38 protein-coding genes and 1 tRNA gene (1 of these 39 cut by a window edge) are annotated in these 51,330 nt (G+C 58.2%); 25 read left to right on the top strand and 14 right to left on the bottom strand.

Annotated elements, in window-relative coordinates; all coding sequences use genetic code 11:
• The coding region (locus CZ345_RS11570; protein WP_239446682.1) for a glutamate--tRNA ligase family protein at positions 1 to 612 on the top strand (612 nt) is incomplete at its 5' end.
• Positions 613 to 782: 170 nt separating this feature from the next.
• Here CZ345_RS11570 and nadD read toward each other — a convergent pair.
• Together nadD and CZ345_RS11560 are read right to left on the bottom strand one after the other, a co-directional pair.
• Positions 783 to 1,472 (bottom strand): nicotinate (nicotinamide) nucleotide adenylyltransferase, encoded by a 690-nt coding sequence (nadD, locus tag CZ345_RS11565; RefSeq protein ID WP_077073294.1) that lies wholly within the window; start codon positions 1,470 to 1,472, stop codon positions 783 to 785.
• Entirely contained in the window at positions 1,473 to 2,714 is a 1,242-nt protein-coding gene (locus tag CZ345_RS11560; RefSeq protein WP_275425390.1) for a glutamate-5-semialdehyde dehydrogenase, read from the bottom strand.
• Between the two features lie 52 nt (positions 2,715 to 2,766).
• Between CZ345_RS11560 and CZ345_RS17580 the strand changes: the two genes are divergently transcribed.
• The 3 genes from CZ345_RS17580 to CZ345_RS11550 all read left to right on the top strand — a co-directional run bounded on the left by CZ345_RS17580 (position 2,767) and on the right by CZ345_RS11550 (position 5,671).
• Entirely contained in the window at positions 2,767 to 2,889 is a 123-nt protein-coding gene (locus tag CZ345_RS17580; protein WP_275425389.1) for a hypothetical protein, read from the top strand.
• A 20-nt stretch (positions 2,890 to 2,909) separates the two neighbouring features.
• Complete coding sequence (locus CZ345_RS11555; protein WP_077073292.1) at positions 2,910 to 4,493, top strand: sigma-54-dependent Fis family transcriptional regulator; 1,584 nt, start codon at positions 2,910 to 2,912, stop codon at positions 4,491 to 4,493.
• A 752-nt stretch (positions 4,494 to 5,245) separates the two neighbouring features.
• Complete coding sequence (locus CZ345_RS11550; protein ID WP_337957248.1) at positions 5,246 to 5,671, top strand: Ros/MucR family transcriptional regulator; 426 nt, start codon at positions 5,246 to 5,248, stop codon at positions 5,669 to 5,671.
• Between the two features lie 350 nt (positions 5,672 to 6,021).
• Here CZ345_RS11550 and CZ345_RS11545 read toward each other — a convergent pair whose 3' ends face one another.
• Entirely contained in the window at positions 6,022 to 6,243 is a 222-nt protein-coding gene (locus tag CZ345_RS11545) for a hypothetical protein (protein ID WP_077073290.1), read from the bottom strand.
• Between the two features lie 159 nt (positions 6,244 to 6,402).
• Between CZ345_RS11545 and CZ345_RS11540 the strand changes: the two genes are divergently transcribed.
• Entirely contained in the window at positions 6,403 to 7,146 is a 744-nt protein-coding gene (locus CZ345_RS11540; RefSeq protein WP_077073289.1) for a LexA family transcriptional regulator, read from the top strand.
• A 611-nt stretch (positions 7,147 to 7,757) separates the two neighbouring features.
• Here the strand turns inward: CZ345_RS11540 and CZ345_RS11530 are convergent.
• Together CZ345_RS11530 and CZ345_RS16695 are read right to left on the bottom strand one after the other, a co-directional pair.
• Complete coding sequence (locus tag CZ345_RS11530; protein WP_077073287.1) at positions 7,758 to 9,233, bottom strand: DnaA ATPase domain-containing protein; 1,476 nt, start codon at positions 9,231 to 9,233, stop codon at positions 7,758 to 7,760.
• Positions 9,234 to 9,387: 154 nt separating this feature from the next.
• The gene (locus CZ345_RS16695; protein ID WP_144277341.1) at positions 9,388 to 9,798 is read right to left on the bottom strand and encodes a hypothetical protein; all 411 of its coding nucleotides are present in this window, start codon (positions 9,796 to 9,798) and stop codon (positions 9,388 to 9,390) included.
• Between the two features lie 595 nt (positions 9,799 to 10,393).
• Here CZ345_RS16695 and CZ345_RS11520 point away from each other — a divergent pair.
• The 7 genes from CZ345_RS11520 to CZ345_RS11485 all read left to right on the top strand — a co-directional run bounded on the left by CZ345_RS11520 (position 10,394) and on the right by CZ345_RS11485 (position 21,402).
• Positions 10,394 to 10,627, top strand: a complete 234-nt coding sequence (locus CZ345_RS11520) for a FeoA family protein (RefSeq protein ID WP_077073285.1) — start codon at positions 10,394 to 10,396, stop codon at positions 10,625 to 10,627.
• A complete protein-coding gene (gene feoB / locus CZ345_RS11515; RefSeq protein WP_239446681.1) occupies positions 10,624 to 12,957 on the top strand; it encodes a ferrous iron transport protein B in 2,334 nt (777 codons plus the stop codon). The genes CZ345_RS11520 and feoB overlap by 4 nt, the downstream gene beginning before the upstream one ends.
• A gap of 402 nt (positions 12,958 to 13,359) precedes the next feature.
• Entirely contained in the window at positions 13,360 to 14,604 is a 1,245-nt protein-coding gene (locus CZ345_RS11505) for an MFS transporter (RefSeq protein ID WP_077073283.1), read from the top strand.
• A 125-nt stretch (positions 14,605 to 14,729) separates the two neighbouring features.
• Complete coding sequence (locus CZ345_RS11500; RefSeq protein ID WP_077073282.1) at positions 14,730 to 15,692, top strand: AEC family transporter; 963 nt, start codon at positions 14,730 to 14,732, stop codon at positions 15,690 to 15,692.
• 365 nt (positions 15,693 to 16,057) lie between these two features.
• Positions 16,058 to 16,267, top strand: a complete 210-nt coding sequence (locus CZ345_RS11495) for a hypothetical protein (protein WP_077073281.1) — start codon at positions 16,058 to 16,060, stop codon at positions 16,265 to 16,267.
• 31 nt (positions 16,268 to 16,298) lie between these two features.
• Entirely contained in the window at positions 16,299 to 17,612 is a 1,314-nt protein-coding gene (locus CZ345_RS11490; protein ID WP_077073280.1) for a radical SAM family protein, read from the top strand.
• A 484-nt stretch (positions 17,613 to 18,096) separates the two neighbouring features.
• Positions 18,097 to 21,402, top strand: coding sequence for an autotransporter outer membrane beta-barrel domain-containing protein (locus CZ345_RS11485; RefSeq protein WP_083717393.1), 3,306 nt, complete (start codon positions 18,097 to 18,099; stop codon positions 21,400 to 21,402).
• Between the two features lie 145 nt (positions 21,403 to 21,547).
• Here CZ345_RS11485 and CZ345_RS11480 read toward each other — a convergent pair whose 3' ends face one another.
• From CZ345_RS11480 to CZ345_RS11445, 8 genes are all read right to left on the bottom strand, one after another.
• Entirely contained in the window at positions 21,548 to 24,571 is a 3,024-nt protein-coding gene (locus CZ345_RS11480; protein ID WP_077073279.1) for a type I restriction endonuclease subunit R, read from the bottom strand.
• Complete coding sequence (locus CZ345_RS11475) at positions 24,568 to 25,830, bottom strand: restriction endonuclease subunit S (protein WP_204224293.1); 1,263 nt, start codon at positions 25,828 to 25,830, stop codon at positions 24,568 to 24,570. The genes CZ345_RS11480 and CZ345_RS11475 overlap by 4 nt, the downstream gene beginning before the upstream one ends.
• Before the next feature lie 3 nt (positions 25,831 to 25,833).
• Positions 25,834 to 26,376, bottom strand: a complete 543-nt coding sequence (gene fic / locus CZ345_RS11470) for a protein adenylyltransferase Fic (protein ID WP_077073278.1) — start codon at positions 26,374 to 26,376, stop codon at positions 25,834 to 25,836.
• A complete protein-coding gene (locus CZ345_RS11465) occupies positions 26,373 to 27,944 on the bottom strand; it encodes a type I restriction-modification system subunit M (protein ID WP_077073277.1) in 1,572 nt (523 codons plus the stop codon). The genes fic and CZ345_RS11465 overlap by 4 nt, the downstream gene beginning before the upstream one ends.
• A 532-nt stretch (positions 27,945 to 28,476) precedes the next feature.
• The gene (locus CZ345_RS11460) at positions 28,477 to 29,124 is read right to left on the bottom strand and encodes a class I SAM-dependent methyltransferase (protein ID WP_077073276.1); all 648 of its coding nucleotides are present in this window, start codon (positions 29,122 to 29,124) and stop codon (positions 28,477 to 28,479) included.
• A 151-nt stretch (positions 29,125 to 29,275) separates the two neighbouring features.
• On the bottom strand, positions 29,276 to 29,578 hold the full coding sequence (locus CZ345_RS11455; RefSeq protein WP_077073275.1) for a hypothetical protein: 303 nt from the start codon (positions 29,576 to 29,578) through the stop codon (positions 29,276 to 29,278).
• A 179-nt stretch (positions 29,579 to 29,757) separates the two neighbouring features.
• Positions 29,758 to 30,291: a nucleoside deaminase gene (locus CZ345_RS11450; protein ID WP_077073274.1), complete on the bottom strand. Its 534-nt coding sequence runs from the start codon at positions 30,289 to 30,291 to the stop codon at positions 29,758 to 29,760.
• 1 nt (position 30,292) lies between these two features.
• Complete coding sequence (locus CZ345_RS11445) at positions 30,293 to 30,952, bottom strand: LOG family protein (RefSeq protein ID WP_077073273.1); 660 nt, start codon at positions 30,950 to 30,952, stop codon at positions 30,293 to 30,295.
• Positions 30,953 to 31,336: 384 nt separating this feature from the next.
• Between CZ345_RS11445 and CZ345_RS11440 the strand changes: the two genes are divergently transcribed.
• The 12 genes from CZ345_RS11440 to CZ345_RS16305 all read left to right on the top strand — a co-directional run bounded on the left by CZ345_RS11440 (position 31,337) and on the right by CZ345_RS16305 (position 46,660).
• Positions 31,337 to 32,950, top strand: a complete 1,614-nt coding sequence (locus CZ345_RS11440; RefSeq protein ID WP_077073272.1) for an MBL fold metallo-hydrolase RNA specificity domain-containing protein — start codon at positions 31,337 to 31,339, stop codon at positions 32,948 to 32,950.
• A 196-nt stretch (positions 32,951 to 33,146) separates the two neighbouring features.
• Positions 33,147 to 33,707 carry a 16S rRNA (guanine(966)-N(2))-methyltransferase RsmD gene (gene rsmD / locus CZ345_RS11435; protein ID WP_077073271.1) on the top strand — a complete coding sequence of 187 codons (561 nt, stop codon included), beginning with the start codon at positions 33,147 to 33,149 and terminating at the stop codon, positions 33,705 to 33,707.
• Complete coding sequence (gene coaD / locus CZ345_RS11430) at positions 33,689 to 34,264, top strand: pantetheine-phosphate adenylyltransferase (RefSeq protein ID WP_077073270.1); 576 nt, start codon at positions 33,689 to 33,691, stop codon at positions 34,262 to 34,264. The genes rsmD and coaD overlap by 19 nt, the downstream gene beginning before the upstream one ends.
• A gap of 147 nt (positions 34,265 to 34,411) precedes the next feature.
• Positions 34,412 to 35,356: a tRNA (adenosine(37)-N6)-dimethylallyltransferase MiaA gene (gene miaA, locus CZ345_RS11425; RefSeq protein WP_077073269.1), complete on the top strand. Its 945-nt coding sequence runs from the start codon at positions 34,412 to 34,414 to the stop codon at positions 35,354 to 35,356.
• A 197-nt stretch (positions 35,357 to 35,553) separates the two neighbouring features.
• The gene (locus CZ345_RS11420) at positions 35,554 to 36,132 is read left to right on the top strand and encodes a hypothetical protein (protein WP_077073268.1); all 579 of its coding nucleotides are present in this window, start codon (positions 35,554 to 35,556) and stop codon (positions 36,130 to 36,132) included.
• A gap of 2 nt (positions 36,133 to 36,134) precedes the next feature.
• A complete protein-coding gene (locus CZ345_RS11415) occupies positions 36,135 to 36,797 on the top strand; it encodes an HAD family hydrolase (protein ID WP_077073267.1) in 663 nt (220 codons plus the stop codon).
• Positions 36,794 to 37,654 carry an NAD(+) diphosphatase gene (gene nudC, locus CZ345_RS11410; protein ID WP_077073266.1) on the top strand — a complete coding sequence of 287 codons (861 nt, stop codon included), beginning with the start codon at positions 36,794 to 36,796 and terminating at the stop codon, positions 37,652 to 37,654. Before CZ345_RS11415 ends, nudC begins: the two co-directional genes overlap by 4 nt.
• Positions 37,655 to 38,400: 746 nt before the next feature.
• Positions 38,401 to 38,476: transfer RNA gene (locus CZ345_RS11400), tRNA-Phe, on the top strand.
• 927 nt (positions 38,477 to 39,403) lie between these two features.
• Complete coding sequence (gene zorA / locus CZ345_RS11390; RefSeq protein ID WP_077073263.1) at positions 39,404 to 41,353, top strand: anti-phage ZorAB system protein ZorA; 1,950 nt, start codon at positions 39,404 to 39,406, stop codon at positions 41,351 to 41,353.
• 11 nt (positions 41,354 to 41,364) lie between these two features.
• Positions 41,365 to 42,147, top strand: a complete 783-nt coding sequence (locus tag CZ345_RS11385; protein WP_077073262.1) for an OmpA/MotB family protein — start codon at positions 41,365 to 41,367, stop codon at positions 42,145 to 42,147.
• Entirely contained in the window at positions 42,140 to 43,630 is a 1,491-nt protein-coding gene (locus tag CZ345_RS11380; RefSeq protein ID WP_077073261.1) for an EH signature domain-containing protein, read from the top strand. Before CZ345_RS11385 ends, CZ345_RS11380 begins: the two co-directional genes overlap by 8 nt.
• Positions 43,631 to 43,726: 96 nt before the next feature.
• Positions 43,727 to 46,660, top strand: a complete 2,934-nt coding sequence (locus CZ345_RS16305; RefSeq protein WP_083717391.1) for a DEAD/DEAH box helicase — start codon at positions 43,727 to 43,729, stop codon at positions 46,658 to 46,660.
• Between the two features lie 174 nt (positions 46,661 to 46,834).
• Here CZ345_RS16305 and CZ345_RS11360 read toward each other — a convergent pair whose 3' ends face one another.
• On the bottom strand, positions 46,835 to 49,543 hold the full coding sequence (locus CZ345_RS11360) for an EAL domain-containing protein (protein ID WP_162274970.1): 2,709 nt from the start codon (positions 49,541 to 49,543) through the stop codon (positions 46,835 to 46,837).
• Between the two features lie 1,744 nt (positions 49,544 to 51,287).
• Here CZ345_RS11360 and CZ345_RS11345 point away from each other — a divergent pair.
• Positions 51,288 to 51,330, top strand: the beginning of a protein-coding gene (locus tag CZ345_RS11345; RefSeq protein WP_077073254.1) for a helix-turn-helix domain-containing protein. Its footprint extends 296 nt past the window's final position; only the first 43 of its 339 coding nucleotides appear in the window; the start codon lies at positions 51,288 to 51,290; the stop codon falls past the right edge of the window.

Here is a 51,330-nt window from a genome sequence, read left to right as displayed (position 1 = left end):
GATGCGGGCGCGGCCTACCCCGGCACCTGCCGCCATCTCACCCCGGAGCAGCGGGCGCGCAAGGAGGCCGAAGGCCGCCGCCCCGCCCTGCGCCTTCTGTGCCCGGACGACGATGAGGAATGTTTTACCGACCTTGTGCTCGGCCCGCAGCGCCTGTCGCTGAAAAGCTGCGGCGGCGACTTCGCCCTGCGCCGTTCCGACGGCGTGTGGGCCTATCAGCTCGCCGTGGTGGCGGACGACATGCGCATGGAAGTCACGCAGGTGGTACGCGGGGAGGACATACTCCTTTCCACCCCGCGCCAGCTTCTTCTGTACCGGCTCCTCGGCGGCACGCCCCCGGCGTTCGCCCATATTCCGCTGCTGTACGACGAGGAAGGCGAAAGGCTGGCCAAGCGCCACAGGAGCCTGAGCCTGGCCGCCCTGCGCGAGGCGGGCTGCCGTCCCGAAGCCGTGGTGGGGCACCTCGCCCATCTGGCGGGCCTTCAGCAGACGCCCTCCCCCGTCACCCCGGCGACCCTTGCGGAACGCATCGGCGGGCCCTTCCCCTGGCATGTGCTGCCCAAAGAGCGCATCGTCATTCCCGGCGGGGTGGAAAGGCTCTGGAAAAGCTGACACGCGAAAACGCCGTTCCCCCGGCCTCGTCCCCGCAGATGCCTCCTAAAAACGGCGCGCCTCCCGGAGGCCGAACCCCGGCCCTGCCGCCGGAAAAGATACCCGAAAAAACGCCGCCCGCAGTCCGCAGGCGGCGTTTTTCTGCCGGTCTATAAGAAAGAAAAGGCGCTTCAGCGCACTCTGGCCGTGGCCCAGCAGGCGGAAACCTCTTCCGCATGGGCGTGGAGCACGTCCAGCTCGCCGGTGCTCATGAGTCCGGCAAGGCTGCGGCCCGAACGCCAGCGCGCGCGGATGAAGGTGGAACTGATGTCGAGCCTCGGCACGGGCAGGAAGGTGCACTTTCCCCCGCAGGCCAGTTCCACGGTTTCGCGGCCGAGGGGCACGTCCACGCTGGGCGGCAGGCTCCCGGGCCAGAAGGAACGTATGCTTTCATGGAACACGCTTCCGTCGTCCCCGCCCCGGGGCACCATGACAAGATGCGCCACATGGGGGAGCCTGAGCCCGTGATTCCAGGTATCCAGCGCGGCAAAGGCCTCCGCTCCCATCATGAAATAGGGCAGAGGTTCGCCCGGATGGCGGCGCGCCCATTCGTTCATGGTGCGCCAGGTGTAGGAGGGGCCTTCCAGCTCCCCTTCCAGCGTTTCCACATCGAGGAAGGAAATCCCCTCCACCGCGGCGCGCAGAAGTTCCACCCGGAGATCAAAGGGCAGAAGCCCGGCGCTTTCCTTATGGGGCGGCATGGCGCAGGGCATGAGCAGCACGCGCTCAAGGCCCAGCGCTTCCGCCACTTCTATGGCGTGGCGCACATGCCCGTTGTGCACGGGATTGAAGGTGCCGCCGAGAATGCCTGTGGCGCCCACTTATTCCCTCACCTGCCCCTGACCGAACACCACGAACTTGGTGGTGGTCAGTTCCTGCACGCCCATGGGGCCGTAGGCATGGAGCTTGGACGTGCTTATGCCTATTTCCGCACCGAGGCCGAGCTGCCCGCCGTCGTTGAAGCGCGTGGAGGCGTTCACCGCCACCATGGAGGCGTCGGCCTCGCGCAAAAAGCGCATGGCGTTGACATGGTTCCCCGTGCAGATGATTTCCGTATGGTGGGAACCATAGGCGGCGATATGGGCAAGGGCCTCGTCCATGTCGCGCACCACGCGCACGGCGAGGATGAGGTCGTGAAATTCCCTGCCGTAATCGTCCGGCGCGGCGGCGGAGGCCGCAGGACCGAGAAGCGCAAGGGAGGCTTCGTCCGCCCGGAAGCTTACGCCCGCCGCGGAAAGCTTTTCCCCCACCATGGGCAGGAAGGCCTTTGCCTCGGCCTCGTGCACCAGCAGACATTCGAGCGCGTTGCACACGCCGGGCCGCTGCACCTTGCCGTTGTACACGATGTCGAGCGCCTGGGAAAGATCGGCCCCTTCGTCGATGAAGGCGTGGCACACGCCCTTGTAGTGCTTGAGCACGGGCATGGTGGCCTGATTCGTCACCGCGCGCACCAGAGATTCCCCGCCGCGGGGAATGAGCACGTCCACATATTCGTCAAGCCTGCACAGCTCCGAAACCGCCTCGTGGGAAGTGATGTCGATGAACTGCACCGCATCTCCGGGGAGGCCCGCCGCAACGAGCGCCTCATGCAGCAGCGCGGCAAGGGCCACGTTGGAGTGCAGGGCCTCGGAGCCGCCGCGCAGAATCACCGCATTGCCCGCCTTGAGGCAGAGAATGGAAGCGTCCACCGTAACGTTGGGCCTGGCCTCGTACACCATGGCCACCACGCCGAGGGGCACGCGCATACGGCCCACCAGAAGGCCGTTGGGCCGCTGCCACTGGCTGTCCATGGCGCCCACGGGGTCGGGAAGCGCGGCCACATGGCGGCAGGCCCCGGCCATGTCGGCCAGAACGGCGGCCGTGAGGCGCAGCCTGTCCATGCGCGGGCCGTCGAGCCGTGCGGCCCTCGCGGCCTCAAGGTCTTTCTCATTGGCGGCAAGAAGCGCGTGTTCCCGCGCCGAAAGAAGTTCGGCCAGCGTTTCCAGGGCCTTTTTCTTGGCTGCGGGGCTTGCCGCCGCCATGATGCGGGAAGCGGCCTTCGCCTTCTCACCGGCAAGGCGCACGGCCTGCCGTATGTCCTGCGTTACNCCGGGGGTTTTCTTTAAACCAATCTAAATGGGTAAAAAAAACAAGGCCGGCGCCGCCGCTGCCTATGAAGCGGCCATCGCCGCCCTGCCCCCGGCGGATCAGGAATCCGCCGCCTTCCTGCGTGCCCGTATCGCCGAACTCAGAAAATAACCGGATGTCGGAGTGCCTCCATGACTCAGCTTCCCGCCAATGCCGCCAATCAGGACGTCAGCCCCTGGCTGGAAACGCTGCGCCTCATGGCCGGCGAAATGGGGCCCAAGCGCCCCTTCCAGACAAGCCTGACCTCCCTTCTGAGCAAACTTTCCGAACGCCACGGCTTTCTGCGCCCCCACCTGGTGCTCTTCGACCCGGAAACCGGTATGCTCCGCCTGAGCCTCGCCGGAACGCAGCCCCGCGCCAACCACGCAAGCTATGCGCCGGGCGTGGGCGTTACGGGCAAGGTGTTCGCCACGGGCCGTTCCGTCATCGTGGAAAAACTGAAGGGCGACTCTTTGTTCCTCAGCCTGCTTTTTGAAAGAAGCGATGAGGAAATGGAACGGCTTTCCTTCATTTCCGTGCCCATCCTCGCCCCCGCGGGCGACGGCCCGCTTTCCGCGCGCGAGGTCATAGGCACCCTGAACGCCGACACCGAATTCGTTTCCCGGGAAGATCTGGAACTGCGCCGTCTCTTTCTGGAAGTGGCCGCCGCGCTCATCGCCAACGAGGCCGCCTACCTTCAGGAGGAACTGAGCCATCAGCGCCGCCTGCCCTCCTCCGGCGGAGGGGAAATCACGGCGGAGGAGTCCCGCGCGGACGCCTTCATCGCCCAGTCCAAGGTGATGCGGCATATTCTGGAACAGGCCGCGCACATCGCCCAGGGCCGCGCCCCGGTGCTGCTGTGCGGGGAACCGGGCGTGGGCAAGGAAAAGCTGGCAAGGCGCATCCATGCCTCGAGCCCCAGAAGCGACGTGCCGCTTGTGGTGTGCCACTGCGCCGCCCTGCCCCCGGAACGGCTGCAGATTGAGCTTTGCGGCTACCAGAAAGGCGCGTTCCTCGGCGCCATGCAGACGCAGAAGGGCCTTCTGGAACAGGCCAATACCGGCACCATCTTCCTGGATGCGGTGGAAGCCCTTACCCCGCCTGCGCAGGAAAGCCTGCTGCGCCTTCTGAAGGAACACACCCTTCTGCGCCAGGGCGGCACCGATCCCGTGCCCGTGGATGTGCGCGTCATCGCCGCCACAAGCGCTCCGCTGGACGCGCTTGTGGAACAGGGCCGCTTTTCGGCGGAACTGTATGCGCGCCTCAACGTCTGCGCCCTGCACATTCCCCCGCTGCGTGAGCGCAGGGAAGACATCGTGCCCCTGGTGGAACACCTGCTTTTGCGCAACGCCGACTACCACAGCGAAAAAATCAAGCGCATTTCCTACCCTGCGCTGGAACTGCTCACCCGCTACTTCTGGCCCGGCAACATCTCGGAACTGGAAAGCTGCCTCCAGCGCGCCGCCCAGTACTGCGAAGATCACGTCATCCGCGCGGGCGATCTGCCGCCTTCGCTGCAGACGGCGGAAAGCACGGCCACGGAAGCGGGCCTTTCCCTCGGCGACGCCGTGACCCGCTTTGAAAAGGAACTGCTTGTGGACGCCCTCATCAAGGCGGGCGGCAACATGCTCAAGGCCGCGCGCGACTTGAAGTCGAGCTACCGCATCGTGAACTACAAGGTGAAAAAATACGGCATCGACCCGCACCAGTTCGTATACCGCAACAAAAACATGTAACGCGAGGCCCCGCCTTTCCGAAAAGGCGGGGCTTTTTTTTCGCCGGAACATACGGGGCCGGAACCCTGCGGACGCCGCGAAAGGCCGCGGTTCCCTGCCTTCTCCTTCCGACTTCGGCGCAGCCCCGCCGTGCACGGCGAACGCTCCGCCCACGCGCACGACGGGTACGGAGAAATGCCGCGGAAAAACGCCATCTCTGCCCCCACGGCCGGATGCCGCCCACGCCCCGCCATGGCCGGAAGGCGCGCGCAGCCCCGCCCCCGGCCTGTTGACCGCCGGACACAGGAAAAACGCCCCGCAGCCCATGGAAAGAAAAGGGACGGAGGCGGAAGCGAAACGGTTACCGAAAAAGCCGGGCTGAGACATCCGGGCTGCACGTTCCATGCCGGGCCATACCCGGCACACGCTTTTGTACCGCTCCGTTCCTTCGGAAAACAGCGCTTCCCCCGCCGTGCCGCCGCGGGAAGCGCCGGGCCTTCCACGACAGAGCCCCCCTCCGGCCCGCAACAGCCATACGGAACGCGGTGAAATCCGCGGCACGGAACCATGCCTGCGGCGCAGGTTCCAAAGAACGACACCGCCGTGCCCGCCCCTTCCGCATCCGTGCGTCTGCAAAGCAGTTCCGAAACGGCGAAAGGAAAACGCCCCTCAGGATATATCACAACAACACACTGATATATCATGAGAAAATTCTTGTCTTCTCAAAAGGGGGCCTGCATTCTTCCCTCAGCGGCCGAACGCCGCAAGGAGGCATGATGGACGAATACATGGAAAAAGCGCTGGATATTGTGAAGGCTCAGGCCGCGGTGCGCCCCATGACGGAAGAAGAAATCCTCGCTCAGATCCGCCGCCTGAGTTCCCTGCTGCGGGGTATGAAACAGAAAGAGGAAACACCGCCCGTTCCGAAAAAAACGCGGCGTTCCATACGCGAACAGAGCATTCTCTGCCTGGAATGCGGCAGACGCTTCCGTATGCTCACCATCCGACACCTGGCAACACACGGACTGACCCCGGACGAATACCGGAAAAAATGGGGACTGGAAGAGGATACGCCTCTTCTCTGCCGCGCGCTGCAGAAAACGCGGCGCAGCCACATGCACTCCATGCGACTGTGGGAACGGCGCAGCACGACGGGGAAAAGAAGCCCGCAGAACCCGCAGCGTACCGCAGGGGAATAGTCCTTTCCCCTGCGGGGTTTCGGCCGTGCCGGGAATGCGGCCGGAGCCGACGGTCTCCCACGGGAAAAGCCCGCCGTCGGCTCCCCTTCCGCACTCGGGCGGAAGGAGGCGCGTTGAAGCGCCCGGCCGTTTTCCGCCGGCCAGCGACGGAAGGCTCCCGAAACGCCCTGCGTGCCCGCCCCTGCCTTTTCCCCTTTGCGGGAAACACGAACAGGGAACACGGCATCCGTGCGGACATGCGGGAATCTTCCGGGAAAACGCCGCAGCCGGCGCAGGCGTTCTGTTTCCCCGGCGCGAGGTCCGCGCCTGAAATCTGTCCTGCTCCGGGGAAGCAGCCGCCTGAAACATGCCTATTGCAGCAGAGAAAGCACTTCCATGCGCCGCGCGGGGGCGACGCTCTGGCGGCGGCGCGGACGGTGCACGGCGAGGGGCGTGTTTTCCAGCGCCTCGGCCTGTTCGGCAAGCGCTTCAAGGTTGCTGCACGCAAGGTCGACCAGCGCGGGGCTGAAGGTTTCCCTATTCAGAGAACCCAGGAAGAAACGCACGCTGCGGATATCGTCGCTCATGGCCATAAGGAAACTCCTTGATAAGGCGTATTGATGTTGCTTGTGGCTACGAGTCCCTTTTGCCAGTTTTATTTATTTTGTCAACTAAAAATTTACATTTTTAATTTTTAATCATTTTTTAATTTTCAATTGACTTTTTACCCCCTTTTCTTTAAATAAAACTTCATGAGCAACGCAACACCTGATACACTCGATCGTCTCCTTCAAGGGGCCGGGCTTCGCCGCGACAGTCAGCTCGCCGAGATTCTCGGCGTGTCGCCGCAGGCGGTGAGTCAGGCGCGCCGCAAGGGGAAAATCCCCGACGGCTGGGTTCTGAAAGTAGCCGCGCAGTACGGCCTTTCCACGGACTGGATTTTCTTCGGCCGGGGCGAGGCCTCCGCCAGCCCGGCTCATGCTCTGCCGGAGGAGGCGAAGAAAAGCGCCCTCCGGGAAGAGGCGCACACCCCGGGAGAAAGCTTTTTCGGGGAAGTGGGTTCCGGGCAGGATTCCATCGGGCTTGTCATGGTGCCGCTCGTGGCGGCGCGGCTTGCCGCGGGCAAGGGCAGCCTGGAAACCGACGGCGAGGTGCTTTCCTACTTTTCCTTCCGGCAGGACTGGCTGTGCCGCAAGGGCGATCCTTCCAAAATGGTGCTCATGAAGGTATGCGGCGACAGCATGGAACCCGACATCCGGCACGGCGACATGGTGCTGGTGGATCAGGGCAAATGCCAGATTTACGGCCATGCCATCTATGCCATGGGCATCAATGAGGAAATCTACATCAAGCAGGTGGAAACCCTGCCCGGCGGGCGTCTGGTGCTCCGAAGCCGCAACCCCGAGTACTCGCCCATCAGCGTAGATCTTCACGGCGACCTTGCCGACAGCGTGCGCGTCATCGGCCGCGTCATCTGGTGCTGCCGGGAGATATAGACTGCCTGTTCCGGCCCCTGCGCCGCAGAAATCTTCCTCAGCGGTACGCCGCTCTTCGGCGTTGCCGGGGCTTGTTTTCCGCCCGATTCTGCTCCTCCGCCTCCGGCAGAAGGGCCGTTTTCGTACGCCCAGCAGAACGCTTTTCGGGCCGCAGTCCCCTCACCTTCGGCATATCCCGGCAAGCTTCCCCGTCCATAGGCGTCCTGTTTCCGTACACGGGAAGGCATGTCGCCCTTATCCGGTGGAGGGAGTTTTTTCTCCACGGAAGAGGCTGCATGTTTTCCTGAGCGGAACGTTTTCTTTACGCACAGAACTGGTCGAACAGCCCGGGAGAATACTGCGGACGTCACTTTCGCCTCTGCAGGGCCTTGCCTGTTCCTGAAAGAAGCGTTCCGCTTCCCCGGGATGTTTTCTGTTCAGGGCCGCCGCGCACAAGCCGTTCGCCGCTCTGTTTTCTGCATGTGCCCACGGGATTTTTCTGCCCATCCCTTCAGGCTTCCTTCCCGTGAAAAGCCCCCTGTGAAGCGGCGCATCATCCGGCGTTCCTGCAGGAAACGCCCCGGCACGTCGGACAAAAAAAGCCCCGCACGAGGCGGGGCGAAAAGGCGGAATCAGCAGCCCAGCATGGCCGAGCGTTCTATCATGGAAACGGTGTGTTCTATCTGGCCGCCCAGGGAGGAATGGCGGCTCATTTCGCGTTCTACGGCGGTAATGCCCTTGATGACCGTGGAATGCCTGCGGTTGAAGCGTTCGCCTATTTCCTCGAGCGTGAGGTCGGTATGCTTGCGCAGAAGGAAGAAGGCGGTATTGCGCGCCACCACGAGATTCTGGCGGCGGGACTTGGAGCACAGCTGCGCGGAGGTGAGATTGAAGCTGCGGCAGATGAGCTCCACCACGTCTTCGAGGCTGAGGCTGGGGCTGGTGCGGGCCACGTTGCGGATGACGTCGATGGCCATTTCTTCCGTAACGGTATGCCCCATGAACTGCGACTGCAGCATGAGGTTGTGCAGGCAGCTTTCCAGCAGGCGCACGTCGCCGGTGATGCGGTCGGCCAGAAGGTCGGCCACGGCGGAAGGCAGAACCATGCACTGACGGCGGGCCTTTTCCTTGAGGATATGCAGGCGCGTGTCGCGGTTCGGGCGTTCCATGCTGGCCACGAAGCCGGAGCAGAAACGGGAAACGAGCTGGGAATCCACCCCTGCAAGGTCGCGCGGAGCAAAGGAGCTTGTGAGCACCACGCGGCCGCCGTGATCCTGAAGGTTCTTGATGGTGGAAAGAAGCTCTTCCTGCGTGCGGTCCTTGCCGCGCAGGAAATGCACGTCTTCCAGAAGCAGCATGTCCAGATCGCGGAAGCGTTCCTTGAACTGGTCGATGGTCTTGTACTTCATGGCCTGCACGAACTGCGAGGTGAATTCCTCCGCCGTGAGGTATTCCATGCGTACCTGGCGCTTGTCCGCCTCGAGGCTGAGGGCGCGGCCCACGGCCTGGGTGAGATGCGTTTTGCCCAGGCCCGCGCCCGCGCACAGAAACACCATGTCCACAGGGGCGCTCGCGGCAAGAATGTTGCTTGCGGCGGCATAGGCTATCTGATTGCAGGGGCCGACCACGAAATCTTCAAACGAATGCTTCCAGCCCTTCATCACCGCGGGGTTGAAGGCGCGCACGCGGGGAAGGGGAATGGGCAGATCGAGCTGCTTGTCGGCCATGAGCACGGCAGGCGCCGTGGAAGGAATGGAGGCCGCCACCTGTTCCAGCGTGGCGGGACGGGGAAGCTCGGCCTTCTTGCGGGAGGAGGAGGCGCGCACCACCACCCTGGCCCTGCCGCCGAGAAGGGAAGAGGCGACTTCGGCAATGGCCTGGGAAAACTGTTCGCGCACCTGGGCCGCCATGAAGTCGTTCATGGCGGTGAGCCGGACTTCCCATTCAACGGCCGGAGCAGGTACGATGAGAAGCCCCTGCCCGCCGGAGCGGTCGGTCTGCGGCAACCTGACCACGTCGCCTTTGAGCGGTTCAAGAAAAACCTTGAACTTGCCCTCGGGCAACCTGCCGCCGAGTTCTTTAAGTATGGAGGACCAGATTTCTTTCATAACAGCGCTTGATGCAGAAGGTCAGGAAAAAATACCGTCGGCATGAAGGACGGGGAGCGCCATGCCGCAACGCGATTCCACAGGGGAAGGGACGAATAACTAGTTATCATGTTTGAAAAATTTTTCAACCATCCTTCACAAGCTCTTTTTTCTCTTAACGCTTCGATAACACTTGAAAATCGCCTTGAAAAATAAAATTTGCCCTTATTTTTGTCCGTTTTTTTTCATGTCCGGTCCCGTTTTTCCGGGAAAAAACATGCCCCAAAAACGCAAAGAAAAAAGCCTTTTTTCCGTTGCGCCGCAAGGGATTTCGGGAATTTTCCGCAAAAAGGCGCGCCTTGCCCCCTTTTTCGGGAAAAAGCCCGCAGAAGAAAACGCCCCGCCCGCTTTCCCCCGCCTGATGCGCGCCCCAGAAAAAAACGGCGCCCGCTGCGGTACTCCGCTTCCCGGCGCAGGCGCAGCACGGCATGCCAGAAAAAGCCCCGGGCAGGCCCGCCCGCAGGCAGCCCCTCGCAAAAAGCTCTTGCCTCCCCGCATGCCCTGCCGCCGGGAAACGATGCGCCACGCCGCATTTCCGAAGGCCATCCCGACAGGTGCAGCAGAAAAGCGCCGCTCCCGCATGCTTCCGGTCTCGTGCAGGGGAATCCGGCCCGCGTTGTGCGCCTCCGCATTCCCCCCCCGCACGGCCGCCCGGAGACTGCGGCCAGCCCCCCTGCTTCTGCCGGCCCGGCAGAAGCGGGGCTTTCCCCAAGATGCCGCACGGCGCGGCGGCGCAGCTCCTCCCCCCAAAAAAGCAGGCCTTCGCAAGGCCTTCAGCTGCACGCTTTCCCGGCCGCGCCGCTCTTTTTCGGGAACGATGCTGCGTGGAAAGCCCACCCCGGAAAAGCGGCCTTTCTGCGCTTCTTTCCGGCAGAGGCACGCCTTTTCCGCCCCTGGACGGAGCAGAATGCCGGGAAACTCAGAAAAAACGTTATTTTCAGTTGACACTGGTTTTCAATTTCACTAATACTGCCTTATCGCTTCCGCGGGAGCCGCGAGGAGCGCATGCACGGCTTCCTGCGGGCCTGCCGCGGCATTGCCGTCATCAGGGGAAGGAACGACTCCCGGAATCCTTGCCCTGAATTTGAAAAAGAATTTCATTTCTATATCGAGGAGGAACCATGTCTCAGATGAATCTTCGCCGCCTTGCCCCCGGTCAGAAGGCGAACATCGTCAGAATAAACGCCTACGGCGAACTCGGCCGCCGCATCCGCGATATGGGCCTTGTGCCCGGCATGTCCGTACAGGTTGTCGGCAAGGCCCCGCTGCGCGACCCCGTAGCCCTGCGTATCGAAGGTTCCACCATCGCCCTGCGCAACAGTGAAGCCGACTTTGTCGATGTGGAGGTTCAATGAGCTGCCCCATGTGTGAAAAGCGCGGCGCCGCAGGCGCGCGCTCCTTTACCGAGGAAGAAAAGAAGAACGGCATCCGCATAGCCCTTGCCGGCAACCCCAACTGCGGCAAGACCACGGTCTTCAACGCCTACACGGGCGCGCATCAGCATGTGGGCAACTACCCCGGCGTCACCGTGGAAAAGAAGGAAGGCTGGGTGCGTTGCGGCGAACACAAGGTGCTGCTCACCGACCTGCCCGGCACCTACTCGCTCACGCCCTATTCCATGGAAGAACGCGTGGTGCGCGAGGTTCTCGCCCCGGAAAACGAGGCCGAAAGGCCCCGCGCCGTCATCAACGTCATTGATTCCGCCACGCTGGAGCGCGGGCTCTTCCTTGCCGTGCAGATCCGCGAACTCGGGCAGAGCGTGGTGCTGGCCTGCAACATGATGGATGAAGCGCGCAAGGCGGGCATGAGCATAGACCTCGAACGCCTCTCCTCCCGCTTCGGCGTGCGTGCCGTGCCCACCGTGGCCCGTTCCGGCGAAGGGCTGGACAAGGCCATGGAACTGGCTCTGGAAGAAGCGCAGAAAAGCTGCGAGCCGCTCTGCATCAGCTACGGGCCGGATGTGGACGCCGCTCTTTTGAAAATGGTTTCCATTATCAAAAATAAAGACATACTCACCGGCCGCTACCCCGCGCGCTGGACGGCGCTCAAGATTCTGGAAAACGACGACATCATCCGCGCCCAGGTGAAGGCCGTGGATTCCGTGGCCGCGCTCGAACTCGACGCCGTGCGCGACACGCTCGCCGCGCACCTTTCCTCCACGGCGGAAACCACGCCCGACGCCATCATTTCCGACTACCGCTACGGCTTCATCAACAGCGTGCTCAAGGACGGCGTGATCCGCAAGGACAACACGAAAGACCGCCTCGCCCTTACCGACAAGCTCGACAAGGTGCTCACCAACACCATATTCGGCCCGCTCATCATGCTCGGCGTGGTGTACTTCATGTTCTGGACCACCTTCATCGTGGGCGCATACCCGCAGGGCTGGGTGGAAGACTTCTTCGGCATGCTCGGCGAGCTTGCGACCGGCATTCTGCCCGAAGGCCTCGTGCAGTCGCTCATCGTGGACGGCATCATCGGCGGCGTGGGCGGCGTGCTCAGCTTCGTGCCGCTCATTCTCATCATGTTCCTCATCGTCTCCTTCCTGGAAGACAGCGGCTACATGGCCCGCATGGCCTACATGCTCGACCGCGTCATGCGCGCCTTCGGCCTGCACGGCGCCTCGGTGATGCCCTTCATCATTGCGGGCGGCATTGCCGGCGGCTGCGCCATTCCCGGCGTGATGGCCACGCGCACCATGCGAAGCGAAAAGGAACGCATGGCCACCATGATGACCCTGCCTCTCATGACCTGCGGCGCGAAGATTCCGGTGTTTCTCATGCTCACCGCGGCCTTCTTTGCCGACAATCAGGCAGGCATCATGTTCGCCATCACCCTGTGCGGCTGGGCCGTGGCTCTTCTGGTTTCCCTGCTGCTCAGAAAAACCGTGTTCCGCGGCGCCTCCACGCCCTTCGTCATGGAACTGCCGCCCTACCGCCTGCCCACGCTCAGGAGCATTCTCACCCACACCTGGGAACGCGGCTGGATGTACATCAAGAAGGCGGGCACCGTGATTCTGGCCATCTCCGTCATTCTCTGGGCCGCGCTCACCTTCCCGGCCCTGAACGAAGAGAAGGCCGCCCCCTTCGAGGCGAAGATCGCCGCTTTTGAAACGGAAATTTCCGGTCTGGAAGAACAGCTTGCCGCCCTTCAGAAGAGCCTTTCCGGCGCGGACGAAGGGACGAAAAAAGCCCTGGAACAGAGCGCTGCCGAGCTTTCCGCCCGCATGAGCGCCCTGGAAGAGGAAAAGGCAGGCGTGGAAAACGCCCTTGCCTCGGAAGAGGTGAAGAACACCTTCGGCGGCCGCATCGGCCAGTTCGTGGAACCCGTGTTCCGTCCCCTCGGCTTCGACTGGCGCACCGACGTGGCCCTCATTTCCGGCGTGGCCGCCAAGGAAGCCATACTCTCCACCATGGGCACGGCCTACTCCATAGGCGAAACCGATCCCGACGAACCCGATTCCCTTTCCGCAAGGCTCGCCGCCGATCCCGGCTGGTCCAAGACCGTGGCGCTGGCTCTCATGCTCTTCGTCCTCATCTACTCGCCCTGCTTCGTCACCCTCGTGGTGCTCAAGAACGAAGCCGGCGGCTGGAGATGGCTCTTCTTCAGCATGGCCTTCAACACCGCCGTGGCCTATGTGGTAGCCTACGCAGGCACCCTTGCGGGCAGGATGATCTGGGGCTGAACATAACCTGCCGCAAGGCACTTCAGGGGAGCGCAGGCTCCCCTTTTTCATGCCCGGAAAACGGGCTTTTCCCGCGCCGGAACGCCTGCAGAAACTCCCGGCGCGCAACCGGAGGCGCACCGGGCTGCGGCACACGGCAAAAGTGCGCCCGGCAGCATCCCTTCCCCTCCGGGAACACTTCCCTTCCGCGCCCTTCCTTCGCGGAACATGCCCCAAACGGCCTTCCCGGCGCGGAAAAGCCGCGGGGCGCGCCATGCCCTTTTTTGGCTCCGCAGCCTTGCGATACAGGGAAAAGGGGGAGCTTGCGGCACATTTTCCCGCTCCCTTCCCCTCCAGGAAAAAATTGGTTAGACTTACCCTCACCCAATAAATCCTTTTTCCGAAATATACGCTGAGGTTGCCATGCGCCGTATCACTCAGCTTTTCCCTGCGCTTGCGCACAGGGCGTTCTTCTGCTTCATCATAGGTCAGACCATATCCATGCTGGGCCAGTGGATGCAGCGCCTTGCCATGAGCTGGCTCGTCTTCCGCCTCACCGGTTCCGCCTTTCTGCTGGGCATTGTGGAATTCGTGAGCCTTGCGCCCATTCTCGTGCTCGGGCTCATGGCCGGGGCGTGGCTCGAACGGCACGACCTCAGAAAAGCCCTGGCCGCCACGCAGGTGCTGTGTATGCTGGAAGCCGCCCTGCTCACCTTCGTCACCTTTGCGGACATGGCCTCCTACCCCCTGCTCGTGGCCCTCAGCTTGGGGCTCGGCATCATCGGCGCCTTCGACATGACGGCGCGGCAGTCCTCCGTATCGCTCATGGTCACGGACCCGGCGGCCATCAAGAGCGCCGTGGCCCTCAACTCCATGGCCTTCAACATCAGCAAGCTCGTGGGCCCCTCCATCGCGGGGCTGGCCATCTATGCCTGGGGCGAAGGAATCTGCTTCCTCATTTCCGCCCTCACCTACCTGCCCATCATCTACATGCTGATCTTCCAGGTGCGCCTGCGCGAACGGCAGGCCCGCCCCGGCGGCAAGGGAATGCTCAAGGACATTCTGGAAGGCATACGCCATGTGCAGGAGGAATTCTTCCTGCGCCACATCTTCCGGCTGCTGGCCGCGTTCTGCTTCTTCGGGCTGTGCTACAGCGTGCTCTTCCCCATGTTCTCCACCGGCATTCTCGGCGGCGGCTCGCAGACGCTGGGCTGGCTGTTCGGCACCGTGGGCGCGGGCGCGTTCCTCGGCGGGGTGGTGGTTTCCGTGTTCATCGTGCTCAGGCGCATCCCCGCGCTCATCGCGCGCACCTCCGCCATCACCGCCGTTTCGCTCATCGTGTTCAGCTTCTCGGAAAACCTGTGGCTCTCCCTTGCCGCGGCCTTCTTCCTCGGCTTCGGCATCACCACCACCAACATCAGCGTGAACACCCTCTGCCAGACCACCACCACGGACGACTGCCGCAGCCGCGTCATGAGCCTCTACGTCATGTGCACGGCAGGGCTCGGCCCCGTGGGCGGGCTGTTCTTCGGCGCGCTTGCCGACTTCATCGGCGCGCCGCACACCATGCTCTTCTGCGCCCTGGCGCTGTGCGTGTTCATCGCCGTGTTCATGCACAGGCTCCGCCCCATACACCACAGTCTGGTGCAGGCCCTGCTGCACCGCTGACGGCCCGGCCCCCGGCCGCACCTTGAAAACGACCGCCTCCGGGAGTACCGTGCGCGTGCGCGGCCGCGCCCGGCGCGTGCCTTCCGCAACCTCTTCCCACCCCGACAACGACAAAGGCCTTTTCCATGTCCGGCATCTTCTCCGCCCTCATCACCGTGTTCGGCATCATGTTCCTCGGTCTTCTGGCCGAACGCCGCCGTATTCTCGCGCCCACCATGGCGCTGTGCCTCAACCAGTTCGTGTACTGGATAAGCCTGCCCGCCCTCATCTTCACGCAGATGTGCACCATTCCCTTGGGCGGGGCGCAGCCCTTCGTATGGGGGACGCTCGCGGCCTCCCTCCTCTGCTATCTTGCGGCCTACCTCCTCTTTTCCCGCCTGTGGAAAAAGCACGACGCGGAAACCGTCATCCGCACGCTGGCCGCCGTGTTCCCCAACGCCGCCTTCTTCGGCCTGCCCTTCATCTTCATGGTCTTTCCCGGCAACGAGGAGGCCGTCACCGCGGGTATGCTGGGCGCGCTGCTCTATACGGGCGTGTTCCTCATCGCCGACGCCTCGCTGGACATGTTCTCTTCGTCCGGCAGGGAACGGAAGGGACTCGGCAGGCGGCTTCTCAAGGAACTCACCCACAACCCCATGCTCGTTTCCGCCATCATCGGCGCGCTGCTCGGCTTCTCCGGCCTGCCCGTGCCCAGAGCCGTCATCAGCATTGCCGACATGCTCGGTTCCACGGCCGCGCCCTGCGCCCTGTTCGGCATGGGCATGGTGCTTTCGGCCCAGCTTTCCGGCACGCCCGGAGGCGGAGGCGCGTTCAGCCGCAGAAATCTTGCCGTCATCACCGTTTCCAAGCTTCTGCTTCAGCCGCTTATCACCTTCCTTGCGCTCTTTTCCGCGGGCTGCCCCGCCATTGCCGTGGCCGTAGGTACCGTGACCGCGGCCATGCCCACGGGAACCATGGTCTACATTCTCGGGGAACGCTACCGCGCCTGCCCCACGGAAGCTTCCATGACCGTCATCGTCACCACGCTCCTTTCCCTGCTTTCCCTGCCCGCCGTCATGTTCGCGCTGCAGCTTGCAGGCATGGTATGACGCTCCCGCAGGGAAAGGACGCTTCTGCCGAAGCTCTCCTCCCCCTGCCTGCGGCATAAGGCCCGCAAAGAGGCCCCCTGCCCGGAAGATTCCCTTCCCGCAGGCTCTCCAAAGCCTGCGCGCATCCGCCCTGCGGCGCATTTGCGCCTTCCCGCAAAAGGCGGGAACGCGCCGGTTCCGCCGCCTTCTGTCCGTTCCCCGGCCGCACTTCCGCATGTTCCTTTTCCCGGAAAAGGGGCATGTTCTGCGCCGCTCCGGGCAGGCGCTTGCTAAAGGCGGCGGGGAGCGTTATCATGCTCTCCGCCTGATTTCATGCGTCACGCGCCGTCCGGCACATATCTGCCGCCCCGCGAAAAGGAGGTTCCATGCCGGATCGTTACCTTCCCCCCATTCATCCCTGTTCCAGCTGCGGAAGCCGCGAACAGAAGCTGGAATCGTGCCTGCCTGCGGGCCGCCGCCACGAACTGTGGCGCGTGGTATGCCCCTGCGGCTGCGCGCTGACGCAGTGGGCCGTTTCGGAAGGGGCGGCCATACGGCTCTGGAACCGCTTCCTCGGCGAAAATTCCGAACAGTAACCTTCAAAGGGCGCACGCCCAAAGCACAGTTATGGCCACTTCCCACCCCCGTCCGCACATGCTTCTGGCCGATAAAGACGGCCGTATTTTCGACGACCCCGACCTGCTCATGCTCTGCCGCAAGGGCAAGGAATGGACGCTGCCGCGCCCCGACGAGCTCATGCCCCTGCCCCCCGAAAGCGAGCTTTTCCTGCTGCCGGGCCGCCATGCCGTGGGGCTGGACCCGGAAACCGGGGAAACGCTGGAAGTGGAGGAACTTGCCGTGGCCGCCTTCATCGCGCCGGCGCACACCCTTACCGGCCACCCCGTGTATGTGACGGACGAGGACGCCCCCACCCTGCCGCTTTTCGCCTATGCCGCCGTGGGCATGATAGGCGACCGCTTCTACGTCTGCGCCAAGAAGGTGGACGAAGACCCGCGCCAGATATTCACCGGCATTCCGCAGAAGAAAATCAACAGGGCCGCGCGCGAGCTCATGGCCAAATTCCCGGACAACCGCTTCATCCGGCACCTCATGCAGAACTGCGTGCTGAAGTACGGCTGCCCTGCGGCCAAGAACCTGGCCATAGGCCGCTATGAGGCGCCCATTCCCACCTCGCGCGTGTGCAACGCCCGCTGCGTGGGCTGCATTTCCCACAAGAACGAGGATTCCACCCTCTGCGCCACCCCGCAGGACCGCCTTACCTTCACCCCGAAGGCGGACGAAATCCTCGAAATGATGTTCCACCATATGAAAAACGAACCGCATCCCATCTTCTCCTTCGGGCAGGGCTGCGAGGGCGAACCTCTTACCGAGGCTCCGCTGCTTCTGGAAGTGGTGAAGAGATTCCGCGCGGAAGGCGGGCACGGCACCATCAACCTGAATTCCAACGCCTCCATGCCGGACGAGGTGGCCAAACTTGCGGAAGCTGGCCTCACCTCGCTTCGCGTGAGCATGAACAGCGCGCGCGAAGACGTGTACGGCCGCTATTACCGGCCGCGGAGCTTCACCTTTGCCGACGTGCGCCGCTCCATTAAGGAAGCAAGCGGCCGCGGGGTGTTCGTTTCTCTGAACCTGCTCTATTTCCCCGGCATCACCGACTGCGAGGAGGAAATAGAGGCCCTTGTGGAACTCATCAACACCTGCGGCGTGAGCTTCATTCAACTGCGCAACCTGAACATCGACCCCGAGCTTTACATGAAGCTTCTGGAAGGCATCAGCTTCGGGCCTTCCGTGGGGCTGGTGAACTTCAGAAAACGCCTGAAGAAGTACTGCCCCGGCCTCAGCTTCGGCTACTTCAACCCCTACCGGGGCGACGGTGAAGGCGAAGAGGCCAAGGATTCCGCCGATTCCGGCGACGCATAAGCCTGCACGGGCCGGTTCCTCAGGGACCGGCTCTTTTTTGTCCCCCAAAAAGGCCGCGCGGAAGCACGCAGCCCTGCGCCCCTCCGCAACGGACCGACCATCCTGAAAAGGCCCGGTGCTCCCCGATTTCCCGGCGCTCCCGCGTTCTCCGCGCAGCTTCCGGTCCCCCGTCAGGGGAAAAGGATGCACGGCAGGACGCTCCGCGCCCGTGCGCGGTAAAGCCCCGGTGCCGCAGCTTCCCGCATACGCCTTCCCCACGGCCCGCAGGATTTCCCCAGACGCCCATGTCCGGCGTTCCCCGCGTCTGCCCGCACGGCGACGCCCCCGCTCAAAAGCCGGGACGCACGGCCCTCCGCTCCGCACGGAGCGTCCCGCCTTCTTCCCGAAAACGCCCGACGGAAAAGCACTTTTCAACCCGTCCCGCATCTGATACCTTCCGCAGGAAAAAAACATCCTTTCTCTTCCTCCCGTTCAAGGAATCCCCATGAATATTCCCCTTCTTCCCCGTTGCGCCCGAGGCGGAAAGGCGGCGCGCCTCGCCCTGACGGCAGCCTTTGCCCTCTCCCTTTTCCTGCCGGCTCCGTACCTTTCCGAAGCGGCGGCAGAAGAAACCGTCACGGTGCTGAAACAGGACGGCACGCCCCTTTTCGAACTGCACTTCTTCAGCAAAGGCGAAGCGATAGATGAGGATGAGGGCGGCGCCTTTCTTTCCACCTGGACGCTCTCCGACGCGCAGAAAAACGCCGTGACCTCCGCCGTTGCGCTCTGGGCCGAGGTAGTGGGGCCGGGCAGCGCGAACAGCACGCCGCTGCCCTTCCACATCGGCACCTACGATGTGGGAAACGCCGAGGCGGCAAGCGAGGCAAACGCCTCGTCTCTTCCCGTGCTCGTCACAGGAGTGCAGGGCGGCATCATACACGGCACGGCCATGGACAACCCGGCGTACATTCTTGTGGGAAGGCTGGACTTCGGCATACCGGAGCACCTTTCTCCCCTGCCTTCGACCGGGGCTCAGACCGACCTCGTCTCCGTACTCTACCATGAAACAGCCCATGCTCTGGGCATCCTCTCCATTGCGGAGAGCGGAAAAAACGAACAGCTCAGCCTGTGGGATACGCACCTCAAGGACGCCTACGGCACCCGGCTCACCCCGGGCATGAACGTGGTGCATGAAGGCGAAGGCGGCGTGCCGGGCAGGGATTTCATCGTGGGCGACGCGACGAGAAGCGGTGTGACCTTCCACGGCAGAAACGTGGCCGAAGTGATGGGCAACGACGGGGGCCTGCTCATAGAAGGCTATGAGGACGACTATCTCGACCTTTCCCACATCGAGCTGGAACACAGCCTCATGAGTCACCAGAACTACCGCAACTACAGCACCTTCATGGAGGCGGAACTTGCGGTGCTGCAGGACCTGGGCTACAGCATCGACCGCAGAAACTTCTACGGCTTTTCCGTGTACGGAGACGATTCCGTCATCATCAACGAAAACGGCTACTTTGCGCGGAATGAGGAAGGAAACGGCTTTCTTTACGGCGTACCGAACACGGCCACGCTCGGCGTGGGCCTGCATGTGTACGGCAAGCGCAACACCATTACGCAGGCGGCGGACCTTCTTGCCTGCGGCACGGCGGGCACGGGCATCCGTGTGGACGGCAGCGACAACACCCTCACGCTGGCCCGGGGCGTGCGCGTGGCGGCGGACGGGGCCTGGGGCACGGGCATTCTCCTTTCCTACGGCAAAAATCATACCGTCGTCAGCCGGGGCGACGTCACGGCGACGGGCATGGGCGGCGTGGCCGCACGCTTCGACTTCGGCGACAATCTGCTCGGCAACGGCACGGAATACCGGGGTTCGTGGATATGGAACAACCCGTATGGCTGGCCCATTATTTCCGACCCTTCGCATCCCTACTATAATACGGACCCGTACGGCATGGAGCTGAACCTCGACGGACCGCTCGTTTCCACCTTCGACGTGAGCGGACTTCTCGCAGGAAGCGCGGCCTCCATCTTCATTGCCGAAAACGCCTTCGTGCGGAACATCAACATTCTTTCCGGCGCGCAGGTCGTCGGCAACATCGTATCGGAATGGGACCCGCAGAACCCCGACATCCAGTACGGAGGCGACAGAAGCGAGCTGCACACCGCCCTCACCTTCGGCCTTTCGGCCCGGGAGGACGGTACGGCGGGCGATGCGGACCCCGCCTTCGACATGACGCTTTACGGCGGCATCGACGGGGAAAAGAGCCTGGACATGACGCTTGCCTCCGGCAGCCTCTCCGTGACCGGCCCCGTCAACGTGTATTCTCTGCGCAATGCGGGCAGGCTTTCCCTGTACGGCACGGATGAGAACGGCTTCGGCGCAGACGTGACGGAAGCCTTTGTGAACGAGGCGGGCGCGGTGCTGGAAACCGGCTTTCTTCCCTCAGGCGAGGTGAACGGCGTGAAGGCGTACTCCGCCGTGCTGGACGGCGTCTGGGCCCTGCGGCCCATGCCCGGCTTTTACGCGCAGAACGCCCTCATCACGCCGCAGGCTCCGGTGCAGGCGGAATATGTAAGCGGCGGCTTTACCGACGTCACCCTCGGCCCCGACCTTTCCCCCACGCTGGCATTCGCCCTTTCCGACACCTCCGGCGAGGTGACGGTGCGGGCCTTCCGCGAACACGACGCCTACAGCCGTTATGCAAACAACGCGGGCGCATTCTCCCTCGGCAACGCGCTCTACGGCATTGCCGGCGTGGCGGAAGGCGACATGACCTCTCTCCTTGCAGCGCTGGACTGGTCGGCGCAAGACGGCGCGGACATCACGCGCGGGCTGAACGCCCTCGGCCCGGAAGCGTGGGACGCCGCGGCGCGTTCCTCCCTCAACCACATGAGCGACATAAGCACCCTGCTTCTGCGCCGCATGACGGCGGATGCCCCCGCCGCAGATGCCTGGCGGGTGTGGTTTACGCCCTACGGTTCAGGCTACCGGCAGGGCGCGCACGGCGGATTTTCCGGCTGGAACAGCAAGGGCGCGGGCTTTCTTGCCGCGGTGGAGCGCGGCTTTGATACCGGTTTCACCGCAGGCGGCCACCTTGCGGCGGGCGTAAGAAAAACACGCCTTTACGGCGACGCCGCACAGGCCGACACCCGAGCCGCCTTCCTCGGCGCGCAGGCCGCCTTTGCGCCCGGAAACGGCTTCCACATGGAGGCTCAGGCCCGCCTCGGCCTGGAAGATACCGACATGAAACGCACCGTGGCCGTGAACGGCTTCGCCCGCAGCCATGAAGGCAGCGGCAACGGCCTTCTCGCCTCGGCCCTGTTCGGCGCAGGCTGGGATGCTGAGTGGAACACCGGAAGCGGAATCTTCAAGGCCGGACCCCTTGCCTGGCTGGAATACGACGTGCTGCGCCGCGGCAGCCTTTCCGAACACGGCGACGGAGCGGGAGCCCTGCATCTTGCAGGGGAAACGTACGATTCCCTGCCCCTTTCCCTCGGCGCGCACATGGCATGGAAGGGCGGGCTGGACAACGGCGCGTCCCTCGGGCTGGACCTCATGGCCGCATGGCGGCATGAGCTTGCCGATACCGCCTTTCATACGCGGGCGCACTTCACGGGTTACGACGACTTCGGCTTTTCCTCCGCCACCGCCCTGCCCGGCCGCGACGCCATGATTCTGCAAAGCAGCCTTACCCTCACCAGCGCGGACGACACGTTCTCCCTTCAGCTTTCCGCCGGCGGCGAATGCTTCCGCAACGAAAGCGCGGGCGTGAACGCGGGCCTTACCCTGGGCTGGAAGTTCTGAGCCCCCTTTCCCGAAACAGGCGGGAGGGCCCCCCTCCCGCTCCGAAAAAACGACGCTGCGCCCTGACCGGGCAAACACAGCCATGCCCCGCAAAAAGCGCGGGGCATGGCTTATAAGTTTTGGCAAAACCGTTTTTGACTCCGGGCTAGACAAGGCCGAAGTATTTTTCAAAGAAGGCCCGGAGCTTGTCTATGACGCGCTTTTTGACGGATTCCCGATTGCCGCCGCCGAAGCGCGACATGGGAGGCAGAATTCCGTCGATATCCGTGCCCGTGGTTTTCAGAGCGCCGTCGCGGAAGGCGTTGTCCATGAAGGTTTCCGCGCGTTCCGGCCTGAGCCTTTCCTCGGCAATGATGCCGGCAAGGTCGGACTCCTTCTTTTCCTGCACATACTTCTGCCATTCTTCCTGCACGGAGGAGGAAGCATTGATGCGCTCGATGAATTCTTCGATGAGCGTTTTCTTGCTGCGCAGCTCGATGCTCGAACCGATGGCCTTGTCGATGGTGGTGAGAATCTCCTTGTTGCGGCAGTGGGAATCCCGATATTTTTCAATGAGCATCAGGATGTAGTCGATGTTGATTTCCACCTGCCGGACGAGTTCCATTTCAAAGACGATGTCGGCGTTGATGTCTTCCTTTTCGCCGTCTTCGTGCTTCGACCATTTCTGATAGAGGTCGAGATAGCGGCTCTGATAGTCCTGAAAGTCCCGCGTGGGGATGATTTCCTGTCCCTCGAATTCGTCGAAGCTGGTGAGGATGTTTTTCAGGCGGAGCAGAGAGCCGAACAGCGAAATGAAATCCTTTTCATTCTGTTCGCCGACAATGGCGACGCCGAGGGGAAAACGCGTGAGCAGCGCGTCGATGAGTTCGGTGTATCCGGGCCTGTGCTTTCCGTCTTCATCGTAGCCCTGGTAGTAGGCGTCGTAGGTTTTGAGCAGCACGATACCGCCGGCATCCTTGTTGCCGAACAATGCGAGGGCTTCATCAGTTTCCTTTTGAAGATCGCGGAAGCAGACGATGTTGCCGAAGGTCTTGACGGAGTTCAGAATGCGGTTGGTGCGCGAAAAGGCCTGAATGAGCCCGTGCATTTTCAGATTCTTGTCCACCCAGAGGGTGTTCAGCGTGGTGGCGTCGAAACCGGTGAGGAACATGTTCACCACGATAAGCAGGTCGACCTCCCGTTTTTTCATTCTGAGCGACAGGTCTTTGTAGAAATTGTAGAACTTGCCGGCCGACGTGTCGAAGTTGGTGTGGAAGACGGCGTTGTAGTCTTTGATGGCGTCGTCGAGAAAGTCGCGCGAGGTCTGGTCGAGGTCTTCCGTATTGAAGCTTTCGTCGCCGAGCGAGTCTTCCGGGGCGTCTTCATTGGCTCCGTAGCTGAAAATGGTGGCAACGGTGAGCTGTCTTTTGCGTTCTTCGAGCTGCCGTTTGAACTCCGCATAATACTTCATGGCCATAGGGATGGAGCTCACGGCAAGAATGGAGTTGAACCCGGCCACGCGCTGCCCTTTGAGGGTATAAAAGCAGTTGCGTTTGGTCTTCTGATCGAAGTGATCGAGGATGTAGCGTACTATTTCGCCGACGCGCTCGGGGGAATTGAGCACCTTTTCGGTATTGATGGCCCGAACCTGTTCATCGCGAACGTCGTCGGCCATTTTTATGGTGTTCACGTAGTCGATGCGGAAGGGCAGAACGTTACCGTCGTTGATGGCGTCCACGATGGTGTAGGTGTGGAGCTGATCGCCGAAGGCCTGCGGTGTGGTTTTGAGTCGGAGATTGCCGCCGCTTCCGGTGTTCTGGGCAAAGATGGGCGTACCGGTGAAGCCGAAGATGTGATATTTCCTGAAAGCGTGGACTATTTTCAGATGCATGTCGCCGAACTGGGAACGGTGACACTCGTCGAAGATGATGACGACGTGCTTTTTATAGACGTCGTGTTTGGGATTCCGGCTGACGAAGGTGTCCAGCTTCTGAATCGTGGTGATGATAATGTCCGATTCGGTGTCTTCGAGCTGTTTTTGCAATACTTTGGTGGAGGTATTGCTGTTGGCGGCTCCCTTCTGGAATTTTTCGTATTCCTGCATGGTCTGGTAGTCCAGATCCCTGCGATCGACCACAAAGAGCACCTTGTCGATGTAGGGGAGACGGCTGGCAAGCTGGGCGGTTTTGAACGAAGTGAGCGTTTTTCCGCTGCCCGTGGTGTGCCAGATGTAGCCTCCTGCCTCAAGGGTGCCTTCCTTGTGGTAGTTGCCGGCAATCTCTATGCGGGAAAGGATGCGTTCCGTCGCGGTGATCTGGTACGGACGCATGACGAGAAGGAGCTTTTCCGAGGTGAACACGCAAAAGCGCGTGAGAATGTTCAACAGGGTGTGCTTTGAGAAAAAGGTTTTGGTGAAGTCCACCAGATCGGGAATGGGTTTGTTGTTGCCGTCTGCCCAGAACGAGGTGAATTCAAAGCTGTTGCTGATCTTTTTGCTTTTTCTTCTGCCTCCGGTACCCTGTTCCTTTATGTGGGATTCACGCGTGGTGTTGGAATAGTATTTGGTATGGGTTCCGTTGGAAATGACGAATATCTGCACATACTCGTAAAGTCCGCTGGACGCCCAGAAACTGTCGCGCTGGTAGCGCTTTATCTGATTGAAAGCCTCTCGTATGGCCACGCCGCGCCGCTTGAGTTCCACATGCACGAGAGGAAAGCCGTTGACCAGAATGGTGACGTCGTACCGGGTATCGTGGCTGCCGCCGTGCTCCTCATACTGATTGATGACCTGAAGGCGGTTGTTGTGGATGTTCTTCTTGTCGATGAGGGTGATATTCTTGGTGCTGCCGTCGTCACGGATAAGGTTCAGGATGCTGTCTTCCTGAATGCGCCTTGTCTTTTCCTCTATGCCGTCCTGCTTGTTGGCAAGCTGCTGATGAAAAAAGCGCGTCCATTCCTCATCGGAAAAACGGAAGTGGTTCAGAAATTCGAGCTGCCTGCGCAGATTCTCGACCAGCGTTTTTTCCTCGTGAAGAGGGAGATACTCGTAACCCTGCGAGCAGAGCTGCCGGATGAACTCCGACTCCAGCGCCGCTTCGCTCTGGTAGGCGTCGGAACACACGTCGGAAGGTGTGTATGCGGCCACCACGGTGCTTTCCGGGCATTGGGCCACCATGTTGAAGCCGGTCATTTGGCCTCCTTGAAGGTAAGGAGCTTGTCGCGATAGTATTCGTATTGTTTCTTTCTGGCCTCTATTTCGGCGGGCAGACCGCTGGAGAGATCGTTGCACAGCCCGTCGAAACGGTCGAGAATGGAGACGATGCGATTAATTTTTTCATCAGAAGGTTTAGGTATAAGAATTTTATTAAGGTTGTCTTGAGTAAGCTTAGGCTGCGCTGCAGTAGAAATATATTTTGTTAAATCAATTGAATTGAGATATATTTCAACATATTTTTGAAGTGTAATATTCGAAAATTGTAAAATATGTGCATGGTTATTGACCCATGTTTTTCCTGTAATAGAAAAAGCAATAGGCGTATTTCTTGCTAAAAGATTTGCTCCATCTTCAGAAATAAGGAGATAATCACCATCAAAAATATAATCTTTTACATAATCAACAATGCCAGATGCCCCATAATACGGGTATTTTCCCGCTTCTCTATTTCCTTTGGTAACAGGTTTTCGTTTAGAATCGCAATTAATAGCCAAGTCCTTTAATGGTATTTTTGGAATACTATTGCTAAAATTAAAAAGTTTTTCCCTGTAATATTGATACTGCTGCTTCCTTTTGGTAAGCTCAGAAGTAAGCTCAGAAGTAAGCTCAGAAAACGTATCCAATATCCTCACAATCTCTTCCTGAACGGGAAGAGGAGGAACGGGGATTTTATATTTAGCTAATGTAGATTTTCTAATGGATGGCATTGCACCTGAAAAGTCTGTAAAAATTGTAAGATTTATACAATCAAAAATATAAAAAAGAAATCGAGATATAATATTTTTATATGGTATAATACCTACAATATTATTATCATAACATGAATACATTGATAAAATTCTCTTTTTATTTGTTCCAATGGCCGCTCCAATTTTTGGAAATATTATTGTTCCTTTAGGAGCTGGATTACAGCCTAATTTTTTTGCTGTATCCTTTGATATATAATTATTAGAAATATTCATAATTTTATCATTACCAATATTATTCATATCACTTACTTTATAAAATGGTATTTCTTCATCGGTAACTCCCTGTTCAGAGTTTGGAAATCCCCATCCACTACGGATTTCACAAACCTCTTCTAACTTCTTATACTCCACCCCGTCCGGGCAGAGCTCTTCCATGAGTCTTTCCAGTTTGCTCATGCTCTTTTTCATGTCGGGCAGGGCGGGAGTCTTTTTTTCAGGCGTCGGCATATCCAGAAGAGAACCTTGTGTGCAGGAAGTTTTTTTCATGATTTATCCTTTCATGTACCCTTCGTAAAAATAGGACTGCTCAATACCTTTGAAGATGACTTCACGGTCGTCGATTCTGTCGGTCAGATTCGGCTGAAGAAGGGCGCGAAGCTCAAGGTCGTTGACGGGGCTGCGCTCCATGGCCTGAAGGTAGAGGGTTTTATCCACGTTCTGCCAGTTGACCACCTTATGGAGATGTTTTTTCAGCATCATGTCGAGCCAGATGCGCGCGGCGCGGCCGTTGCCTTCCATAAAGGGATGGGCGACGTTCATTTCCACATACTTGGCGATGATTTCCTCAAAGGTGTTCTCCGGCATCTTTTCTATGGCTTCAAGCGCCGCCTTGAGGTACAGGCTGTTTGCAAAGCGGAAATTCCCCTTGGAGATGTTCACTTCCCGAATCTTTCCGGCAAAGTCGTAAAGGCCGCCGAAAAGATACTCGTGTATCTGCTGAAGGCCGCGGGTCGTGCCCACTTCCATGCGGTCGATGTCGCCGGATTCAAAGAGACGCCGGGCGTTTTGAAGGCTGATTTCGTCAATATTCACCGGTTTTCCCCTTCAATTTCGGCGATGATGGCGTCGATCTGCCGCCGGAGTTCCTGCTCTCTCGCCACAATCTGCTCAAGTTCCTTGTTCAGCTTGCGGATATCGATGACTTCCCGCGTGTCTTCCTGCTCCACATAGGCGCTCACGGAAAGATTGTAGTCCTGACCGGCTATTTCGTCATTGGGAACCAGTCTGGCCACATGATCCACGTCCCTGCGGGCCGTGTACGCGTCGAGAATGTTCCGAATGTTCTCGTCGGTCAGCTTGTTGGCGTTGGTCACCTTCACGCACTGGGCGGAAGCGTCGATGAACAGGGTGCTGTTTTCCTTCTTGGACTTTTTCAGCACCATGATGCAGGTGGCGATGGTGGTGCCGAAAAAGAGATTGGCCGGAAGCTGGATCACGCAGTCCACAAAGTTGTTGTCGATGAGGTACTGACGGATCTTTTTTTCCTTGCCGCCGCGGTACATCACGCCGGGGAAGCAGACGATGGCCGCGGTGCCGCTGGTGGCCAGCCAGGAGAGCGAGTGCATGATGAAGGCGAGGTCGGCCTTGGATTTGGGAGCCAGAACCCCGGCGGGAGCAAAGCGCGGATCGTTGATGAGCAGCGGATTGTCTTCCCCTTCCCACTTGATGGAATACGGAGGATTGGAAACGATGGCCTCGAAGGGTTCGTCGTCCCAGTGCTGCGGCTCAAGAAGCGTGTCCCCGAGGGCGATGTCGAACTTGTCGTATTCGATGTCGTGCAGGAACATGTTGATGCGGCACAGATTGTAGGTAGTAGGGTTGCTTTCCTGCCCGAAAAAGCCCTGTCTCACCTTGTCCCTGCCGAGAATCTTGGCGAACTTGAGCAACAGGGAACCCGAACCGCAGGCCGGATCATAGACCTTGTTGACCTCGGTTCTGCCCACCAGCGTGATGCGGGTGAGAAGTTCCGACACTTCCTGCGGCGTGTAGTATTCCCCACCGGACTTGCCCGCATTGGCGGCATACATGCCCATGAGGTATTCGTAGGCGTCGCCGAAGGCGTCGATGGTGTTGTCCTGATAGCTGCCGAGATTTAAATCTCCTATGGCATGAAGAACCTTCGCAAGGGTTTCATTACGCCTGGCAACTGTTTTTCCCAAATTTGTGCTGTTGACGTCAAAGTCGCTGAACAACCCCTTGAAATTGTCTTCGCTTTCATGCCCGGAAGAAGACTGTTCAATATTCCGAAAGGAACGCTCCAAGGTTTCATTCAGATTTTCATTCATGGAGGCATAGCGATTCACGTTCTGGAAAAGTTCGCTGGGCAGAATGAAGAAACCCTTGGTGTTCACCATTTCTTCCCGTATGCTCTCCGCTTCGGCGTCGGAGAGCATGACGTAGTCGAAACTTTTGTTTCCGGCTTCCCACTCTCCCCGATTGATGTAGCCGGTGAGGTTTTCCGAAATGTAGCGATAGAAGAGCATGCCGAGAACATATTGTTTAAACTCCCAGCCGGAAACTTTTCCACGCAGTTCGTTGGCAATGTTCCAGATGACGCGGTGCAGTTCCGCCCGTTCCAGTTCCTTTTTGTTGTCGGCCATAGGCTCTCCCGTAAATGTTCCCGCAAAGTTATGCGGAAACAGTGTTCGATTGAATGAGTAAGAATAGCAGCAGGCCGGGATTTTTTTAAATTCCCCATGGGCGGAAAACGACCGTGGAAGGGAGCACGGGCTTTTTTAAAGGCTTCGGCATACATACATGACGAAAAAGCTCCGCCTCTCCATGAGCGGCAGCATTTCCGAAAAGTGCCGCGTCGAGGTCTCCCCTGTTGCCCGGGCCTTTCAAACATCTGCACAAACCTGCCGCATTCTGCAGATGCACACCTGCGGATTCTTCCCTTTTCCGGCAGCTCCTGCCCCTCCCCTCAGCGCCTCTTTCCGTCGCGCCTGCGGAGAGTCTCTTCCGCCTCGCAGGGGCACACGCGGCCCATGGCCTCTTCCCGCGCGCGTTTGGGCGGGGCGCACAGCGAGGCGGCCGCGCTTTTCAGCATACCGATGGGCGTGAGCGGCACGGGCGCCCAGTCCACCCTCATCCCCATGAGCGCGCCCACGGGCAGGGGCAGGGGCGCGAGGTTCAGGGGNTTATCGTGCGTATGCTCATGGAGCTGAGGCACCCCGGCGGTACGCATGTGTTCTGGCCCTGCAATCTCCCCGGGGAGGAAAACGGCGCGGCGCTGTTCTGGTCCGGCGTGAAGCTGCTGAACCCCAGAGTGCTTTTGCTTTTCGGCTCCGATGCCCGCGACGTTCTCGCCATGCCCAAAACGCTTTTCCCCTTCTGCGAGGAGCGCGTGCACGGCAGACTGGTGGTGCAGATGCCGCGCCCGCAGGCTCTTGCTGACGATGAACCTTCCTTCCGGCGCGTGCTGGTGTTTTTGTCGCGCAGGCTCGGCTTCTGCGCAAAGCGCAGGGCCTCACCTTCCTTCAGCACGGGGTGCACAAGCACGGCATAGTCGAAAACGCCGTTGTCGAAGGGCAAAAGGTCGGATACGCCGCACACATATTCCACGCGCGGGCCGGTCTGTTCCCGCGCGGCGTCGATGCAGGCAGGGGAACGGTCCATGGCGGTGACGTCAAAGCCCGCCTCCCAGAAGAATTCCGGGGAAAAACCGGCGTTCAGCCCCACCTGGAGCAGCGTGGCCCCGCGGCGGTGCCAGCCGGATATGAGCTGGTGCAGCACCTTCTGCCGTGCCACGGAAAGAAACTGTCGGCGATATTCGGCCATGCTTCCTCCTGAAAGATGCAAAGAACGAGGACAGACACGACGCGGAAAACGGTTTCCGGCATCGGGGAACGCACGAAACGCCCCCCGGTTCCCCTTCCGCTCACGGCGTGCCGCCCGCGCCGTACGGAAGGCGCGGACGGATGCGGGAAGGCTAGCCCTCCTGCCCGGATTCTTCTTCGGAAATCCAGCCGCTCAGAGCTTCCACGATGCGGCGGGCCTGATCGTTGCTGGAAATGGTGAACTTGGACTGCTGGCGGTATTCCCCGCCGGATTTCTTGTAACGGCGTATCACATAGCGGTCGGGACCGTAGGTGTCGTTTTCCTGCCATTCCCGGTAACGGAACAGCACCGTGGCCCACGCGCCCTTGGAAAGCACCACCTTGCCCATTTCCTTGACCTTGAGGATACCGTCTTCCTCGTAATCCACCGTCAGTTCGTCAACCGTATTGTTCATGTCTTTTCCTCCGTTCTGCGGGCGTGCCTTCGCGCTCCTGCCGGAACGGCGTTCCGGCTCCGGGCGGTTCCGGCGGCCCTCCCCTTTTTCCGGCTCCCGGCCGGAATCCTCAGGGCCCTGCGGCCCTCTCCCCGCAGGGCGGAAGGCGCTCCCCTTCCGTCCTGCGCTCTGCCGCCGCGTCAGCGCCTGCGGCGGAAAAACTCCGTAAGCTCCCTCGCGCAGGCCTTTGCCTCCACGCCGCCGTAATACCACGGCGAAGCCCCGGTCTGCGCGTAATCGAGCCCTTCAAGGCAGGAACACACGGCCCCGGCCCTGGCATCGGACGCGCCGAACACCACGCCGGAAACCCGCGACTCCCGCAGCGCCCCCGTGCACATGAGGCACGGTTCGAGCGTCACCACGAGCACGCTCCCGCCCAGCCTGTGATTGCCCGCCGCAAGGGCGGCGCGCCGCAGGGCCAGCACCTCGGCGTGTGCCGTAGGGTCGCAGGAGCGTTCGGTTTCGTTGTGCGCTTCGGCAAGGATGCGGCCTTCCGCATCCACCACCAGCGCGCCCACGGGCACTTCCCCCATCCTTGCGGCACGGCGCGCAAGGCGCAGCGCGGCAAGCATGAGGGAACGCCAGGAATGCCCCGGCGGAGCGGAAGGCTCCGGCCCCCACGAAGGCAGCGCTCTCCAGCGCAGCTCTTCGGGGCAGAGGTTCACAAGCTCCATGCTAGAGCACCACGCGCCGGCGGATGGTGGAAATCACTTCCTCGGGCGTGTCGCACACGGTAACGAAATCAAGCTCGTCCTCGCGCAGGTAGCCGTCCTTTATCATGCGGTCTCGTATCCAGTCCAGAAGGCCGTCCCAGAAGGCGTGGCTGTAAAGAATGATGGGGAAGGGCTTGATGCGGTGCGTCTGGGCGAGCACGAAGGCTTCGGAAAGTTCGTCGATGGTGCCCATGCCGCCGGGCATGACCACATAGGCCACGGAATACTTCACGAACATGAGCTTGCGGATGAAGAAGTAGCGGTAGTCGCTGCGTATGCTGAGGTATTCGTTGGGTTCCTGTTCCATGGGCAGATGAATGTGCAGCCCCACGGAAGGCGCGCCCGCCTCGCTTGCGCCCTTGTTGCCCGCTTCCATGAAGCCGGGCCCGCCGCCGGTGATGATGCCGTAGCCCGCTTCACCGAGGGCCCTGGCCACGCGCCGCGTTTCCTCATACATGGGATGCCCGGGCTTGGGACGGGCGGAACCGAAAATGGACACGCAGGGCGGCAGTCCGCTCAAATCTTCAAAGCCGTCCACGATTTCGGCCAGAATACGGAAAAGACGCCAGGATTCCTGGGCGGACAGGGTATCGATGACATATTGCTGAGAAGCGTTGCTCATGATCTGCTCCTTGAAAAACCATGGAAAAACGTATCATAGCCCGCACTTTCGCCACGCGCAAGGATTTCCCTCCCGCAAGGCCCGGCACAAGGCCCGCGACAGCCTTCCGTTACGGGCGGCTTTTCGAGAAAAACGCCGCGCTTCGGCACCGGCGCAGAGGGCGCATACATGGACGCGACGAAGCATGTTCCCCTTCATGCACCTTCGGGAAACATGCTCTGCATGGCTGTGGTGAAGCATGTTGTTCCCCACAGACGGGAGAATGAAAAAAAACTGTCTTTTTCCGCCTCGCACCTCAGGGAATAATGGGTACGATTCTTGCGGTAAGAGAGGAAAACACCTATACTTCAGTTTTCCGTGACCATTATCCATGGAGTTGTTTTTATGAAGATTACCTTTCTGGGAGCGGCCCAGACTGTGACCGGCTCCTGTTACGTCATTGAAACGACATCCTCCCGCTTCGCCGTGGACTGCGGCATGTTCCAGGGCAACTCCGCCATTGAGGCGCGCAACTTCGAAACGGAGAACTACCGCCCGGACGAGCTCGACTTCATCCTGCTCACCCACGCGCACATCGACCATTCCGGCCTTCTGCCCCGCATGGTGAAGGAAGGCTTCAAGGGCGGCATCTACTGCACGGCTCCCACGGCCGACCTTGCCGCCATCATGCTGGAAGACAGCGCCCACATCCAGGAAATGGAACATGAATGGAAGAGCCGCCACAACAAGCGGCGCGGCGAAGCCGACGACGAATCCTCCGAGGCTCTCTACTCCACCGAAGACGCCCTCGCCACGGCAAAGCAGCTCAGGCCCGTGGAATTCGGCAAGGTGGTGAACCCCGCCCCGGGAGTCACGGTCACGTTCCGCTATGCCGGGCACATTCTCGGCGCGGCCATTCTCGACCTTACGGTGGATGAAGACGGCAAGAGCACGCGGCTCGTCTTCTCCGGCGACCTCGGCCGCCCCGGAGCGCTGCTGCTGCCGGATGCGGAAATGCCCCGCACGCCGGACTGGCTTTTTGTGGAATCCACCTACGGCGACCGCGACCACAAGGGCGAATCCGATACCCTCGAGGAACTCGCCGAAGCCATCGAATACAGCTATTCCCACAGGGAAAAGGTCATCATTCCCGCCTTTGCGGTGGAACGCACGCAGGAAATACTCTACAGCCTGCTGCTTCTGAAGAAGCAGGGCCGCCTGCCTGCCGACATGCCTGTGTATGTGGACAGCCCCCTTGCCGCCAAGGCCACGCAGGTGTTCATGAAGTATGCCGATCACCTGCGCACGCCCGACTTCTCCCCCGAGGACTTCCGCGAAAATCCGGTCACGGGCATACGCTTCACGCAGAGCGTGCAGGAATCGCAGCGCCTCAACACCATGAAGGAACCGGCCATCATCCTTTCGGCAAGCGGCATGTGCAACGCGGGCCGCGTGCGCCATCACCTCCGCCACAACCTGTGGAAGGAAGGCGTGAGCATCGTGTTCGTGGGCTATCAGGCCATGGGAACCCCGGGCAGAAAGCTGGTGGACGGCGCAAAGAGCCTGCGTCTCTTCGGTGAAGACGTGGCCGTGGCCGCGAAGATATTCACCATCAACGGCTTCTCCGCCCACGCCGGGCAGAGCCAGCTTCTGGAATGGATTGGCGGCATGGCCCGCCCGGGCATGAACATCGCCCTCGTGCACGGCGAACCCAGGGCGCAGGAAATCCTTGCCGGGCTCATCAAGGAACGCTTCGGCATCACGCCCAGCATTCCCGAATATCTGGAAGAGGCCACCATCGAAGGCGCGGCCGTGGCCGAAGTGCATACCGCAAGCCCCGCGCGCGCCAAGCCCCGCGTGGACTGGAACTTCCTTGCCGGAGAACTGGAACAGCGCGTGGCCCAGCTGCGTTCCCGCCTCGCCCATGTGGACGAAATCCCCTGGGAAGAACAGACGGAACTGCGCGACCGCCTCGTGGAAATCGAGCGCGACCTCTTCCACTTCCTCACAAGGCTCTGACAGACACGCGCCTGCCCCGCGCAGGCGCGCACGGCGCGGCATTGCGTTTTGCGGCCGCATGATTTAATAATCGTTCCGGGGCGGGTGTTCCGCCCCGGACTTTTCTTTGTGCAGCACCATGCGTCCGCCCCGGCGGCCGCCCACCTCATCCCGGAAGAAGTTCCGGCGGCGCGGACGCGCCAGTTCAGGAAGCATCATGCGGATCATTGCCGGAGCCTGTCGCGGAAGAACGCTCCATACCGTCAGCGGGCCGGGGTACCGGCCGGCCATGGGAAAGGTGCGCGAATCTCTGTTTTCCATGCTTGAATCGCGCGGCGTCGTGTGGGGCGAGGTGCGCGTGCTCGACGTGTTCGCCGGAAGCGGCAGCCTCGGCTTCGAGGCGCTGAGCCGCGGCGCGCTTTTTGCCGACTTCATCGAAAAAGACCACAGGGCCGCGGAATGCCTGCGCAAAAACGCCGCCGTCCTGGGCCTTGAAGACCGCTGCGCCGTGCATGAGGAAGACGCCCTGCGCGTGACGGCCCGCCGCCCTTCCGAACCGTGCCGCCTCATCTTCATCGATCCGCCCTACGGGGCCGACCTGTTCAAGCCGACGCTCAAGAACATCATGCGGCAGGGCTGGCTTGCCGACGACGGCTTCCTTGTGGCGGAAGTGGAAAAGGGCCTGCCCCTCAAGGCCGACTCCCAGTATGATCTGACCCTTGAAGCGGAACGCCATTACGGCAATACGAGGATACTGGTATGGGTGAAGAACGCATAGCCATCTACCCCGGCACCTTCGACCCGCTCACGAACGGACACGAGTGCATCATCCGTCGCGGTCTGGAACTGTTCGACACCGTCATCGTGGCCGTGGCCAGAGACTGCGGCAAGAACACGCTCTTCTCGCTGGAAGAGCGTGTGGACATCGTGCGCGAGGTGTTCGCCAGCATTCCGGGCGTGAAGGTCATGCCCTTTTCCGGCCTGCTGGTGGATTTTGCCGAAAAGAACGGGGCCAAGGCCATACTGCGCGGCCTGCGCGCCGTTTCCGACTTCGACTACGAATTTCAGATGGCGCTCATGAACCGCAAGCTCCAGCGCCATGTGCAGACCATATTTCTCATGTCCGACCTGCGCTGGATGTACATAAGCTCCACCAACATCCGCAACGTGGCATCCCTCGGCGGAAACGTGAGCTGCCTTGTGCCGCCCACCGTCATTCCCCGCCTGCGCCGGGCCTACCATCTGCCCGATTCCTGGCCGGAAGACACGGACTGCGGCTGCCCCGAAACCTTCAGCGAGGAATGCCTGCCCGAATGCCGGGGCGAATTCGACTGAACCGCCCTTCCGTACCGGGCGCACACGCCCCGCACTCCGGGCGACGCCCCGCCAGACACGGTTCCGCCCTTTTTCCCCACGGCCTGAAACGCCGCCCCAGCCCTGAAACGCGGCCTGCCCCCTGCCGCGCCCTGCAAGAAGGACCGCATGAGCGCTCTTCCCAGAATACTCTGCATCGCCGGGCCCACCGGTTCCGGCAAGACGGCCGCCGCCCTGCACCTTGCCCGCGCGCTGGAAAAGGCGGGGCGCAAGGTCTGCGTGGTCAACGCCGATTCCCGGCAGGTGTACCGCGATTTTCCCATCATCACGGCGCAGCCCTCGGAAGAGGAGAAGAGCGTATGCCCGCACCTTCTCTACGGCTGGCTGGAAACCGGGTGCAAAATCTCCGCAGGCCAGTGGGCGGACAAGGCGCTCATCGTGCTGAAGGACAGCCTTGAGAAGGGCCTCATTCCCCTGCTGGTGGGCGGAACGGGCTTCTACATGCGCGCGCTGCTGGACGGCATTGCCGACATCCCCGCCGTCGATCCCGCCATAAGCCTCCGCCTTACGGAAGAATGCCGCGACAGGGGCGCGGCCGCCCTGCACGAGCGCCTTCTGCACATCGACCCGGAATACGCCGCGAAAATCCACCCCAACGACAGCCAGCGCAACGTACGCGCGCTGGAAGTGTGGGAAGGCACGGGCAGAACCTTCACCTGGTGGCACAAAAACGCGCCCGCGCCCGCGCCCTTTGAGGTGCTGCGCCTCGGCGTGGGGCTTCCTTTGCCGGAACTGGAGCCCTTCCTCGCCCTGCGCATACAGGCCATGCTGAAGGCCGGAGCGCTGGAGGAAGCGCGGCGCGCCCTTGATCTGTGCCCGGATACGGACGCCCCGGGCTGGAGCGGCATAGGCTGCGCGGAAACGGCCGCATACCTTGCCGGCCGCATGAATCTGGAAGAATGCGTGGAGGCGTGGACGCACAATACCCGCGCCTATGCCAAACGTCAGTGGACCTGGTTCCGGGCCGACAGGCGCATACTCTGGTTCCGCCCCGGCGAACATGATGCCCTGGAAAAAAAGGCCCTGGACTTTCTCTTCCGCAAAGGCGCGTAGCGCAGGTTCCTTCTTCCGGCAGAGGCCCGTACGGAGCCTGCCCGGCCCATGCCCTGCAAGAATGCTTTCCCATACTTCCCCCGGGCTGCGGAAAGCCTGTGCGGAAAAGAGCTTATACGGCGGTCTTTTCAAGACGTTGCGCTTGACAGGGAAGCGAAGCCGCGTACATGATGTATTGTCATATGTAAGGAGGCCCCATGACCACCGTGCTGTATCAGAAAAACGATCTGGAATTCTGCTTCAACGATGCTTTTGAAGCCAGGTTTCTCCTGTCGCTTCTGGAAAACATGAAGGAAAAAATCCTCAGCGAAGCCTGGGACGATTACGACGAGCTGCATCACTGCTGCAAGATCATTCACGACTTCAGCCATCAGAAGGGCGTGGTCATGGATTTTCATACGCTGCGGCGCGGTACGGAACAGCTCGGCATGGTCATGATCACCCACGGCGCCATCGACCCGAAAATCTACGCCTGTTCGGGACTGAGCATTTCCGACCCGCTGGATCAGGTGGCCCTGCTCAGCTACTTCCACATTGCTCCTGCGGGCAGGGGCAACGGCACCTTCTGGCTGCGCGACCTCATCATGCCCTTCTATGCCGACCAGGGCTATACGGCCATCTACCTCAAAACCAGCCACCCCAAGGCCTTCCCGCTGTATGACAGGCTCGGCACGGTCATCGGCAACTACACCTTCCCGAGCGACAACGGCGAATACATGCGCGTGGGCCGCATTTACCGCATTCCGCTGAAAGAGCGTCCCTTCCCCAAGGACTGACCATGCCCAGCATCGTTTTTGATATGGACGGAGTCCTCATCGACTCCGAACGGCTGGTTCTGCGCTCCTGGGAATGCGTGGGGCGCGACCTGGGGCTCACGGGCCTGCACGAGCTTTTCTTCCGCTGCATAGGCACCACGCACGCAAGCACGAAAGTCGTCTTTGCCGAAGCCTTCGGCGAAGGCGTGAATTATGAAGACTTCCGCGACCGCACGCGCGTGTACTACATGCAGTTCACCAAAGACGGCATTCCCCTGAAGCCCGGCGTCATGGAACTGCTTTCCTGGCTCAGGGAAAAGGGCTGGAAAACCGGCCTCGCAAGCTCCTCACGCGAGGCCAACGTGCGCCGCAACATGGAGATCACGGGCATGGGGCCGTATTTCGACACCCTTGTCTGCGGCGACATGCTCACCGCAAGCAAGCCCGCGCCCGACATCTACCTGCGCGCCTGCGCCGAGCTCTGCGCCGACCCGCAGCAATCCTATGCCGTGGAGGATTCGCGCAACGGCATTCTTTCCGCCAGCGCCGCGGGCATGAAGGCCCTGCTCGTGCCCGACATGGTTCCGCCGGACGACATCATGAGGAAAAACGCCTTTGCCGTGTTCCCCGACCTCTGCGCCGTGCGCGCCTGGCTGGAAGCGCAGGAATACGGGACCGGAGCATGATTCAGGACATCGCTCCCCGGCGTCTTCGCAACGAATTCATGAACGCGGCTCCCCGGCCCGGCGACCTTGTGCTCGACATGAGCGTCGAGGGCGTGCTTCTGCCGCAGGATTCGCTCCGTTTCCCCACCGTGGAGGAATGGCGCAACCTGGAATGCGGCGGCACGCTGTTCTACGCCTTCCGCATCGAGCGGCAGGGAGAAGAAGACGGGCCGGAGGAGGAACGCTTCTTCCTTGCCCTGCACGAGGCGGGAGAACGCCCCCCTGCGCCCGAAGGCTGGCGCAGAACCGCGCCTTCCGCCCTGCGCCGGGAATGCCCCGGTCCCCTGGCCTACGCCGCCGCCACGGGCTGGCATCTTTTCCAGTGGTATGATTCCACAAGGCGCTGCGGCCGCTGCGGAGAGGCTCTTCTTCCTTCCGAAACGGAACGCGCCATGTGCTGCCCCCGCTGCCGCGCCGTACACTACCCGCGCATTGCGCCCTGCGTCATTGTGGCCGTCACCTGCGGGGAAAGGCTGCTGCTCACCCGCTACGCCCGGCCGGGCGCAAAAAACCTCGTGCTTGTGGCGGGCTTTGTGGAAGCCGGAGAAACGGCGGAACAGGCCGTACACCGCGAAGTCATGGAAGAAACGGGCCTCAAAGTACGAAACCTGCGCTATTTCGGCAGTCAGCCCTGGGGCTTTTCCGGCACGCTGGCGCTGGGCTATGTGGCGGAACTCGACGGGCCGGACGACATACGCCTCGATACCGCGGAACTGGCCGAAGCCGTGTGGGTGGAGCGCGCCCATATTCCCCCCTGCCCGGATTCCGCCTCCCTCACCATGGAAATGATCACGCGCTTCTCGCAGGGCAGGCTGTAAGCTCCGCAGGCAGCGCAGGGACGCGCCGAAGCCCCCTCCCCGAACATTCCCGAAGACCGATTTCTCCATTCGCTCCCCCCGTGAGGAACGGCGCGCCCCGGAATGCGGCGGCCGGCCCTTCCACGCCTTTTGCGCCGCGAGGCAGGCGAAGAGGAAGGGCCGGAGCAGGAACGCCTCTTCCTTGTCCGGCATGAGGCGGAAGCCCCCCCGCGCCCGAAGGCCGGGCCGCGTCATCCGCCCTGCCCGGGAATGTCCGGCCCAGGCCTTCGCCGCCGCTGTGGAGAAGCCGTTTTCAAGGGGAAACAGCCTTTCTCCGCATACGGCGGCCGCGCCCTCACGGGCTGCGATGCGATATGCGGCAGAGGATAAGGCCTGAAGCAGCCCGCGGCGCAGGACGTACGCCCCCCTGCGCCGGGACGCCCCGTACTTCCGGCCATGCCGCCGCTGCGGTCCGGTACCTTTTCCAGTGATACGCTTCCCCAAGGCGCCGCCGGAAAGAGGCGTTTCCCTCTTCTCAGGGCCGTTCTTCCCGCAAAGGCCGCGGAAAAACGCGCCATGTGAGGCAGGAAGGCTTCCCGCCCGTTCCACGGCCGGACTTCGGAGCGCCTTTCCCCCGTTCCGGGCGGATGCCGCCGTGCCGGAACAAAAAAATGCCGCTTTTTGCCGGAAAAATGAAAAAAAGTAGGAAAAAGGCCTTTTTTCCTCTTGCCAAAGGCACGCTCTTCCTATACAAATCACTTCGTCGTGCCGAGGTAGCTCAGTTGGTAGAGCAGGGGACTGAAAATCCCCGTGTGGGCAGTTCGATTCTGTCCCTCGGCACCATATTTTTTTTAAGCCCGGACGTATCTCTCCGGGCTTTTTTCGTTTTGCGCGCCTCTCTCCGCCTTCTTCAAGACATATTCCTCGTTCCTTCCCCGCCCGCATACGGCCTTTTTTCCGTTGCGGTGGAAAAGTGCCTTTCCGCAGGGGGGCCGTTTGCAGGCGGAAAACAGGGAGGCCGCATTCCTCCGCCCCGCACCCCGCATCCCGGAAAACGTTACGTTCGCCCTCTGCCTTCCGCGACATGGCGCGCCACGCTTCAGGAAACGGAAAAAAGGCGGTACTACGCCGCTGACCTCGAAAAGCGCCGCTCTCATCACACATTCCGGCGGATGAACTCCGGCTGCGGCGAGAACGGAAGCATGGCCGGAGCGCGCATGAGAGGTAGAAAGGCAAGGGCGTAACGCGCGCATGGCTTGCACCATGAGATGGCCCCGCGCATACGATAAAGCGTCGCCGCAAGAGCGGTGAAGGCCCGAAGCGACGCCAAGAGGAGCGACGCCTACCCACCCGAGCCGAAGGCAGAGTCAAGCCTCCTTCCGACATCAGCAGCGCGTGATGCGCATGGAACGGAACGCACCACGGAAATGGAAATCCAGCCGCAGCCTGCCATGCTCAGGCGGCCACCTACGCACTTTTCCTCATGCACCTCCCTTGCGAAGCCCCGTTTCTGCCGCAAAGCGCGGCGCTTTTGCCCGCCCCATGGCCTGCCGCTGGAAAAAGGACCATGGTTGCTCCTCTGCGCCTGGGCCCCTATGAAGCAAAAAAACATATACAGCGGTTGTTTGTCTGGAGCGTAACTTTTCCTCAAGTCATATTGCCATACCACACCGTCAGGTACCACTCTTGCAGCCTCCCCTCCCCCCCTTGACCTCCCCAAAAACGAAGCGTTATATATTGGAAATATCACTTATAAATTCGAGGTAATATATGAACTCAGGCAGCATATGGGATTTATTATATCCTCAACCTATTCATCTTTTCCGATGGATTCATGGTGAGTTTTCCTTCCCTTTTAATACGTCGGAAGACGTTACAAGATTATGGATTTCCATCATCATTATTTTTATCATTTTCGCCGCAGTATTAATTATTGTTTTTATAATGATAAATTTAAAAAACATTTTTTATCTTAGAAAAGATATAAATATATATGCAGACAATATCACTAAAGACCAAAAGCATATAAAAAATCCTGAATTCAAAAAATTTTTTAATGAACTTGTATGGAAAAATAATAAACTCTACAGTTCTGTTCCGGCAGAAGAATATTTCAATGAAGAAACTCTTATAGGAAATTTGAGTAAATCACGCATACTTCCGCTTTTTGTCACCATTCTCACAGGACTCGGTGTTCTCGGCACGTTCCTCGGACTGACCATCGGCCTCAAAGGGCTGACCTTTGAAGGCTCCTCTCTTGAAATTGCAGAGCAAATCAAACAGATGACGGCCTGCGCATCCACGGCTTTCGTCACTTCGGTGTGGGGGGTATGCAGCAGTCTTGGATTAAGTCTGCTCCTGCGCTTTATCACTACAGGTTTTACTTTTATTCCTTTTTTCGGTGTCCGCAGTATTCAGAAACTGGTCAATCAAAAATTCCCGCTCTACTCGCCTGTCGACTCCTTCATGCGCGACGTGGTCGAAAATCTCTGCGGCAGCAAGGATACGCTCGATCATCTTGCCGAAGAAATCGGAAACCGCATGCAGACCAATACTGCGGAAATGCTGCGTGGCTTCGGAGAGGCTTTCCAAAAGTATACGACGGATCTACAGAAAACACTCACCGAGCAGATGAACAGAACGGAAAGCCTGAACCAGAAAACCATGGAACACATCGACGGACTCTGCGCCTCACTGGCCGACGGCATATCCCAGAAAATAGGTTCTGCCATTCGTGATTCCATAGGCGAAGCCATGCTCCCTGCCGTGCAGCAGCTTGTGGCCGCCTCTGCAGATATAAACCAGCGCACCATGAACAGCTCGGAAGACACCATGAAGGCCCTGGTGGAACGCTTCCTTACTGAAGCCGGAAACGCCGGAAGGCTTCAAAAAGAAAATATGGAAAAGGCGGCACAGGAGTTACAACAGGCACTTCAAGATAGCGCAGCCCAGTCGAGGCGACTGTTTGAAGCTCTGGCCCGTCAACAGGAAGAACAGGCTCGAGAAGCACACGATAAAAATCAAACGCTGATACATTCTTTGGAAGAACTCTTAACCAAGCAGCAGGAGAATGTAGAAAATCTGGAAAACAGCCTCAAAGGCAGTACCACATCGGCAGGTGCCATGATTGAAAAATTTGAGAAACTTCAAGAAGTCAGCCGAAAAAACATAGCAGATATGCAGTCTCTTTCAGGAGAATTAAACAATCTGTGTACTGAAATAAAAAATGCCAGTAGCAGCATGGAAAATATGAGTAGTAATCTCGACTCCACCATGCGGCAGGTAAGCACAAGTATCGCTGGAAGTGTAGTGACAGCGACGCATCTTATGGAACAAAATAAAACCATCGGAGAAGCATTTTTTGACTCTTTGGAGCAACTTCAGAAAACAAGCGACTCTCTGGAAAAAGTCACTGATTCTTTCTCGCAAACGGCAATTGGTACTGCCCGTCAGTATGCTGAACTTTCACAAAACTATAGTCAGATGCAAAATACCGTTGCCGCTTATGCAAAAGAAATGCACAATCAAGTCAGTGAAATTATGGATAAATATAATGAACAGGTGGAACGTATGCTCAGAGAGTATGCCGTACAGGTAAAAGAACAAACTGCGGAACGCCTGCGCTCCTGGGATAAAGAAACCCAAAACTTCTGTAATTCCATGACGGATATCGTCAACGCCATGGGCGAAGTTTTGGAAGAAAGGGACAATCGTTTCTGAGGTGATGCCCCATGCCTGTTTTATACAGAAAAACAAGGAACACTCCTTCAGAAGAAGAAAATCCTTACTGGATGTCGTTTTCCGATATGATGGCGGGCATACTCATTATTTTTATTCTGGTATGCAGCGCTCTGGTCTTCAAACTCTCACAGATGGATGAACAGGTAAAAGACAATATCCAACAGCTTGTCGATGACTTGAGGCTGAGAGATGCCATGCTCGAGGAAGTCAGGCTTGAGCTTGCCAGACTTGAACTTTATGTAGATGTCGAAGACGACTCCATCATCGTGCCTGAACAGACGCTGGATTTCGATAGCGGCAGTTTCGCCATACGAGGCAAAAACATTTATGCTGCAACGGCTCTGGGAAAAGCACTGCGAGACACGCTCATGCAGGGGGACCGTTGGAAAAGACTGGAAACCATTTTTGTAGAAGGCCACACGGACAGCGTACCCGCCACCAATCGTTACCGTATGGGCAACTGGGAACTCTCCACTCTGCGCGCCATCTCTCTCTGGAAATTCTGGACGGAAGAATGTGCCGAGGAATTCGGTAACGATCTCAAGGAAATGACAAACAACATCACTATAGGGGGAAGAACAAGGCAGCTCGCTCTTTTTTCCGTAAGCGGTTATGCAGATACCCGTCGACGGGAAATGAACGACTATACAGAAGAAGAGCGTAGAAAAAATCGTCGCATCAACATCCGTTTCGTCACAAAACAAATTAAGCCGGAACAGCTTGAAAAAATACGTGCTCCTCTGGCGGGAAGGCAGGTTTCATATCATGACTGACCGGAAGGACTGTCTGGAAGAACTTGCAAGTCATCTGAACGAGTTCATCCATTCCATTCCCAAGTATGACGAAGAAAAACTTCGGGCTTTCTATACTAAAAAAGAACATATTCTGGAACGCTATGCCCAGAAACTGGGAAAAGGATCGGCGGGCTTTAAAAAACGTAAGCAGGAGCTTGAAACAGCCATACGTTATAAAAAACCGCTTCCTCCCGTTATGACTTCTTCCAGATATATCCGACCACTCTTAGTGCTCTGGCAGGAAAGAGATTATATTCGCTCCTGTCCACCCGATCATATATTGCAGAAGCATATGACAGTGCTCATACATAACACAAAAAAACAATGTCTTGGTACTCTTGCTCTTTACGAGTTATGCCAGGTTTTTATTCGCAAGTATCAATCCCTGAATGAAAATAAAAAAACTTTCGGCCTCTTTGTTCAGCAACAACTTATTCTTCGTTCCGGCAATATGCTTTCCAGAATCGCTACACTGAGCAAACATCGCAAGGAGCTTTTTTCTTCTTCCGCTCATATATGGCTGGGAGAAGAAGCCTTACAACGCAGCATCTCTCTGGCGGACATGGCTGATATGCTCGGCATACAAAACGATACTGAGCTCTACATTGCAGCACAAAACATTTTTTATATTCATAAATTAAAATCTCTTGCACCTAATCAGGCTGATATGGTTCTGAGTGAAATACGAGAACGCAAAGTCTATACAGCGGAATACGATGAAAAAAAACAACTCGGTCATATTGCCCTCGAAATTATGATAGATAAACTGGCCGAAGCAGGCCAGGAACCTTGTCAGTTGTGGAAAGATACCATAGTCCATATTGCCGGAGATCCCAGAGTACCAGAAACGCATATGGATTACCGCCTTTGGTGGAGTATTCTGGGCCATCGACGTGTGGAACTTATGCGCGGTTGGCTTTCCCGCTTCGACATGCATCTGTTCTTACGTATCATTGGAGAATTCGCCAAAACCGATGACACCATGAGCCGCATGTTTCCAGAAAGAAAAAAACTGCTTGAACATATCTTCAACAAAAACCATGTCAGCCTTACCCGACTTTTTCTCGGCACACAGCCCGAACGCTTTGTGAACGAATGGTTCGGAGACAAGGAAAAGCCTTTCTATACCCGGCTGAATGATTCCAAACTAACGGTATTTTATTATAAAGTGGGGAATACACATGTCATTGAAGGTTCTCACAGTTTTGCCATGCGGATTTTAGACAAAATTCCCGTATCTTCAGCCATTAACAACTATGAGAAAATGATTAATATTGATGAGTTAAGAAAAACTCTTGAATATAAATACAATAAAGAATTCGGCTCTGGGGGGGGATATGTTTCCTTCCGTCATTCTGGCAACTGGAAAATGATTGTTATAAAAGAGCTACAAAAAAGAGGCATTATTATTCATGAAGATCAAATTTTAAGTAAGTATGAGTATATGTCATATCATCTTTAACAAAAATAATTATATATTTTATCATTCTATCATAAATAAAAAATTTATTCACCTATAGTTTGTTTTTCAGCATCGTATGCTTCCGGGAGTTCCTTCATGAATCTCGCAAAACGTATCCGGGCCCTGTTTTCTCACGAAAAATCCGGCTATGAAGTAACTTCAGGACAATACGGGCTTTTGTTTCATTCACCTCAGCATACTCTATGCAAGAAAGGAAAAGCCCCGATCCGTATCCAGAACCAGTATGTCGTTCTTCAGATGCTCTGTGAACACGAGGAAGCGGAAGGAGGCAAAGGTTTTCTTGTGCCCTGTGATACGGCATGCAGTCTGGATGAAGGTACTCGCGCGCTTCTCGATCTACCCGCTCCATGGCCCGGAACCTTTGAACTGTTCACCCGGGGACAAACTTTCAAAACAGGAGGATTCAAACCGACATTACGCCTCCTAGCTGAAGGCGGAAAAAGGCTCGAACAATGGGAACTTGACGGCGCATATCTTCATGTCGGGCCGAATACCTATCTCCCCTCTTCCGCTCAATATCTGGCCCTCTCCGCGATACAAAAGCACAACGCCCTTCCACCAGAAAAGCAGACGGAAGGTGCAAACCTTGCCGTCGTCTACGCCCTGCAGAAAGCGGATGAAGCAGGAGCCCATATAAACCTGAGACATTTCCATACCATAGAGGTGGAAGAAGCCGAACATCTCAGACTGTCTATCATGGAAAGAAAAGATGGGGGACTTCATCTTGTTCCAGAGCTTGGCCTGGGACTGTCCCCGGAAGATATTGAAGAGCGTCTTCATCAGCTGCAGGGAGGAGATGCTGTCTGCATTCGCATCAAAAATACCGTTGTGCTGCTTGATGAAAAAAAACTCCTCGGTATACAGGAAATTCTGAACCATCAGGATATTCCGCCTCAGGAACGGGAAAACTTCCTGAAAGCTCCGGCAAGTTTTCTCAATGCGTATCTGGTAGACCTCGACAACGGTTTTTCTATCCGCGTACAGGGCGCCGAGCTTTTTCATCCCGCCTACTTCGGTGAGACCGACGCCCGTCGCAGCGACTGGTTCGGTGAAGAGAAAACAGGTAGAGCTATTCTTCTGGAAAGTGCAGCCCTCCTGCTGGATACCGAGCAAAAAAAAGAAGAATTCCTATGTAAGGTGGAAGAGGCAACGCGGTCAGAAAAAAACAGTGTGGAATTCGACGGCTTTATCATTCTACTCCCTCACTCGCAGGAACAAAGAGAAAAAGCACTAACCACCCTTCGGCAGCTACACTTTTCCGCCCCCGGACCTTCTCCCGAACAGGAAAAACTGACCATTGCAGTTGAGCTGAACGACGAAATTCCGTTCAACGACAGGCATGCCGTCACACAATCCCCATACTACTGGGAGGGGCCGCTTCCCTTCGATCCCATGGAATTTACTCCTTTTTCCTATCAAGAAGAAGGAATACGCTGGCTGGTGGGACATGCGCTTCATGCTGCTGCGGAAGGAGCTGAGAGCTTTGAAGGCGCACTTCTGGCCGACGATATGGGGCTTGGAAAAACCTTCATGACACTGGCGGGTCTGAATGCCTGGCACAATATTCTGAAAAAAAGAAACGGTGCAGAATATAAAGTCAAACCCGTTCTTGTCGTGGCGCCTGTTGTCCTGCTGGAGAACTGGAAGGAAGAAATAAACAAAATATTCGCTGTGTCTCCATTCAAAGATATTGTTGTCCTTCAGTCAGGAGGAGAACTGAAAAATTTCCGTACCGATATCCCCCGAGATGGTGTTGAAAACCACGCTCTCAAAGTTGGCAAAACATTCGGTTCCGGTCGACTCGACCTTCCCGGCAGAATAGTGCTCACCAACTATGAAACATTGCGCATGTATCCTTTTTCCCTCTGCTCTATAGACTGGGGGATGGTTATATTCGATGAGGCACAGGCTATCAAAAATCCCAATGCCCTGAGTTCCAGAGCGGCAAAAGGACTCAAAGCCGACTTTCGCCTTGCCGTTACCGGTACCCCTGTAGAAAATCAACTCATTGATTTCTGGAACATTTTCGATACCGTCAGCCCTGGAATGCTCGGAACTTGTCAGCAATTCCGAAAAAACTACATACGGCCCATCCTGGCTTCTGGAGGTGCTAGCGATGTGCGACAAAAAACAGGAGCTGCACTTCGTAATGTAGTTTCCCATTTCATGCTTCGCAGAACAAAAGAAGATAATCTTGCCGATGCGCTGCCTAAAAAATACATCTTTATCGGAGAAAACGGCAATGCGCTTGCACCGGTTATGAGCGGAGAGCAGAAAAATGCCTATGACACCGTAAGCAGAAAAGTCGCCGACGCTAAACTGATCGGCAAAAAAGTCATGTCCATCTTATTACCGGCTCTTAAAGAACTACGTGACATCTCTCTTCATCCCAAGCTTGCTGCCGGAGAAAATATTCCCATGCCCGCCACGTTGCAAGAGGCGGAAATGCTGATTCAACAATCGGGAAAACTGGTTGTTATGACACAAATTTTACAAGAAGTGCAGCATAGAGAAGAAAAAATTATTATTTTCGTCATCAACAGAAAAATGCAGTGCTTTTTGGCTTCTGCTTTACGCCTGATCTTTAAACTCCCCCACATTCACGTTATCAACGGAGAAACAAAGGCTGTTTCTGGAGGTCGTTCTGGAACAGCAACCCGTAAAAGTATTATTGAACAATTTGAATCTCATCCTGGATTCGGTATTATCATTATGTCACCACTAGCAGCAGGCGTAGGTCTTACTGTTGTAGAAGCAAATAACGTCATTCATTTAGAAAGATCTTGGAATCCTGCAAAAGAAGCTCAAGCGTCTGATAGAGTATATCGTATCGGCCAAAAAAAGGATGTTAATATTTATATTCCCATCCTTGACCATCCAGAAAGAGTTTCATTTGATCGAAATCTTCATGACTTACTCAAACATAAAATAGATATCAAAGATGCTGTTGTCACCCCAGGAGAGATAAAACCCGAAGATTTTAATATTAAAGAACTTTTCGGAATATAGTTTTACAGGTAATCTAAAAACAGAGAAAACTTGTCGTAAAGATAAGGAAAACACCTGCGGCGGACGGTATGGCCCGCCCGCCGCATATTCTCTTCTCCATGCAGCACCTTCCGCCCCTCCGCACCGCAACGGGGCCGGTTCCCGCCTCCCTTCCGGCACGCATCCGAGCGGAAACTAGCCTTCCGCCTGAAGCTGGGGAGATTCAAGGGCAAGCAGGCGGTAAAGTTCCTCCAGCTCCAGCGGCTGATGATAGTAGTAGCCCTGTATCATGTCGCAGCCGGATTCCTTGATGAGCTTGTCCTGTTCCTTTGTTTCCACGCCTTCCATGCATACCTGCCTGCCGAAGCGGTGGCAGGCGTACACGATGCTGGAAATGAAGTTCATCTTCTCGCTGGATTCCGTCATCTCTCCGAGCAGGGAACGATCGATTTTGATGATGTCCGTGGGGTACTGCAGCAGCATGCGGAAGGAGGAATAGCCGCTGCCGAAGTCGTCCAGAGCAATGCGTATGCCCTTTTCCCCGCAGATTTCGGCAAAGCGGCGCAGGTTCTCGGCATCCGCATCCATGCAGCTTTCCGTCACTTCCGCCACAAGCAGGGACCCGTCGAGACTATACTTGGCAAGGGTCTGGGTCATCACATAGGGAAGGAACGTGTCCGACATCTGCTGCAGGCTCACGTTGAAGCTCAGATAGAAGTTGCTGCAGTAGGACTGCACGCGCAGGCATGTGCATACGGTCTGCTCGAACACCCAGCGCCCCACGGCATGAATCATGTTGTTCTTTTCCAGAAGAGGAATGAACACGGCGGGGGAAACGTCCTCCCCTTCAAAACGCCAGCGCAGCAGCGTTTCTCCGCCCACCATCTTTCCGTCGGTGCTGGAAACGATGGGCTGCACCACCACGCGGAAATTCTTCATGCAGTGAAGGACGTCGCTGCTGAGGGCGAAGGCCATGTTGGAAAGGCGCTTGCTCTTTTCGATATTGTCCTCGGAATATTCCACATAGTTCTGCACCACTTCATGCTTCGCTATCCGTATGAGCGATACGGCCTGTTCCAGAAAATCCTCGGGCATGACGTCTCTGCCGCGGTATTCCAGCAGCGCGAAGGAGCAGGGGTGCTGTATGGGCACGCCGAAAACGCCGTAGCGGCCCGCCACGATAGTGCGTATCCTTTCCATCAGCTCCTTCTTGTCGTCGCGGCAGAGATTGTCCACCACGGCGATGAAGCGCATGCCCTCCAGCCGGTAGAAGGTGAGCTTGTCGGAAAGTTCCTCCACCAGTTCCATGGCTATGCTGCGGATGAGGTTGTCGCCCCGGGCGCGGCCGCGGATGCTGTTGATCTCCATGAAGTGATTGAGGCTGAAGCCTATGGCGGATACGGAAGCCCCCCGCTTGCGGGCCTCGTCCAGCACACGGAATATGAGCCCTTCGCGGGGGAAGTTGGAAATGGGGTCCACCACGAAGTTCTCGTCCTGATGGGTCACGCGGCCGGAGAAAAAGAGCGGAACGCTGCCGTCATCGCTCCACTTCATGATTCCGTAGCAGCGTATCCAGATGGTTCTGCCGTCGACCGTACGCACACGGTAGCGCAGATCGTGGAACCTGCGCTTCTCCTTCAGCATGGAATCGAGCTCCTGCCGGTACAGCTCCTTTTCCCGCGTGGTGGCTATTCTCTTGGCCCAGTCCTGAAGAAGGCCCGGCACGATGTTGCCGCAGAAGCCGAATTCGTCGCGCATGTTGTCGGAAATATAGAACATGTCCTTCTGCATGTCGCCGAAGTAGAAATAGCTTGTCGTATTCTGCATGGCGATGGAGTTGAAGAACATTTCAATGTCGCAGTAGGTGGAGCTCACGAACTGATAGAACAGACTGTCCGAATTGTTCGCTTCCGCGCTGCTCCGGTTTCTGCGCTCCACCCCCGGAATGCGGCGGTTGTGGGAGTAGTAGTCCCGCTTGTCGTGATACATGACCTTGTCGGCCTGGGAAATGAGCTCTTCCAGGCGCAGAGGCTGCTCGTCCGACCAGGCGCAGCCCACCGCAATGTGATGCTTGTCCTCCCGGATGTGCTTCCGCAGCCGGTTCACCTTCTTCAGGAACTCCTTCTCCCCCACATCCTGAAATACGGCGACGAATTCATCCCCGCCGCTGCGGAAGATATCGGGAATGCGCAGCGCGCCATGTATGATTTCGTAACAGCGGCGGATGAGCTCGTCGCCCTTCTTGTGGCCCATGACGTCGTTGACCTGCTTGAGCCCCGTGATGTCGCAGAAGACCACGCCCAGAGAACGCCCCTTCCACGGCCTGCCGTACAGCTCGAACAGCGCGTTGCGGTTGAAGGCGCCGGTGAGCGTATCGCGGAAGCTCATGGCGCTCAGGCGCTTCAGCAGGTCGCGCCGCCGCAGCAGCGAAACCAGGAAGTAGCCGAGCACCTGAAACAGGGAACCTATGAGAGAGAGCTTGCTCCTGTCGGGATTGTCCACGCCGATGAAGCCGACGATGCGGTCCTCCATACGCAGGGGGCCCGCCGTCAGGGTGTACACGTTCTGCGGCTTCAAAATGGCGTACGACGTGGGGTAGGTGGTGCGGATGTCTTCGATATCCTTGATGACGACCACCTTCTTTTCCTCGAAAATATCCAGCCACCACTGCAGCGAGGAAACATGCATGTTGCGCAGAATGTCCTTCTGCGGCTGCACGCCCTGCTCGCACCATTCATAGGTGTTGGTGGCCTTGGAATCCTGAATCTCAAAGATGTAGGCCCTGTCGCAACGGAACGTCTTTCCTATATAGGCCAGAATCGCTTCCAGCGATTCATCGGGATTCATGGTAGATACTATCTGCTGAAGGCATTCATGAAGAACGACTTCATTTTTCATATACATATAGCTTTTTTGGGAAATGGTATCGTCGTCAACATCAACAGCTATTTCAATTCTATAGCTTCTATTATCATAAATAAACTTTGAATCTTTTATTAAAAAATTTTTATTCATGACAGGGTTCTTATGAACCCATGAGATGAATTTCTTTTCATGAAGACATGAATTATTGCAAAAATCGCAGGGCCTGTCGCACCCCTGCAGAACTTCATAACACTTTTTGTGAGCATATTCATTTTCATAAAAATAGCCCAGCGATTCCCTGAGCTGTTTATTCATATAGACAAGCTCATGGCTTTCCATATCTGAAATATAGACCATTTCATCCATTTCTTCAAAAATGGCTGAAAGAAAATGTATCATATCTGTACCTGCGATGTAAAATCTTCGGCAGGGCTTCTTCCCTCTAACGTGAAGCAATAATGAATTTTCCTAAAAATGACAATCCCCTGTGAAGAAAGTTCCGCAAGAATCCCCCTCCGTTTCCACGGATGTATCGCAGAGACAGACGCATTCTTACGCACCCCGTCGCTCTTTTCCGCAGGCGGAAAACGACAAAAGACGGCATGTTGCGGAAGCGGCCCCCCGCATGCCGTCGTTTTCAACAAGAAATGAAGAAAAGTCCTGCATTCTCCGGGGCGCGGCATACCTCATGATGCAGAAAGACGCCCCGCGGTGAAAACAGTCGTACGGCTCCCGCCTGCCGCCGCTTCAGTCTGTGCGTCACTTCCCCGCCCACGCCCCCGCATACGGCAAAAAGAACAAAGCGCTGCCTTTCTGCGGCAAAAAGCTCCGGCGGAAGCTTCGCATGCGCCATGACAACACGGCGCTGTTACGCCGTCATGACGCGGCGGGAAGAACAGAAAAAAATGCGTGCGGAACGGAAGTGCGGGAACATAAAAAAAGGGCCGCCGAAGCGGCCCGGAACCCCGCGCAGGCTGCCGAGACCCGCGCGGAGTACGGGGGAAATGCCGCCGTCAGGCCCCGAGGGACATACCCCCTGGAGAGAAGAGCTGTGAGGCGGCCGGAAGAAAACACGACCACCGCGCCGGAAGCGGCGGAAGAAATATGCAGAGCCCCGCGTACGGGGCAGGCCCCGCGGCGGGCGCTGCGGCGGATGAGGCAGAAGCCCTCTGCAGGGAAATACGGGGGCGTGGGGGGCTTGCGGGGCGAACCTATATAAAGTGCTTTGATATGAGGAAAAAATAGGTCATACTGAACAAGCCTTCAACGGAGCGGCGCCTTGCCTTCCGGCAGGAAGACGGACTCCGGGGCCTTACATGCGCTCCCTTCCGAGACGCAGGGCAACCCTCCGCACAGGGTCCCTTTTTCCGCCCGGAATCGGGAAAGCGCGGCGGACAACATCAACATCTTCAGCCCCCCACGGCGCGCACCCGTCCCGGAGGTGCGGAATACGCGCTGAGAGGCATTGTCCGCCCGTATTGGTTTTAAGTCAATACTTGTATGAAAAGATGTGCATTCATGACGCCTGAACGCACATGACCCTGTCTTGCGGAGAAGGAAAACACGGATACCGGCGCACGAAAAAAAGCATTCACGCCTCTCTGCGGAGAGGAAACGCCCCGTCCCGAACGACGCTGCGGCGCCCTGAAAAAACGATGAAAAAAAGCCGCGTGGTGGAAAATTTTCCCTCCAATACTGGTAAGTATCCAATAATTGTATAAAAAGCTGTGTCTGAATCGTGCAAAAAAACGTACCGTTTTCCATCTGTTAAAGGAGTGAAAACGTGACGAACAAGACCAAGCAGCCGCTTGCCGTGATAGTGGGCG

Origin of the sequence: Mailhella massiliensis, assembly GCF_900155525.1 — a bacterium.
GTDB lineage: Bacteria > Desulfobacterota > Desulfovibrionia > Desulfovibrionales > Desulfovibrionaceae > Mailhella > Mailhella massiliensis.
The sequence above is the reverse complement of the archived record's forward strand: the minus strand, read 5'-3'. Positions and strand labels throughout refer to the sequence as shown.

What these genes read in the sequence shown, in the direction of transcription:
- nudC (WP_077073266.1), top strand. Translation starts at nt 36,794, where the DNA reads ATGATTCAGGACATCGCTCCCCGGCGTCTTCGCAACGAATTCATGAAC.
- CZ345_RS11445 (WP_077073273.1), bottom strand. Translation starts at nt 30,952, where the DNA reads ATGAGCAACGCTTCTCAGCAATATGTCATCGATACCCTGTCCGCCCAG.
- CZ345_RS11440 (WP_077073272.1), top strand. Translation starts at nt 31,337, where the DNA reads ATGAAGATTACCTTTCTGGGAGCGGCCCAGACTGTGACCGGCTCCTGT.
- CZ345_RS11550 (WP_337957248.1), top strand. Translation starts at nt 5,246, where the DNA reads ATGATGGACGAATACATGGAAAAAGCGCTGGATATTGTGAAGGCTCAG.
- CZ345_RS11450 (WP_077073274.1), bottom strand. Translation starts at nt 30,291, where the DNA reads ATGGAGCTTGTGAACCTCTGCCCCGAAGAGCTGCGCTGGAGAGCGCTG.
- miaA (WP_077073269.1), top strand. Translation starts at nt 34,412, where the DNA reads ATGAGCGCTCTTCCCAGAATACTCTGCATCGCCGGGCCCACCGGTTCC.
- CZ345_RS11490 (WP_077073280.1), top strand. Translation starts at nt 16,299, where the DNA reads ATGGCCACTTCCCACCCCCGTCCGCACATGCTTCTGGCCGATAAAGAC.
- CZ345_RS11415 (WP_077073267.1), top strand. Translation starts at nt 36,135, where the DNA reads ATGCCCAGCATCGTTTTTGATATGGACGGAGTCCTCATCGACTCCGAA.
- CZ345_RS11385 (WP_077073262.1), top strand. Translation starts at nt 41,365, where the DNA reads ATGCCTGTTTTATACAGAAAAACAAGGAACACTCCTTCAGAAGAAGAA.
- CZ345_RS11505 (WP_077073283.1), top strand. Translation starts at nt 13,360, where the DNA reads ATGCGCCGTATCACTCAGCTTTTCCCTGCGCTTGCGCACAGGGCGTTC.
- CZ345_RS11500 (WP_077073282.1), top strand. Translation starts at nt 14,730, where the DNA reads ATGTCCGGCATCTTCTCCGCCCTCATCACCGTGTTCGGCATCATGTTC.
- zorA (WP_077073263.1), top strand. Translation starts at nt 39,404, where the DNA reads ATGAACTCAGGCAGCATATGGGATTTATTATATCCTCAACCTATTCAT.
- CZ345_RS17580 (WP_275425389.1), top strand. Translation starts at nt 2,767, where the DNA reads ATGGGTAAAAAAAACAAGGCCGGCGCCGCCGCTGCCTATGAAGCGGCC.
- CZ345_RS11530 (WP_077073287.1), bottom strand. Translation starts at nt 9,233, where the DNA reads ATGAAAGAAATCTGGTCCTCCATACTTAAAGAACTCGGCGGCAGGTTG.
- CZ345_RS11420 (WP_077073268.1), top strand. Translation starts at nt 35,554, where the DNA reads ATGACCACCGTGCTGTATCAGAAAAACGATCTGGAATTCTGCTTCAAC.
- coaD (WP_077073270.1), top strand. Translation starts at nt 33,689, where the DNA reads ATGGGTGAAGAACGCATAGCCATCTACCCCGGCACCTTCGACCCGCTC.
- feoB (WP_239446681.1), top strand. Translation starts at nt 10,624, where the DNA reads ATGAGCTGCCCCATGTGTGAAAAGCGCGGCGCCGCAGGCGCGCGCTCC.
- CZ345_RS16305 (WP_083717391.1), top strand. Translation starts at nt 43,727, where the DNA reads ATGAATCTCGCAAAACGTATCCGGGCCCTGTTTTCTCACGAAAAATCC.
- CZ345_RS11465 (WP_077073277.1), bottom strand. Translation starts at nt 27,944, where the DNA reads ATGGCCGACAACAAAAAGGAACTGGAACGGGCGGAACTGCACCGCGTC.
- CZ345_RS11480 (WP_077073279.1), bottom strand. Translation starts at nt 24,571, where the DNA reads ATGACCGGCTTCAACATGGTGGCCCAATGCCCGGAAAGCACCGTGGTG.
- CZ345_RS11495 (WP_077073281.1), top strand. Translation starts at nt 16,058, where the DNA reads ATGCCGGATCGTTACCTTCCCCCCATTCATCCCTGTTCCAGCTGCGGA.
- CZ345_RS11555 (WP_077073292.1), top strand. Translation starts at nt 2,910, where the DNA reads ATGACTCAGCTTCCCGCCAATGCCGCCAATCAGGACGTCAGCCCCTGG.
- CZ345_RS11520 (WP_077073285.1), top strand. Translation starts at nt 10,394, where the DNA reads ATGTCTCAGATGAATCTTCGCCGCCTTGCCCCCGGTCAGAAGGCGAAC.
- rsmD (WP_077073271.1), top strand. Translation starts at nt 33,147, where the DNA reads ATGCGGATCATTGCCGGAGCCTGTCGCGGAAGAACGCTCCATACCGTC.
- CZ345_RS11455 (WP_077073275.1), bottom strand. Translation starts at nt 29,578, where the DNA reads ATGAACAATACGGTTGACGAACTGACGGTGGATTACGAGGAAGACGGT.
- CZ345_RS11360 (WP_162274970.1), bottom strand. Translation starts at nt 49,543, where the DNA reads ATGTATATGAAAAATGAAGTCGTTCTTCATGAATGCCTTCAGCAGATA.
- CZ345_RS11485 (WP_083717393.1), top strand. Translation starts at nt 18,097, where the DNA reads ATGAATATTCCCCTTCTTCCCCGTTGCGCCCGAGGCGGAAAGGCGGCG.
- CZ345_RS11545 (WP_077073290.1), bottom strand. Translation starts at nt 6,243, where the DNA reads ATGGCCATGAGCGACGATATCCGCAGCGTGCGTTTCTTCCTGGGTTCT.
- CZ345_RS11475 (WP_204224293.1), bottom strand. Translation starts at nt 25,830, where the DNA reads ATGAAAAAAACTTCCTGCACACAAGGTTCTCTTCTGGATATGCCGACG.
- CZ345_RS11540 (WP_077073289.1), top strand. Translation starts at nt 6,403, where the DNA reads ATGAGCAACGCAACACCTGATACACTCGATCGTCTCCTTCAAGGGGCC.
- CZ345_RS11380 (WP_077073261.1), top strand. Translation starts at nt 42,140, where the DNA reads ATGACTGACCGGAAGGACTGTCTGGAAGAACTTGCAAGTCATCTGAAC.